Origin of the sequence: Paenibacillus bovis, assembly GCF_001421015.2 — a bacterium.
GTDB lineage: Bacteria > Bacillota > Bacilli > Paenibacillales > Paenibacillaceae > Saccharibacillus > Saccharibacillus bovis.
The window spans coordinates 57672-115342 of sequence record NZ_CP013023.1 but is presented as its reverse complement, the minus strand read 5'-3'; the positions used below and the strand labels follow the sequence as shown (position 1 = coordinate 115342).

General features: G+C 47.1%; 49 protein-coding genes. 24 read left to right on the top strand and 25 right to left on the bottom strand.

The features are described 5' to 3' along the window. Positions 1-35: 35 nt before the first annotated feature. The 3 genes from AR543_RS00510 to AR543_RS00500 all read right to left on the bottom strand — a co-directional run bounded on the left by AR543_RS00510 (position 36) and on the right by AR543_RS00500 (position 2240). Positions 36-689: an amino acid ABC transporter permease gene (locus tag AR543_RS00510; protein ID WP_060530854.1), complete on the bottom strand. Its 654-nt coding sequence runs from the start codon at positions 687-689 to the stop codon at positions 36-38. 3 nt (positions 690-692) lie between these two features. After that, positions 693-1481, bottom strand: coding sequence for a basic amino acid ABC transporter substrate-binding protein (locus tag AR543_RS00505; RefSeq protein WP_060530852.1), 789 nt, complete (start codon positions 1479-1481; stop codon positions 693-695). A 177-nt stretch (positions 1482-1658) separates the two neighbouring features. Continuing rightward, entirely contained in the window at positions 1659-2240 is a 582-nt protein-coding gene (locus tag AR543_RS00500) for an isochorismatase family protein (protein WP_335582703.1), read from the bottom strand. A 175-nt stretch (positions 2241-2415) separates the two neighbouring features. On the opposite strand from AR543_RS00500, the gene AR543_RS00495 reads away from it, so the two are divergent. The 4 genes from AR543_RS00495 to AR543_RS00480 all read left to right on the top strand — a co-directional run bounded on the left by AR543_RS00495 (position 2416) and on the right by AR543_RS00480 (position 8004). Further along, positions 2416-3363, top strand: a complete 948-nt coding sequence (locus tag AR543_RS00495; RefSeq protein ID WP_060530848.1) for an aminopeptidase — start codon at positions 2416-2418, stop codon at positions 3361-3363. Positions 3364-3409: 46 nt separating this feature from the next. Then, the gene (locus AR543_RS00490; RefSeq protein WP_060530845.1) at positions 3410-4954 is read left to right on the top strand and encodes a PucR family transcriptional regulator; all 1545 of its coding nucleotides are present in this window, start codon (positions 3410-3412) and stop codon (positions 4952-4954) included. 18 nt (positions 4955-4972) lie between these two features. Next, on the top strand, positions 4973-5872 hold the full coding sequence (locus tag AR543_RS00485; protein ID WP_060530843.1) for a hypothetical protein: 900 nt from the start codon (positions 4973-4975) through the stop codon (positions 5870-5872). Between the two features lie 425 nt (positions 5873-6297). Then, a complete protein-coding gene (locus tag AR543_RS00480; RefSeq protein WP_060530841.1) occupies positions 6298-8004 on the top strand; it encodes a methyl-accepting chemotaxis protein in 1707 nt (568 codons plus the stop codon). Positions 8005-8264: 260 nt separating this feature from the next. Here the strand turns inward: AR543_RS00480 and AR543_RS00475 are convergent, their stop codons facing one another. Next, positions 8265-8849, bottom strand: coding sequence for an LOG family protein (locus tag AR543_RS00475; RefSeq protein WP_060530839.1), 585 nt, complete (start codon positions 8847-8849; stop codon positions 8265-8267). A gap of 290 nt (positions 8850-9139) precedes the next feature. After that, positions 9140-9859 carry a 3-ketoacyl-ACP reductase gene (locus tag AR543_RS00470; protein ID WP_060530837.1) on the bottom strand — a complete coding sequence of 240 codons (720 nt, stop codon included), beginning with the start codon at positions 9857-9859 and terminating at the stop codon, positions 9140-9142. Between the two features lie 191 nt (positions 9860-10050). On the opposite strand from AR543_RS00470, the gene AR543_RS00465 reads away from it, so the two are divergent. Next, positions 10051-10536, top strand: coding sequence for a hypothetical protein (locus tag AR543_RS00465; RefSeq protein WP_060530835.1), 486 nt, complete (start codon positions 10051-10053; stop codon positions 10534-10536). A 271-nt stretch (positions 10537-10807) separates the two neighbouring features. Further along, positions 10808-11269 carry an NUDIX hydrolase gene (locus AR543_RS00460; RefSeq protein ID WP_060530832.1) on the top strand — a complete coding sequence of 154 codons (462 nt, stop codon included), beginning with the start codon at positions 10808-10810 and terminating at the stop codon, positions 11267-11269. Between the two features lie 89 nt (positions 11270-11358). Here AR543_RS00460 and AR543_RS00455 read toward each other — a convergent pair whose 3' ends face one another. The 4 genes from AR543_RS00455 to AR543_RS00440 all read right to left on the bottom strand — a co-directional run bounded on the left by AR543_RS00455 (position 11359) and on the right by AR543_RS00440 (position 18611). After that, entirely contained in the window at positions 11359-13581 is a 2223-nt protein-coding gene (locus AR543_RS00455) for a DEAD/DEAH box helicase (RefSeq protein WP_227871802.1), read from the bottom strand. After that, on the bottom strand, positions 13568-14524 hold the full coding sequence (locus tag AR543_RS00450) for a HamA C-terminal domain-containing protein (RefSeq protein ID WP_060530831.1): 957 nt from the start codon (positions 14522-14524) through the stop codon (positions 13568-13570). The genes AR543_RS00455 and AR543_RS00450 overlap by 14 nt, the downstream gene beginning before the upstream one ends. 283 nt (positions 14525-14807) lie before the next feature. Further along, on the bottom strand, positions 14808-16106 hold the full coding sequence (locus AR543_RS00445; RefSeq protein ID WP_060530829.1) for a homocysteine synthase: 1299 nt from the start codon (positions 16104-16106) through the stop codon (positions 14808-14810). Between the two features lie 225 nt (positions 16107-16331). Further along, positions 16332-18611, bottom strand: a complete 2280-nt coding sequence (locus AR543_RS00440) for a hypothetical protein (protein ID WP_060530827.1) — start codon at positions 18609-18611, stop codon at positions 16332-16334. Positions 18612-18808: 197 nt separating this feature from the next. Between AR543_RS00440 and AR543_RS00435 the strand changes: the two genes are divergently transcribed. After that, positions 18809-19144 carry a YrhK family protein gene (locus tag AR543_RS00435; protein WP_060530825.1) on the top strand — a complete coding sequence of 112 codons (336 nt, stop codon included), beginning with the start codon at positions 18809-18811 and terminating at the stop codon, positions 19142-19144. 122 nt (positions 19145-19266) lie between these two features. Here the strand turns inward: AR543_RS00435 and AR543_RS00430 are convergent, their stop codons facing one another. Together AR543_RS00430 and AR543_RS00425 are read right to left on the bottom strand one after the other, a co-directional pair. Then, positions 19267-20835 (bottom strand): FAD-dependent oxidoreductase, encoded by a 1569-nt coding sequence (locus AR543_RS00430; protein ID WP_060530823.1) that lies wholly within the window; start codon positions 20833-20835, stop codon positions 19267-19269. A 100-nt stretch (positions 20836-20935) separates the two neighbouring features. Next, positions 20936-21397: a hypothetical protein gene (locus AR543_RS00425; RefSeq protein ID WP_060530820.1), complete on the bottom strand. Its 462-nt coding sequence runs from the start codon at positions 21395-21397 to the stop codon at positions 20936-20938. A 181-nt stretch (positions 21398-21578) separates the two neighbouring features. On the opposite strand from AR543_RS00425, the gene AR543_RS00420 reads away from it, so the two are divergent. Then, positions 21579-22166, top strand: coding sequence for a VanZ family protein (locus AR543_RS00420; RefSeq protein WP_060530818.1), 588 nt, complete (start codon positions 21579-21581; stop codon positions 22164-22166). An 83-nt stretch (positions 22167-22249) separates the two neighbouring features. Beyond that, on the top strand, positions 22250-22414 hold the full coding sequence (locus tag AR543_RS24165; RefSeq protein ID WP_017811085.1) for a hypothetical protein: 165 nt from the start codon (positions 22250-22252) through the stop codon (positions 22412-22414). 419 nt (positions 22415-22833) lie between these two features. On the opposite strand, the gene AR543_RS24160 is transcribed toward AR543_RS24165, so the two are convergent. Continuing rightward, positions 22834-23004: a hypothetical protein gene (locus AR543_RS24160; RefSeq protein ID WP_158523912.1), complete on the bottom strand. Its 171-nt coding sequence runs from the start codon at positions 23002-23004 to the stop codon at positions 22834-22836. A gap of 74 nt (positions 23005-23078) precedes the next feature. Here AR543_RS24160 and abc-f point away from each other — a divergent pair, with 74 nt between their 5' ends. Next, the gene (gene abc-f / locus AR543_RS00415; protein WP_060530816.1) at positions 23079-24701 is read left to right on the top strand and encodes a ribosomal protection-like ABC-F family protein; all 1623 of its coding nucleotides are present in this window, start codon (positions 23079-23081) and stop codon (positions 24699-24701) included. 127 nt (positions 24702-24828) lie between these two features. Here abc-f and AR543_RS00410 read toward each other — a convergent pair whose 3' ends face one another. The 5 genes from AR543_RS00410 to AR543_RS00390 all read right to left on the bottom strand — a co-directional run bounded on the left by AR543_RS00410 (position 24829) and on the right by AR543_RS00390 (position 32126). Beyond that, positions 24829-26241 carry a hypothetical protein gene (locus AR543_RS00410; protein ID WP_060530814.1) on the bottom strand — a complete coding sequence of 471 codons (1413 nt, stop codon included), beginning with the start codon at positions 26239-26241 and terminating at the stop codon, positions 24829-24831. Between the two features lie 193 nt (positions 26242-26434). Further along, the gene (locus AR543_RS00405) at positions 26435-27766 is read right to left on the bottom strand and encodes a DNA-binding protein (RefSeq protein WP_145953874.1); all 1332 of its coding nucleotides are present in this window, start codon (positions 27764-27766) and stop codon (positions 26435-26437) included. Between the two features lie 60 nt (positions 27767-27826). Next, a complete protein-coding gene (locus AR543_RS00400) occupies positions 27827-29197 on the bottom strand; it encodes a hypothetical protein (protein ID WP_060530811.1) in 1371 nt (456 codons plus the stop codon). 151 nt (positions 29198-29348) lie between these two features. After that, positions 29349-30713 (bottom strand): hypothetical protein, encoded by a 1365-nt coding sequence (locus AR543_RS00395; RefSeq protein WP_060530809.1) that lies wholly within the window; start codon positions 30711-30713, stop codon positions 29349-29351. A 63-nt stretch (positions 30714-30776) separates the two neighbouring features. Further along, complete coding sequence (locus AR543_RS00390; RefSeq protein WP_060530807.1) at positions 30777-32126, bottom strand: hypothetical protein; 1350 nt, start codon at positions 32124-32126, stop codon at positions 30777-30779. A gap of 1632 nt (positions 32127-33758) precedes the next feature. Here AR543_RS00390 and AR543_RS00385 point away from each other — a divergent pair. Next, the gene (locus AR543_RS00385) at positions 33759-33983 is read left to right on the top strand and encodes a hypothetical protein (protein WP_060530804.1); all 225 of its coding nucleotides are present in this window, start codon (positions 33759-33761) and stop codon (positions 33981-33983) included. 162 nt (positions 33984-34145) lie between these two features. Here the strand turns inward: AR543_RS00385 and AR543_RS00380 are convergent, their stop codons facing one another. The 3 genes from AR543_RS00380 to AR543_RS00370 form a co-directional block, all read right to left on the bottom strand. Next, positions 34146-34373 carry a non-oxidative hydroxyarylic acid decarboxylases subunit D gene (locus AR543_RS00380; RefSeq protein WP_060530802.1) on the bottom strand — a complete coding sequence of 76 codons (228 nt, stop codon included), beginning with the start codon at positions 34371-34373 and terminating at the stop codon, positions 34146-34148. Positions 34374-34475: 102 nt separating this feature from the next. Next, a complete protein-coding gene (locus AR543_RS00375) occupies positions 34476-35912 on the bottom strand; it encodes a non-oxidative hydroxyarylic acid decarboxylases subunit C (protein WP_060530800.1) in 1437 nt (478 codons plus the stop codon). Positions 35913-36013: 101 nt separating this feature from the next. Next, positions 36014-36577: a non-oxidative hydroxyarylic acid decarboxylases subunit B gene (locus AR543_RS00370; protein WP_060530798.1), complete on the bottom strand. Its 564-nt coding sequence runs from the start codon at positions 36575-36577 to the stop codon at positions 36014-36016. Positions 36578-36823: 246 nt separating this feature from the next. Here AR543_RS00370 and AR543_RS00365 point away from each other — a divergent pair, with 246 nt between their 5' ends. From AR543_RS00365 to AR543_RS00305, 13 genes are all read left to right on the top strand, one after another. Further along, positions 36824-37708, top strand: coding sequence for a LysR family transcriptional regulator (locus AR543_RS00365; RefSeq protein WP_060530796.1), 885 nt, complete (start codon positions 36824-36826; stop codon positions 37706-37708). Between the two features lie 253 nt (positions 37709-37961). After that, positions 37962-38561 carry a TerD family protein gene (locus AR543_RS00360; protein ID WP_060530794.1) on the top strand — a complete coding sequence of 200 codons (600 nt, stop codon included), beginning with the start codon at positions 37962-37964 and terminating at the stop codon, positions 38559-38561. 87 nt (positions 38562-38648) lie between these two features. Next, the gene (locus AR543_RS00355; RefSeq protein WP_060530793.1) at positions 38649-39227 is read left to right on the top strand and encodes a TerD family protein; all 579 of its coding nucleotides are present in this window, start codon (positions 38649-38651) and stop codon (positions 39225-39227) included. A 52-nt stretch (positions 39228-39279) separates the two neighbouring features. Then, entirely contained in the window at positions 39280-39858 is a 579-nt protein-coding gene (locus AR543_RS00350) for a TerD family protein (RefSeq protein ID WP_060530790.1), read from the top strand. 114 nt (positions 39859-39972) lie between these two features. Then, positions 39973-41256, top strand: a complete 1284-nt coding sequence (locus AR543_RS00345; protein ID WP_060530789.1) for a TerD family protein — start codon at positions 39973-39975, stop codon at positions 41254-41256. 158 nt (positions 41257-41414) lie between these two features. Beyond that, positions 41415-42623, top strand: coding sequence for an HpcH/HpaI aldolase/citrate lyase family protein (locus tag AR543_RS00340; protein WP_060530788.1), 1209 nt, complete (start codon positions 41415-41417; stop codon positions 42621-42623). Next, entirely contained in the window at positions 42565-43983 is a 1419-nt protein-coding gene (locus AR543_RS00335; RefSeq protein ID WP_082472065.1) for a phosphoribosyltransferase family protein, read from the top strand. Before AR543_RS00340 ends, AR543_RS00335 begins: the two co-directional genes overlap by 59 nt. Further along, entirely contained in the window at positions 43980-45128 is a 1149-nt protein-coding gene (locus AR543_RS00330; RefSeq protein ID WP_060530786.1) for a cysteine protease StiP family protein, read from the top strand. The genes AR543_RS00335 and AR543_RS00330 overlap by 4 nt, the downstream gene beginning before the upstream one ends. Continuing rightward, complete coding sequence (locus tag AR543_RS00325) at positions 45128-45970, top strand: HAD family hydrolase (protein ID WP_060530784.1); 843 nt, start codon at positions 45128-45130, stop codon at positions 45968-45970. The genes AR543_RS00330 and AR543_RS00325 overlap by 1 nt, the downstream gene beginning before the upstream one ends. Next, a complete protein-coding gene (locus AR543_RS00320; protein WP_060530782.1) occupies positions 45951-46991 on the top strand; it encodes an ATP-grasp domain-containing protein in 1041 nt (346 codons plus the stop codon). Before AR543_RS00325 ends, AR543_RS00320 begins: the two co-directional genes overlap by 20 nt. Before the next feature lie 32 nt (positions 46992-47023). Continuing rightward, entirely contained in the window at positions 47024-47755 is a 732-nt protein-coding gene (locus AR543_RS00315; RefSeq protein WP_227871801.1) for a hypothetical protein, read from the top strand. Positions 47756-47826: 71 nt separating this feature from the next. Continuing rightward, complete coding sequence (locus AR543_RS00310) at positions 47827-48936, top strand: toxic anion resistance protein (protein WP_060530780.1); 1110 nt, start codon at positions 47827-47829, stop codon at positions 48934-48936. A 340-nt stretch (positions 48937-49276) separates the two neighbouring features. Next, complete coding sequence (locus tag AR543_RS00305) at positions 49277-52171, top strand: glycoside hydrolase family 3 C-terminal domain-containing protein (protein ID WP_060530779.1); 2895 nt, start codon at positions 49277-49279, stop codon at positions 52169-52171. A 167-nt stretch (positions 52172-52338) separates the two neighbouring features. On the opposite strand, the gene AR543_RS00300 is transcribed toward AR543_RS00305, so the two are convergent. From AR543_RS00300 to AR543_RS00280, 5 genes are all read right to left on the bottom strand, one after another. After that, on the bottom strand, positions 52339-53304 hold the full coding sequence (locus tag AR543_RS00300; protein ID WP_060530777.1) for a DUF418 domain-containing protein: 966 nt from the start codon (positions 53302-53304) through the stop codon (positions 52339-52341). A gap of 337 nt (positions 53305-53641) precedes the next feature. Then, positions 53642-54397 carry a phosphate ABC transporter ATP-binding protein PstB gene (gene pstB / locus AR543_RS00295; RefSeq protein WP_145953872.1) on the bottom strand — a complete coding sequence of 252 codons (756 nt, stop codon included), beginning with the start codon at positions 54395-54397 and terminating at the stop codon, positions 53642-53644. A gap of 70 nt (positions 54398-54467) precedes the next feature. Further along, positions 54468-55397: a phosphate ABC transporter permease PstA gene (gene pstA, locus AR543_RS00290; protein WP_060530773.1), complete on the bottom strand. Its 930-nt coding sequence runs from the start codon at positions 55395-55397 to the stop codon at positions 54468-54470. Beyond that, positions 55394-56320 carry a phosphate ABC transporter permease subunit PstC gene (pstC, locus tag AR543_RS00285; RefSeq protein ID WP_060530771.1) on the bottom strand — a complete coding sequence of 309 codons (927 nt, stop codon included), beginning with the start codon at positions 56318-56320 and terminating at the stop codon, positions 55394-55396. The genes pstA and pstC overlap by 4 nt, the downstream gene beginning before the upstream one ends. A gap of 189 nt (positions 56321-56509) precedes the next feature. Then, positions 56510-57448 (bottom strand): phosphate ABC transporter substrate-binding protein, encoded by a 939-nt coding sequence (locus tag AR543_RS00280; protein WP_060530769.1) that lies wholly within the window; start codon positions 57446-57448, stop codon positions 56510-56512. Positions 57449-57671: the final 223 nt, after the last annotated feature.

The following is a 57671-nucleotide window of genomic DNA, read 5'->3' as shown; positions in this document are numbered from 1 at the left end:
ACTCTATCGTCTACACGAGCTAAAGTGAGCTGGCTTCAGTTCATCCGTCGTTCCCACCAGTTCAGCAGCTTGCTCAGGGAATAGGTGAGGATCAGGTAAATAATCGCTGCGGTCAGATACGGTTCCCAGATGCGCATATACTGTCCGCGCATCACATTGGCGTAGTACATCAGTTCCTTGGCTGCGATCACGGTGAGCAGGGACGAATCCTTGATCAACACAATAAATTCATTACCAAAAGCCGGCACCATTCGCTTGATCGCCTGGGGTAGGATAATATATCTCATCGTCTGACGGTGCGTCATGCCCAGCGACAGCGAAGCCTCGGTCTGGCCTTTCTCGACGGACTGGATACCGGCCCGGAAAATCTCCGCCGTATACGCAGCGGAATTGAGCGTCATCGACAACACAGCGGCAATCATCACATCGGTATGACCGACCAGCGCGGGCACCACGCCAAAATGCACAATCAGAATCTGCACCAGCAGCGGTGTCCCACGGAAAAAGTTGATGTAACAGGCTGCCGGCAGACGGAAATAGGCATGAGCGGACATCCGGCCAAAGCCAACAATCAATCCCAGAACAGAGCCCAGTATAATAGAAAGAATGGAGATTCCGATCGTCAGTAGGGTTCCCTGCAGCAGCATGGGCAGATAATACAGAATGATATCAAAGCGGAATTCCTGCATAGCTTAACCTTTGGCCATGGCTGCTTTGAGATGGGTAAGATCCGGCTCTTCACCAAACCATGTTTTGTAGATTTTTGCGTAAGTTCCGTTGTCGATGATTTTCTGTATCGCAGGGTCCAGCTTGGCTTTTAGTTCGCTACCTTTGGGATAAATAATACCGTAATACTCGGAATCGAAATTCTGGGAGTCTGCGATACTCACCAGGTTTTTGTCCGGGTTATTTTTGATATATTCACGGACAACAGCGATATCCGCGACAACCGCATCCGCACCGCCGCTGTCCAGTTCCATCAGTGCCAGTGCATTGCTCTCGAATTTGCTGAGCCCCGGATTGTTCGCGCCCATAATGCCGGACATCAGGATATCGGCGGTGGTACCATTCTGGACAGCGACTTTTTTATCTTTGAGATCCAGTGCCGATTTTACCGGACTACCCTGTTTGACCATAATAATATTGGTCGATTCAAAATAAGGCAGGGAAAAGTCATAACTGTCCTTGCGCTCGTCGGTAATAGACACCGATGAGATGCCCGCCTGATATTCTGTTCCCTGACGCACACTCTCCAGCATGGTATCCCAGCCTACATTGGTTATTTCATGTTCAAGCCCGGCTTCCTTGGCGACGGCTGCAATAAAGTCGATATCAAAACCTTTGACCTGATCCAGATCCATAAATTCCATCGGTGCATAGGAAGCATCGGTAGCAAATCTGACAGGTCCACTGGCTGCTGCAGGCGTACTGGACTCGCTGCTGGCAGAGGAGCAGGGTCCTGAGCAGGTGGCTGCCCACATGCAGTTAATACACCAATAAGTAATGTAAATAAAGCTAACAGATACCCCTTGTTCATTATGTAACCCCCTAATATTTTGGATGTATAGGAGAGATTCTAACAAGAAATAGTAGGGATAACAATATAATTATAAGATAAATGTTAGTTTATTTTACATATATTTAATTTTAAGAACGTGTTATGCAGATGGAAAGGCAGTATCTATAGATTGCAGGTTAGCAAATCTGCCATTCCATATATGTTCATGATGCTGAATAATCTGTTGGGCAGTCAATTCATTGCTATCCAGTGTACTATGGCTGTCGGCAGCGACAATATTAGCCTGATAGCCGAGACTGTATGCCGCGCGAATCGTGGTATCCATGCAAAATTCCGTTTGCGCACCAGCGAAAATGAGCTGCTCGATCCTATGCTGATCCAGCCATTCCAGCAATTCGGTATTATAAAAGGCATCCCAACGGGTTTTGCGGATTACTGTATCGTCTGCTGTACGGGACAGGCGACTGCAAATCTGCCATTCCGGTGTATCTACGTAGAGCTCTTCTCCCGCGGTATAGCTGGTATGCTGAATAAATACAATTGGAACCTGTTTTTGACGCGCTTTTTCAATCCACTGCTCGACATGGGTAATGAGCGCATCGCGGCGGTATAATGCATTTTCTTCCCCCATGAAAAAAATCTCCTGCATATCGATGATGATCAGTGCCTGCTTCATTCCCATCCATCCTTCCTTTAGTACGATAAAGTATGTAATAAGCATTTATTATACCTGAAAATAGACAGCTGTCACTGCCGATCATTTCTGCGCAGCGTTATGGCTGATCCATATCACCGCCTGTCTGCCGAATGATTAGCGTTTTGGGCGTAGTTATGGAACAATATAGGTAGAACCTGCCTGCAAGAGCAGAGAACAAGAACGTAAAGGATGGAGACCAATGAACGAACAACGAATAGAAATTAGCAAAAATGTACTGATCGACTGCCTGGGTCTTCAGCCCGGCGAAACGCTGGTCGTCGTAACCGATGACAGCCGCAAGGAACTGGCGGAATCCCTCTATGAAGCGGGCAAGCGTCTTGGTGCCGAATCGATGCTGATGGTGATGCAGGAGCGCAGCAAGTCGGGCGAGGAACCACCGGCTTCTATCGCGATGGCAATGATGAATGCTTCGGTAGCTGTCTGTGTGACACGCTACTCCCTGACCCATACATCAGCGCGCAAGCAGGCCGCAGCTGCCGGTGCGCGCGTAGCGACAATGCCGGGCATTACCGAGGATATGTTCACTCATGGAGCGATCACCGCCGAATATTCCAAGGTCAAGGAATTGACGGAAAAAGTAACACAGCTGCTGACTCGCGCTTCCAGCGTACGCATCGAAAAGGACGGCTACAGCCTGAACTTCTCTATCGACAGCAGAGAGGGAGTACCGAGCACCGGCCTGTACCTGAACCCCGGTGAATCCGGTAATCTGCCCTCGGGTGAAGCCTATATTGCACCGCTGGAAGGAACAGCCGAAGGGAAAATTCTGGCAGATGGCTCGGTAGCCGGTCTGGGTGCACTGGACAGTCCGCTGCTGTTGACCGTAGCGGATGGAAGACTGATCGCTGCCGAAGGAGACAAAGGCGACGAACTGCTGCGTATGCTTGGCGATGATCAGGGGCGGATGCTGGGAGAATTCGGTATTGGTACCAATGACAAAGCCCGTATCACCGGCATCGTACTGGAAGATGAGAAAGTATACGGAACGATTCATGTTGCTTTTGGCAGCAACAATACGTTTGGCGGTACTGTCGCGGCTGGCGTACATATCGATATCGTGGTGAAACAGCCTGATGTGTATCTGGATGACCAGCTGATTATGCGTGCCGGCGAGCTGCTGGGTTAAACAGCAGCTGCAAGGTATTAATTTGCGATAACGGCGGTGAAAGAAAATGAAGACAACAGGAATTATGCTGCGCGAGCTGCTGCAGATTCCGCTGCTGCAAAGCGCCCGTGTTATTAGTGGAGAGCGTGGACTGGAGCGAGCGGTGCAATGTATTGATATTATGGAGACGCCTGATCTGGAAGGCGGGATACGGGAAGGTGTGCTGCTGATGACAACAGCCTATCCGATCCGCCATGAGCCGGAACGACTGGTGGATATGATTATAGCTCTGTCAAAAGGCAAGGCAGCAGCGCTTGCGATCAAGCCTGCGCACTTTCTCCAGGGAATACCGGAGGCAGCGATCCAGGTAAGCGAACAATACGGCCTGCCGCTTATTGAGCTGCCACCGGATATCCCGTATACCGAGATTACACAGGCCGTCATGGAGCAGGTATTGGACCGTCAGGCCTCTATCCTGCGGCGTTCGGACGAGGTGTACCGCAAGCTGACGATGATGGTGCTGGAGAATATCGGTATTCAGGCAGTCAATGATCATGTATCCGAGCTGCTCAAGGCACCGGTCGCAGTCATTGACAATACCGGGGTAACTATTGTCTCCTCTCCGGCAGGCTGGGATTATAGACAGGCATCCGATCCACTTAGCTGGAATATCAATGTGGATCGGCGCAGTGTCGCCCGTCTGATCGTAGATAAAGAAAAGCTGGACACGATGGAAGAGGTTGGTGTCGAGCAGGCACGGCTTGTGCTGGCACTGGAGCTGATGCGCAACCGGATTATCGAGGATACCGAGAGTCGTTTGCGCGGCAACTTTATCGATGAACTGATGACGCCGCCTGTTCCACCGCGGTCAGAAGTAGAGCAGCGCGGCCGTCAGCTAGGTATGAATCCGGCGCAGCAGTGGGAGATTGTCGTGATCGAGGGCCAGACTGCTCCCGAAGAAGAATGGATGAACCATCTGCTGGCGATCGAGGCGGAGAAATACGGAGTTCGTCCTCATATCGAATTCCGCAGCAACCGTGCGATTTTGTTCCTGCCTACCCCGCCTGCCGAGCAGGAACAGGCTAACGTTGACGGGGAGCAGGAGATTCCTTGGGATACGATTGTCGCGGGCTGGCTGAATGATCGTGAAGGACGTCTGCATGGCTATCGGGCTGGTATCGGGCGGCCGAAATGGCTGTGGGATATTCATCATGGATACAGTGAGGCGCGCAGTGCGCTTACGATCTCGCGCCGTCTGAGCGGCGGTGGTTCGCTCACGGCCTATCAGGATGTGGAGATTTATCATCTGCTGCGCGGTTCGGTCGATGAACGTGGATTTGGTGAACTGTTCGATCGCAAGCTGGGGCGGCTCAAGCAGTACGATGAAGAGCATCATAGTGAGTTGCTGCGCACGCTGTTCTTTTATCTGGACAGTCGCGGCAGCTTGATGGATACAGCAAGCCAGCTGTTTATTCACCGTAACTCGGTCAAATACCGGCTGGATCGGATACGCGAAATGACCGGTATAGACCTGAATGATCCACACGAGCAGTTCATTATGCATATGTGCCTGATTTATTATTATCTGATGGAGCATCCTGAAGATGAATAGACCCAAGGAGGCTTTCTTATGTTGGACAGCTTGTTCAATCGCTTGGCAGCTCCCTATACTCATATACAGCGTACAGGATATAGATGTATCGGCAGTGCGAACGACTGCCATATGTTTGTCCAGGATGGTGCGGCAGGAGCCCGGTGGACACAGGATTTGTCCATCGATCCCCAGACCATTGCTCTTCGGTTGATGCCGACATACAGGCAAATGCAGAAAGCGAAATTTCGCCTGCCTGTATCACTCGCAGCATGCAGCGATCTTGATTTCCTGCAGCTGCCGCTGGCCATGCTGACCCATTTTCAACCCGGCGAGCTGCCGCAGAGCCTGCGCAAGCTGCAGATTATTAACACCGAAGATCCACTGCCGGATGGGAAAGTGAATTGGGAGGTGCTTGGCGAGACGTCGATCGATAGCCTGACCATCCTGAATGATGGAGGCTCAGCAGACTGCTCCCATGTGCTGCAGGGCATCGAAGATCTGCTGCCGCGTCTTCGCTATCTTAGCTATGATCGACGCCAAAATGGTAATTTGGTATTCGGCGCTTTGAATCTGGAAGTACTGGTCGTGTCCAGTGCCGGTAATGGCGATTGGCTGCCGGATATTCCTGCCGGGCTCAAAGCTCTGGGATTGATCGGAGCAGACCGCGGTTGTAATCTTGGGCGTTTGTCTCATCTTCATGCACTGGAGACGCTGCTGCTAAACAGTATAAAAAGCCTGGACGTCGCCGCACTCGCCGATCTAACCTCGCTTCGCGAGCTGGAAATCCTAAATTCAAGATCCTGGACCCATACAGAGCGGCTGGCCGAGCTGTCTTTGAGCAGACTGACCATTATAGACTGCGGCAAGCCGCTAAAAGGCATACAGCATCTGTTTGACGCTGCTCGTTATGAGACGCTTGATATCCAGTTTTCTTGATCGAAGCTTCTCATCTCGCGCTGTCCTTTCCTAAATAGCTATACCAAAAAGCAATGCCGCAGCTCTCAAGCCGCGGCATTGCTTTTTGGCATGACATGGTACACAAGAGAGTATAAATCGTTCAACAAACAAAAGATATTGCACTCCAAACCACATATAACTTCCGTTGCGATCAAGTACAACTACTGCTGTAAGTATGCTGAAAACTGCTGAAATGCTTGCTGAATTTCAAATTTTAAGCAAAAAGACATTAACTAATTTACCTTTCTCTCCGATAAGTTAGGGGTAAGCTGGTTATTTACCAGTAACTTCAAGGCTTATTCATTCACTCATCTTCTAGCAGCAGGAACATTCTTAATTTATGAAAAGCCAGCAATCGTTTTGATAAAAGGACAGGGTCATGTCCAAGGGGGAAAAAGAGATTTATGAAAAGATTGGGATTCAGGGAGAAAATGGTGATCTTTATCAGTCTGGTCATTATTATCGGCAGCGGATTGCTCGGCTATTATGCCGTCAAAAAAGCAGATAGTCAGATCGTGGGGGCTGCGCAGAAAAAACTACTCAGTGATCTGGATACCGGAATGCTGTTGATTGATGCCATGTATCCGGGCGAGTGGTCCGAACGTGATGGCAAGCTGTACAAAGGCACAACGGTAATGAACGATAATTTTGATTGGCTGGATAACTTCGGCAAGAAAACCGGTGATACGGCGACCCTGTTTTTGCAGGATACGCGTGTAGCGACCAACGTGATCAAGCCGGATGGCAGCCGGGCAGTCGGTACGAAGATTTCCGACAAGGTAGGCAATATTGTACTCAAGCAGGGACAGTCCTATACCGGTGAAGCCGAGGTTGTCGGTCAGGTCAATCAGGCTGCCTATATACCGCTGCATAATGCAGTCGGTGATATTATCGGCATCTGGTATGTAGGTGTACCGAACGCTCCGTATGAGCAGGCGAGTAATGAATTTGAGCGGGGAATCATCCTGTTTATCGTCTTTGAAGTGATTGCTGCCATTATTATGATCTGGTTGCTGACCAAGCGGCTGCTGCGTCCGCTCGTTATGATTACACGCGCAGCCGAGCAGGTTGCCGGTGGCAGTCTGCAGGTGAAGCTGCCGGATGTACACAGCAGAGACGAGATCGGCAGACTATCGGTCTCTATTCGCACAATGATGGATAATCTGTCCCATCTGATGCAGGATATCCGTCAGAATATGTATTCGTCCGCCAGTCAGATCAGCTCTTCGTCCGAGCAATTTTCCCGTTCGCTGGAGGAGATGAGCAGTTCCTACAGCCAGGTTGTAGCCAGCAACAAAGAGATGAACACAAATGCCGAAGCCGGCAACCGTATGCTGCATGATTCGATGGAAACGATGAATACACTGACCCAGCTGATCGATCGGGCGGCTGTACGTGTAGATGGTGCAGTACAGGATTCACAGTACACCCGTGAAACTGCGCAGCTGGGCAAGGAGACGATGGCGCAGACGATTCGTGCACTGGACAGCTTTGCTGAATCTTCTTTGGAAAATGCCCGTATCGTTGGTCAACTGGAAAAGTACTCCAAAGAAATCAAGTCGATTGCCCATACCATTTCCGGTATCGCCGGTTCTACCAATCTGCTGGCACTGAACGCCTCAATAGAAGCGGCACGTGCGGGAGAAGCAGGTCGCGGATTTGCAGTGGTCGCTTCTGAAGTACGCAAGCTGGCTGAACAAGCCAGCGAAGGAGCTAGCTCGGTAGAAGAATTTACCGCCAAAATGGGTGAATCGCTGCAACAGGCGGTCGATATGCTTCAGCAGGGCAAAACGCATCTGGATACCGGGCGCGAAGCAGCCCATTCTTCTGAAGAGGCTCTGGAAGCGATCTGGCAGGCTGTCGGTACAACAGCTGCCAGTATACAGGAAGTATCTGTTATTGCCCGTCAGAAAGTCGAATATGCCCAGCAGGTAAGTGGTATGATGAGTAAGCTGGAAAATACAGTGGAACATACACTGTCTGCTTCCAGCCAGGTACTGACTATTTCCGAGACGGTAGCCCATGAACTGGAGACACTGGCAGCCGGCTCGGAGGAGCTGGATGCCATGTCTACCCAGCTGCAGTCTGCCGTATCCAAAGTATTATCCTGAGCATGACATGACAATGCCCGCTGAACCGGTGATCTTCTCACCGTGTCAGCGGGCATTTTGGTACGAACTATGAGTATGAATTATGATACGAACCGGGCTGCTGTATCGATACAGGTATCGACGCATCCAACACTCATTTTGGATGGTGCGTAAAGGGAAGGTGAGAAGTACGGATTGTTGCCATAGCCGCTATTTCTAAGCCGGTATTCCGGACATTCCGGAGATCTGCGATCTACTGAACAGCCGTCCAGAGATGATCTTCACTGACAGCCGGTCGGATTCCAGCGCACGTCCGAAGTAAGTGGAAGTTCATGGCTAACCGCCTGAATAATCTCTTCGGGATCAGCCGAGACGAACAATCGGCTCAGGCAGGATTCTCCGGTAAAGCCTTCGTTCATACTGTGCCGGATCATGCCCAGCAGCGGATCATAATAGCCGCGAATATTGTACAGACCCAGCGGTTTATTGTGAATGCCGATCTGCGACCAGCATAATACTTCGAATAATTCTTCGAGTGTACCCAGTCCGCCGGGCAGTGCGATAAAAGCATCGGCCTGCTCCTGCATCATGGCTTTGCGTTCATGCATGCTGCCTACCTGTATCATTTCTGTTAATCCCTGATGTACCCGTTCACCGTGGAGCAGTCCGCCCGGCATAATACCGGTTACTTCTCCGCCGGAAGCCAGCGCTGCGTCGGCAACTGCCCCCATTAATCCCAGACGCGAACCGCCATAGATCAGACGGTATCCGAGTCCGGCTATATGGGTGCCCAGCTGTGTAGCAGACTGAAGATACTCGGGATGATGTCCTGTTGCTGATCCTGCAAATACACAGATCGACTTCATGCTGTTCACTCCTCACAAGGGAATAATTTACAGTATACCATAGTATATATAACCTTTATTTACGCTATTCATAAGGAAATACAGCTTTGTGCAAAAAATAATAACGGTTATCTGCGTATATATCGGATAGATACGCCTGCTGTGAAAAGGAAGACGACAATCGCAAAAATCCCCTGCCAGCATTAGCGCCGGGCAGGGGATAGCCTGTTTCCTGTATTTGCAAAGTCATCTGTACCCCTAAACCAGGGTACAAATATATTCTTCTGCAAAGCAGACAGCAGGGAATGATGTTATTGAGGATTGTTCGTCCAGATACCGGCTGTTTTCAGTACCACACGGGATGGCAACTTGAGACCGGCCAGTACCAGCTCGGCTACATCTTCCGGCTGCAGCATGCGGTCTTCATCGCCGATCGGCAGACCGGCATTTACAGCCAGCGGTGTATTGACCGTACTCGGATTCAGGGCAGTTACGCGGATATTGGACTTGCGTACTTCCTGCATCAGCGCTTCGGTCATGCCCAGCAGAGCGAACTTGGAAGCGCAGTACGCCGAACCTGTCGCAAAGCCGCGTTCACCGGCTGTCGAAGCAATATTGATAATGTCTCCGCTTCCCTGCTCAATCATGGCAGGCAGCAGTTCATGAGTCACATAATAAGCGCCCATCAGGTTGACACGGATAATCTGTTCCCACTGTTCCGGGTCCATTTCTGCCAGTTTGCCAAAGGAAGCTGTCCCTGCATTGTTGATCAGAATATCCACATGACCGAGTGAAGCTGCCAGCTCGGATACGGCTGCGCGGGCTTCCTGGGAGTTCGATACGTCAGCGGCAGCAGTAAATACCTGCACACCGTGCTGCTCGGACAAAGTGTTTTTCAGTTCGTCCAGATCGGCAGCCGTACGCGCCAGGAGACCCAGATTCACACCTTCGCGTGCCAGGGATTCGGCGATGGCTTTGCCGATACCTTTACCGGCACCAGTAATAATGGCTGTTTTGTTACGTAATTCCATGATGATTCAACCTCCATTTTCACGTTAATATCCTACTGGAATAGTATACTACTAATATTCCCGCGAAAAAAATGTTTCGTTATATTTACAAAAGGGTAATCAAATTGGTTACATATTCCGACATATTCTTGTATAATAGTTCAATAATTTCATCGTTTGAAATAGGAGCTAAATTTCAGGAAAGTGTAGGGATGCCTGTGGACCAGCGTTACATCAAAACAACCATTCAGACTCTTCTTCATCGCGCTAACAGTGATGTACGGGTTCGCACCAGAAAAAAATTTCCGGGTCCCCGTTCCGTTGGTGGCAAGTTCGGAATGAACAGCCGCATGATCACATTGTATATCCATGAGATTGAGGAGCAGTGCTTTAATATGTTCGGTTCCCTCAGTCATGTAAATGATTATTTTACGATTATTATGGCTCATGAACTCGGCCATGCCCATGATCCGATGCTGGAACAGCTGGCAGACGATCTCGACGAGTGTAACGACTCGCTGCTGCGTGCACGGATCGCGCTGCGGATCGAGGAAAACGCATGGGAATTCGCCCGTGAGCTTGTTCCGGAAGTGAGCAGCTATGTATTCGAACAGATTGTAGAACGTTCGCTGGAAGGCTATCATGCAGCGATTCGGCGTGCTACCGCTCAGAGTACGGGGCTTGAAGTGATTGCCTGATGACTGGATTAGTATATTGCTTTGCAAAAGCGGATAGGACGACCAAGCCCTATATGGAGCATATCATCATGAAGATGATCCATTAGAAAACAGATTGCCTCGGAGACGATAAGGCGGTCTGTTTTTTTGTTTTGTTCGGGTGAAAAGGGACGCTAGCCTATTCGGACTTGGTGAACCGTCAGGAATAAGGTATGGTAAAGGTAAAGATGATTATGTAAAAATTATACAGATAGCTTTATCAAAAAAAGCAGACGAGAGGAGCGATATATTTATGGCAGACTATATCGGCTGGATACGTTCAAAAGTAGGGCCGGAGCATATCATTACTAATTTTGCCGGAGCGATTATTACCAATGACAAAGGCGAGATTCTGCTGCAAAAGCGCCGGGATAACGGACAATGGGGATTTCCTGGCGGAGCGATGGAGCTGGGCGAATCGGCAGAGGATACGGTAAAACGCGAAGTTATGGAGGAGACCGGACATACGATCGAGATCCATTATCTTCAGGGAGTATACACCAAGTACGATTATACGTATCTGAATGGAGACCGGTCGCAGACGATGCTGGTTGCTTTTGTATGCCGGATTACCGGCGGAGAGCGGCTGCAGGAGAATGAAGAGACTCGTGAGCTGCGCTTTTTTGCACCGGAATCGGCACCGCCGCTGTTTAACCGGCAGAATGTGGATATGCTGGCGGATTTCCGTGAAGGACGCAAAGGGGTCTATAGGTAGAGAACAACCTTAATTAGGATGGTATAGAAAAAAAACACTTTAGACAAATCACCATATAGAAGCCAGAAAATTTTCTGGCTTCTAAACAGCTAAAAAAGTTCTTTTAGTTTATCTCTTTCATATTTAATTAAAGTTTGAATGCTATGATATTCATTTTGCTGTATCATTTTTATAATATTTTCTTCTGATATCTGAGAAGGAAGGATCTTTTCGAGTTTTCTAATAGCAGAATTAGGTATTCCGTATTCAATAAGGATAGATAAATTCTCTCTTATAAAATCATTTTCTATTTGACTAGCAAAAAAAGAAAAGTCTCCAGCCACTAGATTTTTTTCTTTACAAACAAATTTTTGAATTTCATTAATGACATTTAACCATTTAGGAACTTTGTATTGAAACCAATGCCTTAATGTTTGAAAAGCTTCTTGTATTGCTAAGTCAAGGATCTCATTATCATTTTTTAATTTGTATGAAGGTAAGGTTTTATAATAATTCACATTATTCTCTACTAATTTCATAATGCTCTGAGAATGACTATAATCCATAGTAACTTTTACTAGTTTTTTTATAGTCATTGGTGCTACGTTTTCATTTTCACGTATTAGATTATTCCATGCCAAATTAAGAACGTAGGATAATTGTTGATAGTTAGGATAAGTAGTCCAATTTAAATTATAGTACTGTACTTCAATTTCACTTCTTAAAGTATTTAAGATATTTTTTTGTCCTTGAACTAAATCACCATTTTTTTTAAATAATTCTCGTTCTCTAAGTGGAATTTTCATCATTTTTTCATACTGATCACTATTTTTATCTCGTATTTGTTTTTCGTCTAAATGAATCAATATTTCATCGGATATAGGGCTTTGTTCAAAAAATGGAATATCAATGATAACTTCTTGCATTTTAGGAGGTTTGTTAAAATTGTAAATTTTACCAATATAATGAACCATCATTCTTCCGGAACGTCCTTTAATATTATTGTAGTCGAAGAAATCTATCGCATGTTTCTTTCCAATTTTCTCATCAAAATAAATCACATTTTTTGCACTAGTATTGACCCCTTCAATAATAGTTGAAGTGCAAAACAAGAAATTAATCTTATTGCTATTAAAGTAATCAATTATAGAGGAAGAAATATGTTTTTGAAGAGCACCATCATGAAATCCAATACCATATTTCAAACAATTACTTAAACACCATTCTTTACTAATGTTCATTTCAATCCATTCAATTAAACTTAAATTATTTGAGCTTAACTGAATGGTATTTTTTTGTGATAAATGAATTTGATAAGCTGCTGCTAGTTTTCTAGCTCTAGCAGGTGATGAGCAGTATATTAATGACTGCTCTGATTTCAAGCTATCTAAAAGGTTAAAAAGTACAGATTCTTTATATATTTTTTTGTTTCCACTTTGACCAAATTTTCCTTCATGAGCTTGGAAAATATCTATAGAGATATTATCTACCAATGAATAATTTGTTCGATAAAATTTAGCATTATATTGCTGGGCGAACCCTTCTGATATACCGCTTATATTAGGACCTAATAAATAAAAATTTGCTTGATGTTTATTTAACAGTAAATTCATTGCATTATTAAGTACATCTGATCTTTCATCGCCACGTCTAGAACTAAGCTTATAAAATTCATCTATTACAAAAAAGTCAATTTTAGGAAGTGATTTATATTCCATTACTCTTTCGGCTGTTAATAAAAAGAGATTGCCTTTATCAAAAGATGCTTCTTGAGAAGTTCTCACAATAATTTTATAATCATTTTTATATTTGTTAAGCTTTTTTCTTGTTTCATCTAATAGAGCTAGAGTAGGTTGAATTATAACTATATTTTTATATTTAAGACTTGCTACTACTTCTTCTATAAGAAGACTCTTTCCAAAGCTCGTTGGAGCACTTACTATTAAATTTCCACCTTGATTTATATAATTTTTTAAAAGAAATTGTTCTTCATGAAGAAGTTTTTTTTCTAAAAATTTAGAAGAATGATAATTTTTTCTTATATTAGAAGAAGTGGATTTTAAGTTGGATGAAATTCTATCTTTATCTAGATATGGATAAAAGCCGGCGCTTTCTACTAGATCACTCCAAATCTCATAATATGATTCTTCGATTTTATTCCAATTATCTAAAACATTTATTAATATTCTTCTTCCCAAATCTTCAGTTTCTTTTCTTCTAAGCAATTTTGAACATAATTGAGCATAAGAAAAAAGCTCATTTAATTCATATGAATCTTTTGTGCGTAAGTTTTTAACTATGAAATCAACATGTTCATGGTTATTCATCATCATAAATCCCCTGTAAAGTATAAAGTTTTTTATGCATTCTCTTTACCAATTCATTTTTTGACTGGACTGGAAAGAGTAAAAGAATAAAATTTAATTGTGTTTTTAATGGGTGAAGATTTTTAGTATCAAAATGTTGTAATAGCGAGCGAACTTCTTGCTCATATTCTTTTAAAAAATCTAAATCTTCTTCATTATTATATTTAGTGAATAGTTCACTAGAGTAAGTACAAATTAAAGGTATATTTATAGAACTAATTACATTTTTAAGAGTTTGATTACGATCCATTAAATCAAGCCAATATTCTTTTTCAGGAATATTGTCAGCGGGAAGATGTTTTATTTTTTTAGATATTAAAGTGAATTCTTGATTTAAATAGTCATGTTTAAAATGAGATTCTATATCTTCAATTAATGCTTCAACTCCCTTTTGGCCATTTGTATAAAGTTTTGATTCGCCAAGCCATAAAGTTCTAGTAGCGGGATGAATATGGACAGCATCAAATCCATGTACTGGCACTCCTAGCGAGTCTTTAAAATAAATTTTTGAGAGCAAAGGAATAGTTTCATAATAATCTCTTAGTAAAAGATGAAGAATCAGCTCTCCAAATTCACCTCGTTTAAGATATTTTTTATCGATATCGTCGTCTCCAATGTTACTGTTACCATCAATATAAATCTTTTTAGCTTCTTTGAATTCATCTATTTTATAAATAGCATTAGCAGCTTCACATATTAAATTTATTGACTGAGAAATAGGAATTACTTCGCCTTCGTGAAAACCAAAAGCAAATTCAGGTAATGCAGATTGAAGTAAATTGATGAGGTGACTAAATCGGTATTTATAAGTATTATCATCTTGTATATCAAATCCTACTAAGTAGCTTCTTAATTTAACTTCTGATATCTGTTGTATAATTACTTTTTCAGAACCAAATATAGTTGGCATTTAAAGACCTCTTTTGGCTTAATTTTCATAAAATAGTACTTTATGAATTATAAACTCTTTTTTAGATGGAAAACAAGGACTTTTGCACCAGTTCATAATATTTATAAGCTTGTTATTACTATAAGTACTTAATAAATAATAGATATTTAGACATAAAAAACCGTAATAGATCATTATTAAACTATAATGATCTATTACGGTTTTTTTGCAATTAAACTAGTGGATTCAAAAATATAATGTTTTAATAACGCAGCTAGATATTAGATTTATTTTAAAAAGACTTTTATAGTTTAATTTGACTCGCTGTAATCGCCTGCTCCAGATCCTGGATTAGATCGCGAATGTTCTCTGTACCGACCGAGAGACGGATCAGCTCGGGATTTACGCCTGCTGCGAGCTGCTGTTCTTCATTCAGCTGCTGATGCGTTGTACTCGCAGGGTGGATAATGAGTGACTTGGAATCGCCCACATTCGCCAGATGGGAGAACAGCTTTACATTACCGATCAGCTTCTGTCCGGCTGCTGCACCACCGCGGATACCGAAGGTCAGAATCGCGCCCTTGCCGCGGGTGAGATACTTTTCTGCCAGCTTATAAGACGCATGACTGCTCAGACCGGGATAACTGACCCATTCCACATCAGGATGCTGTTCCAGGTATTCGGCGACCTGCTGGGCATTCTCGCTGTGACGTTCCATCCGCAGATGCAGCGTCTCCAGCCCCTGCAGCAGCAGCCACGCATTAAATGGGGAGATTGGTGCGCCCAGATCGCGCATCAGCTGCACACGGGCTTTGGTAATATAGGCAAGCGGACCGAGTGCATCGCTGTATACCAGTCCATGATAGCTCGGGTCCGGCTGGGTCAGGCCAGGGAACTTGTCATTCGTTGTCCAGTCGAACTTGCCGCCGTCGACGATTACACCACCGATCGATGTACCATGACCACCGATAAATTTGGTGGCGGAGTGTACGACTACATCTGCCCCATGCTCAATCGGACGCAGCAGGTAAGGACTCGGGAATGTGTTATCCACGATCAGCGGAATCCCGTGCTCATGCGCAATCGCAGCGACCGCTTCGATATCCAGCACATTGCCGAGCGGATTGCCGACCGTCTCGGCATAGAGTGCTTTGGTACGCTCGTTGATCGCAGCGCGGAAGTTCTCTGGATCATCCGAATTAACGAATTGTACTTCAATGCCCAGCTTGGGCAGCGTATTGGCAAACAGATTATATGTACCGCCATACAGACTGGCTGCCGAGACGATATGGTCACCCGCTCCGGCGATATTCAGAATGGAAAAGGTAATCGCTGCCTGTCCCGATGCTGTCGCCAGTGCGCCGACTCCACCTTCCAGCGCAGCAATGCGCTTTTCGAATACATCGGTCGTCGGGTTCATGAGGCGAGTGTAGATATTACCGAATTCCTTGAGCGCAAACAGATTGGCAGCATGCTCGCTATCGCGGAATCCGTACGAGGAAGTCTGGTACAGCGGTACCGCACGAGAGAAGGTGGTCGGATCAATCTCCTGTCCGGCATGAATCGCAAGCGTTTCCAATAAATAAGGGTTGGGTTCAGTCATGGTCAGTCTCCTTTGAACAAGATGAGATTGCAGTACAGCATTCGTTCTATCCATTGTTAGACAAGTAATACCATGGTGTGTGAGAAATTGATTTGTATTATTCTCGCATGGGGCTGTTCAATATTCAAGCAGCAAATTACATTTCGGCAATATTCTATGCCGTATAGAAAAATTGAATACACCAAACAGCCGCAGCGGTTAAATACTGCGGCTGTCAAGCAGATGCTATTGTTCTTTCTTGGCAGGCTTTGCGTATTGTGCATAAGCTTCCTGCAAGATCGCATAGCTTTTCTTTGGACGTTCATGGGAGACCGGTTCGTTCCATGGTTCCCAGGTATAGCTGCCAAACGCCGGTGCATTGACCGCGGCCTGGCTGTTTTTCGGTACGAGTACAGGAGAAGCTTTGACGCCATCGGTTTTTTGCGGAGCGACTCCTTTGGCCTGATACGGATTTTCCCAGACTGTCAGTGAGCTTGGGTCTATAAAGCCGAGCAGCATCCACGGAATCGCGAACTCAATCACGTTATCTTTGGCATACCAGTCCGACAGATTGTTGAACTCCGGACTGTTTGGATCATTGATGCCATGATGTAGCTTGCCGACTTCCAGTTCTTCAAACGGCATAGTGACTTTGGTCTGCGGCAAATACAGCTCCCGGTTCAGTGCAAGTTTCCACGGTAGGAAATAACCGGCCGCTCCATCCGCATATTTGGGATCATACGGAATTTCTTTGCGGGAAGCACCATACAGATACGTATGCTGATCATAGCCGCTGTTAATGTAGATATGACTGTCTTTTTCTGTATTGCCCTGGATACTCACCAGGAACTCGATCGGCTGGTTAAAAGTGACACCTGGCGCTTTATCCGATTTGAGGCTACCTTCACCATTCGTATCAAAGCCGATATACAGATTATTTTGGCTGAAATCCCAGTTGCCGTTTTTCTTTTCCAGTTTGACGTACAGGTTGGCGGCATCATGCGTCATCTGCATCGTCATATCCGGATAGTCCTGAGTAATGGCGGTCTGATTCTTAGCCCAGTCTTCCGTCTTGCCATCCAGGTGAATCATATCGTCCACACTGGCTTCCGGCTCGACAGCGATCACACCAAAATGCTCTTCATTGGTCAGCCGGTTGCGCCACATGGCTCGGCGGTCTGCCGGCTCCAGATCTATCGTATTCCAGGTGAATTTGAACCATTCATCCTGCCATTCGAACAGCAGGGCGCCATCCAGACCTTCATCATAAATATCCTTGACCAGTCCGGCATCGAGCTTGCCTTGCTCCTCTTCGGTATGCATCCCTTGATTCCGTCCAAGCGGACCGTAGTGAGCCATTCCACGTGAACTGGGCATCCCGAACTCGGCAACTACCAGCGGTATGCCTTTGTGATGCTTGCGCATATCATGAAGATAACCGGCATACGGATTCACGGTACCATCCGCTTTTTTATACTTTTTGTATTCCGGCTGTTGACGCAGCAGATCCGGATAATACGGATAGATATGGTAGGAAGAGAAATAGCCGGCCTGCCAGGAGCTGGCTACAGGCTTGATATTCATCGGATCGACCGATACCAGATCTTCCTGTTCCAGCGGTTCATTCGGATGCTTGAGCGGATCGGTAGTCACCCAGTTGGTAAAAGACATCGGGTGCTGCCAGCCGTATTTCATATCGGCTTCTGCAGCTACATCGAGCATGCTGGCGACCCAGCTCTCAAAAGCCGTAGCATCCGCATCCGCGCTAAAATATTTGCCTTTATAAGGTGGTTGATCCGGGTGTGCCTTATCCGTTACATCCACCGCATAAGGGAACCACTCGGTACCGACTACCCAGCCCAGCAAATACGGAGATACATCCGCTGTATACTGTCCATGCGCATGTCCGGGAGTCTCGTCAATCGTGATCTGTCCGTGAATCGCTCCGACCGCTTCCTGAATCTCCTTGGTAAAGGATTGGGTAATCTCCGGTGTATAGGCATCGCGGCCACGGGAATCTTCACCGATCAGCTCTTCCTCCGGCGACCATACCCCCTGCATTAGATACAGCGGTTCTTTTTGCGTCTCGTTATACTCTTTGAGCGCTTCATAGAAAAAAGGAGGCAGGATTGTATAAATCCGCAGTACCCGGATATTCATCGCTTTCATTTCCGGGAACCAGCGTAAATAATCCTCCTTGGTCGGATTCAGCTCTCCGGGATAGTGACCAGGTGTAGTGGCACCAAGGTTGATTCCTGCCCAAAAGGAAGGCTGCCATGTGCTGCCATCATAGACAGCCAGCTGCTCGCCGACGACGGTGGAGGTGCGTTTGATCCCGTCCTTGTCGACGACAGGTACCGTATACGAGCCGCCTTTGCCGGTAGGATCATTATCGGCAGCAGGAGCGCCTGCCGGACTGCCGCGCAGCAGCCAGAAGGAGAATGCGGCGATGACGATAACCGCCGCCACAACAGTGATGATCAATGGACGGTTTGGACGTTGATGTGATTTTTTTCGGGATCGCATATTGTCATCCTTTACTTCATAATGAATTGCCTGTATTCATACAGTACCACAAAGGAACCATAATATATCATTAAAACCATTACCTTACATAAAATGGTGGCTGAACATCTGCAAATCTTACAATTTTATTCAAATTTCGGCTAAATTGTTGTCACTGCAATGATAGAGGGTAAGTGCAACAGAGGAGGCGATACATCATGCGCAAACATCGGATCAATCGTTCCGCTCAAGCACCGGTCAGAAGCCGCCGGATGCGAATACACAAGCCGGACTCCTACAAACTGGCTGTAGATTTCAAAAAACGTCGTCTGGTCGCCGAGAACCGTTACGAGCTGATCAGTCTGCTGAATGATATGATTACGACCATTTGTTTTCTGGTGGGCAGCTATTTTTTCTTTACCAGCCAGACCAAGACCGGAACAATCATGTTTGTTATCGGCAATGCCAACACATTATTTAGAGCCATCCTGTCACTGGTACGCAAAATCCATGTGGAATGGATGAATGAACAGAGCCAGACGGCCGAAAAATAGCAGATATGCAGCATTTGGAACAAGCCTGCTTCCATTAAGATGGATATATAAAATACAAAACCCCGGCTGCAGCAGCCAGGGTTCATTTTTTATGTGCAGATTGTATCGGTGGGTAAGGAAAGTCAGGACTTGATCTGCTTTAGCGGCTCGGTTGGCGGGCCTTCCAGCACTTCACCCGTGTAGCTGAACCGTCCGCCATGACAAGGACAGTCCCAGGAGCGTTCGGCTTCATTCCAGCCGACTTCGCAGCCCATATGGGTACATGTCGTGTCCACTACATGCAGCTTGCCATCCGGGTCCCGGTAAGCGCCAGTGCGTTTGCCATGATGCCAGATAATCGCGCCTTGATCCGGCTCTAGATCATCCGCTTTGCGCCGGTTGAAATCAAGCTTGCCGGTGACCAGTTCCTTGGCGACCGTCGCGTTATGACTGACCGCCGTTTTGATCCGTTCCAGCAGCGGCATTTTGCGGGAAGGGGAGAACAGATCGGTATACCGATTTTCCCGGCCCATGATCATATCGGTCATCATGATCGCTGCCAGTGTACCGGATGTCATACCCCATTTGGCATAAGCGGTACCGACCAGAATATTGGGCTTGTCGCTGGTCACATAGCCAATACAGGGCATCCGGTCCAGCGAATACAGATCCTGCGCCGACCAGCGATACGGAATATCCTTGATGCCCAGCAGCATACCGGAAAAGGTCTCCAGATCCGCGTAATGCATCGTGGTCTCTTCTTCCTGACCGGTACGATGCCCTTTGCCGCCGACAATTACATACTGTTGTCCGTCAAAGGTAGCCGAGCGCAGAGAGTGCTTGGGCTCGTCCGCACTGATATACATGCCACCCTCGAATGGAGTCTCCGCGCGAATCGCCAGTGTGTACGAACGCTGCGGCTGCAAGCGGGCAAAGTAAAATCCGTTCTGATCCGTCACCGGATAGTGCGAGCCGGACACGACTTTGTCGCAGGTGACGCCAAATTCCTGATCTTGGATCAGCAGTCGTGGACGGTCGCCATCCTCGACTTCCTCGATCATCGTATTTTCATATACCTGTCCACCCATCACCCGGAATTCCATCAGCAGGAATTTCAGATATTGCAGTGGATGAAAGCGTGCCTGTCCGGGCAGGGCAATAGCGCCTTTGACACGCAGCGGGATTGGCAGGGACTCTACCCATTCACCGGGAATACCGAGTTCCCGGTAGGCTTCCATTTCCTGTTCCAGATTCTTAAACTCTTTGTCATCCGATTCGACATAGACGTAGGCAGTCTCTTCCTGCCAGTCGCAGTCGATCTGGTTATCCTCGACCATCTGCTGCATAAACCGCTTGGCTTCTTCGGCAGCCTCATAATACAAAATAGCGCTCTGGTCATCCACATGCTTACGCAGATGATCGTAGATCAGGCCATGCTGGGACGTGACTTTGGCAGTGGTATAACCGGTTGTGCCATCCAGTACTTTGCCAGCGTCGAACAGGGCGACCTGTTTACCCTCCTTGGCTAATAGATAGGCAGCGGTAATCCCCGTAATACCGGCACCGACAACAGCAATTTCTACATCGAGTTCTTCACGCAGCGGTGGAAAAGAAGGCAGCTCTGTAGTGGCACGCCAAAAAGAGTAGGATTGATCCGGCAGTTCCGTTTCGGCAGCTTTGCGGGTGATATCCTTGTTCGTATCGTCTTTCATAATTGTCCCTCCTGTCAGATCGTAAGTTATAGGGTAACCAAACATACCCTTTCATTACCACTGGCAGCAGGGCGCTAATCGAAGAATTGAACCGGAGGAATTATCGACGCAGCTCGGCCAGTGTTTCTTCCCAGCGGGCGAGCACGTCGTCCGGCTGAAGCAGCCGAATCGTAATGCCCGATGTCAGCTCCGCATATTTGGCGGTATCTTCCCGTACATGCTCCACAACAGCCTCGAACCGTGCCCGTGGATAGACGGCATCTGTCAGCTCCGGCAGAGGTGTGCAGGAGAGGCGAAGTGCATAGGATACACCTTCCCGGACAAAAGTAAGCAGTCCCTTGCCGCTGCGCAGCAGATTGCCTGTCGTCGTCGTTCCCTGCCAGAGCGCGAGCCGTACATGCTGTTCATCCAGCATTAGTACTTCACCTGCACTGACCATCGCTTGATGAGGATAACCGTCTTCTCCGATCGTGAGTAAAGGCATAGCCAGATGCTGCTTGCTGTGAAGGTCCTGTCCGTTCAGCAGCTGCATCAAGGAAGGTGTAAGTATAGTATGTTCCATCGAGATTCACTCCATTTCCAGTCGTGTGATTGCGTATCCATAGATATATAGCATAGTCTGTCTGTTCTTCTGCCGATATGGCATTTTGCATAGAGGCAGGAGAAGCAGTTAAAATTATAATACCTCTATATATCATATCACTGTTATATTGCAGGCATGACTATGGGACAGGAGGGATGATATGCTGCTATTTGATAGCCGATTCTGGATCGGCGGACTGATCCTGATTACTTTGGTATTATTTATTCTGCATCGTGTGTACCGCAAAGACGGGATATATTTGCTGATCGCCGGCATTTTCGGGATATATATGCTGAATGTGATCCGCTATACCTTTTTCCCGTTTCCGGTGGATCCGCAGCTGCTGACACTGATGCGCATGGCTGGTAGCGAGCCGGGCATGGTGCGGTTCAACTGGATTCCTTTTCATTCCCAGTTTTACGATTCCATTCTGGATGACAAGTCCAATTATCTTAATATCCTGATGACCGTTCCATATGGACTTATGGTGCCATTCCTAATTCCCGTTCGGCAGCACCGGGCGAGAATGATATGGCTGGGACTGGGGATCGGGCTGGTCATCGAGGCTTTGCAGGGACTGCTGAATCTGCTGCTTGGGTACACGTATCGTACGGTAGATATCAACGATATTATCTTCAATTTTACCGGGTCGATGCTGGGCTGGGGGCTGCTGAACGTGCTGCTGCATACATCGATCGGACAGAAAAAGCTTGCCATTTGGCTGCCGGGTGTGTTAAAAAGTAAATAATCACAACGAATCAGCGAATCCACCGCTCCCGGGAAGGAGCCTGGGCTATTCCTGATCCGTTACAACCAAGGAGGTGAGGCAGGATGTTAACTTTCCCATTATTTATTACGCTGGAGCGCAGACCGCTGGGCAGCTGTAGTATTGTACATTCATTTCGTGAAGACGGGAGAAGTCTGTCCAAAAATGAATACTCGTACAATGGCGAAATGCCGCTCCTGCCTTCAGCCTCGGTCGGACATGTAGCATGATCATCAGCAGCCTGTGAGGGGTATCTGTAATAGAGTATAATGCTCTCTACAGATGACTCTTATGCCTGCTTGTTTCATGCGATCTACATCTCTGTGATCCGTATCGGCGCATGAAGCGTCTGTACCCAGAGATGCCCGGTAATCCGGGGATATCTTTTATCGTACAGCCGTAGGGACATTTCCCTGCGGTTTTTTCGTATGTTCATGTATACAATTGGCAAATGAACATATGGGATTCCGGCGATTCCGCCGGGCTGACAGGCAGCAGCGCATTTCTCCTTCAAAAATACACACAGCTGCAGATACGAACAGACAGAATGAACAATAAACAGTAACAGGTATGCCGAACAAACAGCCTGTTATTCGTAAATATGCGTACGAAACAGGATTTTACCTCTTCCAAAGGAGAGGAGCCATCATTACAATTCCGCTGATCGCTGATCGCTGATCGCTGATCGCTGATCGCTGATCGCTGATCGCTGATCGCTGATCGCTGATCGCTGATCGCTGATCGCTGATCGCTGATCGCTGATCGCTGATCGCTGATCGCTGATCGCTGAAAGTGACCATGAGTCTAATCCGGTTTCCACTGGCGAATGATGCAATTCCTGTTCGTACCGTTCATCCTGATCTTCTCTGCAGTCTATAGAGGAGAATATACAATATGTCGATTATGATTGCCTGTCAGCAGGTTCAACAATATTATGGGGCCCAGCAGGTCCTGTCCAGCGTTACCCTCGAAATTCACAGCGGCCGCAAAACCGGCCTGATCGGTCTCAACGGTGCCGGTAAAACCACTCTGTTCCGCATGCTGTCCGGCCAGGAACGTCCATATCAGGGCAGTCTGCATATTCAAAAAGGCGCCCGTGTAGGTTATCTGGCGCAGGTTCCTGCCTACGAAGACAGTACCACGATTCTGGATGTACTGCGCGGCAGCTTCCGGGAACTGCTTGCTTTGCAGCAGCGGATGGAAGAGCTGACCATACAAATGGCAGATAGCAGTCTGTCCGAAGAAGATATGCAAAAAGTACTTCGTCAATATGGCGAAGCACTGGATCAATTTGAAGAAGCGGGCGGCTATGCCATATCTGCCCGGATCGATGCCGTTGCCAATGGTCTCGGTATTGGAACAGATCGTTACGACCGTCTGTTCAATGGATTATCCGGCGGCGAGAAGACCAAAGTCTGTCTTGCAGCGCTGCTGCTCACCGATCCGGATATCCTGCTGCTGGATGAACCGACCAACCATCTGGATATGGAAGCGGTCGTCTGGCTGGAGCAGTTTATCACCGGATCATCGGCGACAGTAGTTATTATTTCGCACGATCGCTATTTTCTGGATAAGGTCGTACAAGAGATCATCGAGTTGGAAGACGGCGAAGCAACCACCTACCCGATGAACTATTCTGCGTACCGAGAAGAAAAGCAGCGCCGACTTGTTCGCCAGTTCGAAGACTACCAAGAACAGCAAAAGGAGATCAAACGTATCCAGGAATCGATCAAGCGCCTGATCGAATGGGGCAACCGCTCCAATCCGCCGAACCCTGGATTCCACCGAAAAGCTGCTTCTATGCAAAAAGCACTGGATCGGATGCAAAAGGTCAAACGCCCGGTCATGGACCGTGCCCAGATGGATCTGGATTGGCGTCAACGCGACCGCTCGGGTAACCGGGTACTCGTGCTGGATCAGGTATGGAAAGGCTATGGCGACAAGATTCTGCTGCAGGAAGCGTCTGCGCTGCTGCGGTATGGGGAGCATGCCGCAATTATCGGCGGCAATGGAGCAGGCAAAACAACCCTGCTGCGCATGGTGCTCGGACAAGAAGAACCGGATGCAGGAAGCCTAACACTAGGCTCCCGTACCGATGTCGGTTACCTCGCTCAGGAGGCCGCTCCGCCAGATCGTGGCGAGACGGTGCTGGAGTGGTTCAAGCTGGAAGCTCGGATGGAAGAAGGCCAGGCAAGAGGGCAGCTGGCGAAATTCTTATTTTATGGAGCAGATGTATTCAAGAAAGTATCAGGATTGTCGGGTGGCGAATGGAGCCGTTTGCGTTTGGCGATACTAATGCACCAGCGTCCGAATCTGCTGATTCTGGATGAACCGACGAATCATCTGGATATTTCCTCAAGAGAAGCATTGGAAGAGGCGTTGGAGGAGTTTCCAGGGACGATTTTGACAGTGTCGCATGATCGGTATTTTATTAACCGGATTGCGGGCCAGATATGGAGTCTGGAGGATGGGGAACTTAGAGTAACGTTGGGGAACTATGAGGATTATCCAAGATAAATAATCACAAAAAAAACAAAGTCCTTTAAATAACTTTTAAAGGACTTTGTTTTTTTAGAATCCCATACCATGGTCTTTAGTATTTATCTCTGAATTCATATTGGTAAGAGGAGAAACAGGTAAAATGCTAATTAGACCTAAAAAAAGAATGAACGAAATTGTTAATCTTTTCATCTGAGCCGACTCCTTTCAACAAATTCTCATATTCAGCTAATTGTTCAGAAGTTGCTATAGACTTTATTTGTTGCATTAATGCTATAATATCTAATATTTTATTTTTATTATATATTTTAATTGAAAGCTTTAAGCTTTCAATTAAATTACTAATACCTTCATTATTCGATTGTTTTCTTAAATTATAAATTGCAAGTTGATAATGTAAATTAATATATCGACTTGTAAGACTAATTTTGCTTTGTGATTTGCTGTATACAAAATCATTTTTGATAACATTAGCAAATTTAGATAATATTTCATCTATATCAAACTCATATTCATTAGCAGCTTTTAAAATATTAGATATTGCAGGAAGAATCTCTTCAGGATGATTTTCTAAAAATCCTATATACTGAGGTAGAACAGTAATATTACCCATCATTACGTCCATAAGATACATGTTAGCTGTTGCAAAGTAAGTAAGCTTATGAACCTCTTTTTCGCCATCCTCATCCAAACCTTTAAACCAACTTAAATCCATATATTGAAGAATGTATTTTTTTGCCTCTTCATAATGGCCTTTATGCTCTAAAGCTACACCTTTAATTAGCGAAGATTGACCATAATAAAAAACCAAAGGTCTTTCAGTTTTTATAGGTAAATAACAATTGTCATTATCTATTTTTTTTGACTCAATATTATAAACCATTGTAACTAAATTAGATAACTCCTCTGCATACCTCTCTACTGTATCCCAATTCTGTAATAAATAATAAATATTAGCGAGATAAAATAATCCATCTAACATAAAATTTTCAGGGAGGCGATCCCGGAATGGTTCAAAACGTACTGCTGCTCTAAAAGTTTCTTCTGTATTTTCACCAATAGATGCTCTAAAAACCCGATAATGAGCAATTGCCAGTCTCTCCGAATGTTGATGTTTCTCATTCTCGATAACGCATTCATAAAAAGGCAGAGATTCTTTTACTTTGCCTTCTTCATACAATTCCTCAGCCAAACCAAATACAGAAACCGTATTCGATAAATCTTCCATCAAGCGATCCAACACCGCCTGAATGCAGTCATATCTTCCAATCTCTGTACACCTTAACAAAAATGCTTTAATCCGCCGCCAGTCAGCCTTTTCATTGATAAAGCATTCATCCACATAATACTCATACATCCAGCCTTCAGGGTGACCCAGTGCTTCGGCCATTAGATCCAGTTGGCGGATGGAAATCGATTTGGGCGGATTACCATTCAAAATACCGCTGATAATACCACGGTTAATTCCAGCCAGTTTACCAAAGCTGCTAAGTGAATGTCCTTTTTGTCGAATACCTTTTTCAATCTCAAGTCGTATGGTTGTGGTGTTGGTAATCATAACCGAACACACCCCTTTATTCCGAAAGTTTCCCGTTTGTTGCGCCCCAGTAAACCCATGATCTTCAAATTTATTACATTATATATTAGGCTTTGAACTGCGGTCAATTACTTTTAATGGATTGGTACAAATTTAGGTATCATAAATCAAAAGCCGTCTTATCACGGAGGATAGACGGCGGGAAATGAAATGGTTATTTGGTTTCCATTTTAGGAATCGTCTGTAACTTATGCAGCAAGGCCAGACAATCCACAATTCTGGAGTTATTAAAGTTCTTAATCGTCTCTTCCATAGCGGATAAAATGACATCCAACTGCTCCAGCGGCTTGCCACGATTAAGGTGATACAGTGCCAGTTGGTAATAAATATGAACATGGCGATTCAAGTCAGCTTGAGCCGTATAGGACTGCCGAATATTAATACTTTCCAGCATATCTGCAGGATAAATCACGTCCTCATACTGGGCAAGTACAGGATCGATATTCCAGTAGTGAATATTGCTTGCTTTGAGCAGGATGAACAGACTCGGAAGGATCTCCAGAGGATGTTCTTCCATAAGCTTCAGGTAACGAGGAAGTGCTTGTTGATTACCTTGCAGCAGTTCAAGATTGTATTCGTTGAACTTGGCGTACAGACTGAATTTGTGTACTTCTTTTTTGCCAGCTTCGTCCAGGCCGCGAAACCAGCTCAGGTCTCTGAATGGCTCCAGATATTGTCGAGCTTCTTCATACTTTCCTTCAAGTTCAAGCGAACAAAAGCGCAGTAAGTAACTCTGCCCATAATAGACAACCAAAGGCCGAAGCAGGGAAGAGAGAACAGCCGATTCGCCAGTCGATTCTTGAGTGTACAACTGCTCATAAAGCGAACGGGACAATTGATGCAGCTCGACAGCATACTTTTTGACCCGTTCCCAATCCTGCAAAATATACGAATGAAAAGCAAGCTGCAGCAGCGCATCCAGTTTCAGATGGATAGGCAGCTTCTGATAAAACGGCTCAAAGCTGATAGCTACCCGATAATTTTTCTCTAGATCCAGCCCGATCTCCATATTAAATATACGATAATGGCTGATAGCGAGCTTCTCGGAATGATGATCCTTTTCATGACGGATAATCGTCTCATACAAGTCACGAATAGCTATATAATCGTTCTCCTGCACCAGCTCTTCGGCTAGTTCAAATATGTGATTAAGCTGCCCGGGAAGGGAAGCGAGCCTATCCAGCAGGGCATGAAGATTAGCCGTTCTGTTCAGCTGTATACAGCGTACCAGAAAAGGCTTTAGCTTGCGCCAGTTCAGTTTATCGTTGGATGGGAAAGACTCCATGAGAAATTCATCATACAGCCAGCCTGGAGGCTTGTGCAGCGCTTTGCTCATCTGATCGAGCTGCTGAATCGAAATGGATTTGGGTGAATGTTCGTTCAGCGTAGCGCTTAATACGCCTCTATTGATGCCGGATACTTTACTGAAATGACTGATCGAGGAGAAGCCTTGCTGCCGAATTTCTTTTTTGATTATATGGTTCAAACAGTAAGCCTGCTGCACAATTATCATCTCCAACAGCTTGTTTTACATATAGGTGCCAGATCACTTATATGGTGTGAATAAATTTGAATTCATCTCTCTGATTTTTTGCAAAAGGGTATGGCTGTTTAATATATGCTCGTAGCTATAGTTTTGAACAACATGCTCCAATATATTCAAAATAGCTTCCAAGTCATGGTTATACAATTTCTGGTCAAAGTGATATACAGCAAGTTCATAATACAGATTGATATAGCGGCTAACTCCTATCGATAGATCTTTATAATTATGTTCTACTGTTTCAAACCTTGCTATTAAATTGACCGAATCGAATGAATAGATATGTTCGTGAAAAGTCTCCAGAATGTCGCCTACGTTAAATCCATGCAGATTAGCCGCGTACAAGATCACATTCACACTGGCCAAAATTTCACCAGGATACTTGAATAAAAGTTCTTTGTATTCAGGTAATACGTTATGGTTGCCTTGCAGCAGTTCGATATTCAGGGAGTTTATATCCGCATACATTGTAAACTTTGCGACTTCATTACGTCCTTCCTCATCCAGCCCTTCAAACCAGCTTAAATCCGAGAATTTGGAAAGGTAATCATTTGCTTCCTGATAATTCTGGGTGAATTCGGCAGCCGTAAACTTAATCAAATAACTTTGACCATAGTAAACAACCAGAGGCCGACTGGTATTGACGTGGAGAGTACGATGCTTTGCTGATTGATGCTTATATTCGCGAGCATATATAGAGTGACTAAGTTCCATTAATTTGTCGGCACAGTCGGACATGGCTTCCCAGTCTTTGACTGTAAAATAAATATTGGAGAGCTTAAGAAGAGCGTCCAGCATTAAATGCTCAGGCAAATGGGCACAATAAGGCTGGAATATCAGCGCAGCTTTGAAACTCTGACCAATCATTTCTCCAGCTGCAGCCTGGAAGATACGATATTGGCTGACTGCTAATTGCTCTGACTGGTAACTCCGCTCATATTGAATAATATTCCTATAGAGAGGAAGGGCACCTCGCAGTTGGCTATCAGCTGTTAACTGCTCTGCTAATTCGAAAATCTGGGACAGATAAGATACATCTTTCATTATCCAATCCATTATTTTGTCTATGAGTTCAATGCGATTTAGTTGTATACAGCGAAGGAGCAAGGGACGTGCCCTTCTCCAATTCACTTTGGTATCCTGCAAAAAGGCTTCTTCAATAAATTGTTCATAAAGCCATCCTTCCGGCTTACCCAGTGTCTCTCCCATGCGATCGAGTTGATTCACTGAAATGGGGCGAGGTGGATCAGCATTTATAGTGGCGCTTAACACACCTCTATTAATTCCGGATGCTTTGCTAAAAGAATTAATGGTGTAGTATTGTGAACGCATTTCTTTTGTCAAGATTTCACGAACGGTCAGGATACGGTTCACTTTGGATCTCCCCTTTTCTTACAGAAAGACAACTTATGCAATAATGACATTTGTAGTAGAAATGACATACCAAGGATTTGATAACTTAGTACCTGAAGATTTTACCCCAATCCTGTGTTGAATCGCTAAAGTATAGATATAGAGTAATACCTTATACTTGTTTTTCCAAGGACTCGGTTAATTTACGGAGCCTTTTGAAAAGATGAAGGCAGTCCATAATGCGTCCACGATTATACTGCTCAATTGTAGATTCGAGTGTATACAGGATTTTTTCCAGCCGTTCGTCGTATACGTTCCGATCGCAGTAATAGATAGCCAATTGATAATAGAGGTCTATATATCGGTTAATACCTATGGTCACGTCCTGATAGTTGTATCTGGCTTTGCTTCCTGCTATAAGATAATCCAGAATATCAGCAGGATAAATAATATCTTCATAGCGACTAAGCAGTGGGTCAACATTGTAGCCATATTTGTTGGCTGCTTCGATAATGATTAACGTAGAAGGCAAAACTTCCTGTGGATGCTGTTCCAGAATCTGAAGGTACCTGTCGAGTACCTGTTCCTTGCCGGTTAGCAGTTCCAGATTCATAGTATGAATTATGGAGTAGAATCGAAAACGATCAATATAGTATTGGTTCTCGGCATGCTCATCCTCAAACCATTGCAAATCTGCAAATAAATCTACATATATCTGTGCTTTGTCATACTTTTCTTCTTCTTCGTATACAGCACATTTAAGTAATAATCCCTGTCCATAATACACAACAAGAGGTCGTTCCAGATCAAGAAAAGGAATGACTCCATGATTTTGTCTGGCTTGCATTCTTAGTTGATATGCCTTGGAGCTAAGTCGGTAAAGCTCATCTGCCATGTTTACCGCCTGCTCCCAATCTTGCAGTGAGTAATAAATATTAGCAAGTTTTAGCAAGGCATCCAACTGCATCGGAACCGGTAGAAGATTGCGGTGAGGAGCAAAAGTTAAAGCTGCCTTCAGGTTGGTTTCGATATTATTTCCAATCAATGATTTAAAGATACGATAATGACTCACAGCAAGACGTTCAGAGTGTGAATTACGCTCGTATTCAATAACGTATTTGTATAGTAGAATCGCCAGATTTTCTTCTTTTTGGATCAGGTTCTCGGCGAGACGAAATACCTCGTCGATATAAGATGGATCGTCCAAAAGTAAATATAAGATACGATTTATCAGGTCACTTCGCTGCAATTCTACACAGCGTATGATTAGTGAGCGAACACGCCGCCAATTGGACTTTTCCTCTGCAGAAAAGCATTCTTCAATAAATAAATCGTATAGCCAACCTGGAGGTTTATCTAAAGCCAGATTCATCTGATCCAGCTGATGGATGGAGATAGGTTTGGGAATTTTGCTATTAAGCGTAGCACTTAATACGCCGCGATTCACACCGGATAGACGGCTAAAGCTGCTCAGACTGTAACCCCGCTGAAGGATCTCTTTCTCTAATTCGTGTCGCAGGGTTTTTAATTGCGTCATGTTTTCACCTCGTACTCTACGCATTCTGTAGAGTGTAGTAACCATATTGTCTTATTCATGCTGCTATTTTGTGAATTCTCTTAATTTTTTGAAAAGGTTAAGGCAATCCATAATCCGTCCACGATTGTATTTTTCGACAGTGGATTCCAACCTATATAGAACCTTCTCCAGTTTTTCATCGTACATTTTGCGATTACAGTGATAGATAGCCAATTGATAATACATGTTGACGTACCGAGTAATTCCTACTGAGACCTCATAGTAAAGTCGATTGCCATCCTGTTCACTAAATAAAAATTCCATAATATCTTCTGGATAGATGATATCGTCATAATAAGTAAGAAAATGGTCAATGTCGTAATCATGAGTATTGGCTGCTTTGATAATAATCAAAAGACTAGGTAGAACTTCTTCAGGATATTTTTTTAGTAGATCAAAATACTCATTTAATTTGTCCTGATTGCCAGTTAATATCTCTAGGTTCAACGCATTAAGCATAGCAAAGAAGTCGAAGCGTTCAATATACTTTTGATTTTCAGGATGATCATCTTCAAACCAGTGAAGGTTAGAGAACTTTTTGAGATGCACGCTTGCTTTTTCATAATCTTCCAAATGTTCATTAGCAACGAATTGCATCAACTGGCTTTGACCGTAGTACACGATAAGAGGGCGTTCAGTAAAGGGAATTTTAAATTCTTTACTTTTTTCTTTTGCTTGCAGTTTTTGCTTATGAAGACGACTGGATATGTCATATAACTCTTGTGATAATTTGATAACTATATCCCAATTTCGAACGGTATAATTTACAATAGACAGTTTAAGCAGCGCATCCAGCTTCAAATAATCCGGCAGCCGATGCCGAAATGGCTCGAAAATCAATGCCGCTTTCAGATTATCTTCAATATTATGCCCCAGAGAAGCCCGGAAAATCCTATACTGGCTGATCGCCAGACGCTCCGACTGGTAATTCCGCTCATTCTCAATTACACATTTATAAAAAGGAACCGTTTCCACTGTAGCGCCAGCTTGGACTTGTTCTTCGGCCAGCTCGAAGACGTGTCCAACATGGTTGGGGTCTTCCATCAACAGATACAGGGTACGCTCGATCAAATCGTTTCGATGAATCTCCATACATCGCAGCAGCAGTGGCCGGATACGACGCCAATTGGCTTTGCCCTGCTCACTAAAGCTTTCTTCTATAAACTGTTCATACAGCCAGCCTTCGGGCTTACCGAGAGTAGCGGACATCCGGTCTAGCTGGTTGATCGACATGGGTTTAGGAGGATTGCCGTTCAGGGTAGCGCTCAGAATTCCCCGGTTGATTCCTGAGGCTTTGCTGAAGCTGCTCAGAGAATAACCCTGCCGTGCAATCTCCTGCTCTAGTTCGGTTCGTAATGTGATTAGATTATTCACGCGGATCACCTCTTTTCCTGAATTAACATAGACGTTGCTATATTCAGAGCTGCCATTTATTGTACGACCTATATCACCTTTTACGTAGTGACCGATCTAATACGTTCCAAAAATTATTTGCTAAATAGGTGAATCTGTATCTATTCTGCTTTTATATACGCGGATACAGTAGAGCATAGATGCGTTATTAGCAGAGATATCTATGGATGATTCCACCTTACTTTACCAAAAAAAGATAATTTTTATTATTATACAGGTTACTCAAAAGCTGCCGGGTTCGTTTTTGGTAACGTTACATAATTGCGCATATTAATTCCATAATAGAATCATTACATGAAAAAAAAGGGAGTGATTACAAAAAAAATAAGTCTGTTTTTTGTAAACTGCTGCAATAATAGACATACAGGCGATGGTAATCAGGCAGCATACAGATAGAATTCTGATACCTTCGACTTGTCACTCTATTTGCCGTAACGTTTCACCTGCCACTATGATTTCACCGCATTGGATCGATACCGCGGGGGCGGCAGAGGATGAACCACACAAGAACGAAGCTTTTTGACATAGCGGTGAAATTAGATTGTAGAGCATTGCTTAGCAAGTTGTAGCAAGACCGTAGCCAGTAGATTCATCGTAGCAAGTAAGCAGTACAAGTAGCCTAACCACATAAGTAGTACAGCAGTTTATATCATAGAACACCAATAACATTCCCTGAATAATAGAGCAGTACCGAGTGAAGCCTGATCCCAGCGATCAGGCCTTTTCTTTTATATTGAATAATCCGGTTCTTCTCCAGGCTTGCGGAAATGGAGTTCTTCTTCCCTCTATATAGACGGATAAGCAGCCGGAAACGTTTTAAAAAGTAGGATTAAGTATTATTTTTTTACATGGTATATACAATGCGCATTTCATAAAGCGCCAGGGATTGGATAAAATAGAATTCATCCGGCATCATTTATTCAGCAACAGCAACAGCAACAGCAACAGCAACAGCAACAGCAACAGCAACAGCAACAGCAACAGCAACAGCGGGCTGCAAAAAATAATGACTGTTGATAAAATTTGAAAATGCGTTTTTTTGAAAACATCTGGCATAATCGTCTACAAGAGTAATTCCACGGAATAAGGCTCTGCCCGGTTACGCGCCCCAGTTTAACTGTGCATGCTCGTTTTCGTTGATGGTAACCAAGCCGGATTTTATTTGTCACGACGTCCGTTCCCGGGCACTGCTGTGCCTTCATACAGAATAATGATGTTATCGCAATAGCAGGCTGTCACCAGTACCTAGAGCGCTGGAGAGGGTCTGTTTGGGCTGTGCAGCGCTCTTTCTGCGCAGATAGCTAAATTTCGACAGAAATACGGCTGTGATTTGGTAAAATATACACTGGTTTTGGGGTTGGAAATACATAATAATGAGATTCTGCTGCAAATACATCAATAGCGGTGAGAGGCTATTCTAAGCCTTGTATACTGCGATAATCACGAGATGGATAACGAATAAAACGTCCACGTAACAGCAACTTTAATATTTATTTTACAATTTCCTGTAAAAACCATTTTTTACTGTTTATACATTCGTTGTCCGGGGTAAATGAAATTCTGGAGCACATTACATCTTATGGAGGGTTCACCATGAATAGGCTGTTTATAGCCTTTGCTGCATTTTTGAAAAAGCGTCTGATGGGCAATGTCATTCCGGCGGTAGTTATCCTTTTGTTCTGGTTTTACGGATTGCAGGCCAGTATGGAAGATTCGATCGGTACAGCGATTGTTGCATTTATTTTGTTGTCGATCGGAGATATGGTGTCCCTGTACTTTTTCGAAAACTCAGCCAAACATAAAAAGCACGTAGGTTAACAAGTAGATTACCAGCTACCGAATCATTACATGTCATCAGTCACACGAGCTGATTACCATACAGGAATACAACGAAAAAAGCACCTGTCTCTTAGGGACAGGTGCTTTTTGTTATATCTCAGATGTACAGCTGCCAAGCAGCGAGCAGATACTGGATACTTGTTAAACCAGACGCGGCGGAATAGGCGGTACATGGGCTGCATGGGGAATGTCTGCCTGGTTAACTTTGAAGGCAGGCAGATATTTATCCGGATTCGTAATATGTTCCGGCTCGGTCGAACGCCAGGTGAAGATGCAGGTGGCGCACATATGCACCGTCCATACGCCGGCTACCGGAGAGGCAGCGACCTGTTCTGTATGCTGCGAACCGCAGCGAGGGCAGATAGTCATAGAAATACACTCCTTGTTCGTAAAGTGGTTGAATGCGTATAAATGAGAGCACGATCATGTGCTGCGGTAAGCAGGATTATACTCCGCGGCAACTAGGATGAATCAGGACTGTTGGCGATTCAGCAGGTCGATAATTTTCTTTTCCCATTGGTCGACACCCGGAGGGGAATCAAGCGGCTGGGAATAGTGACCACGCTGCTCCGGTGCGAGCGGTGTAGTGGCATCGAGAATCATTTTGTGGGTAATACCGGCCGGATTGGAGCCAGGGTCCAGCGGCAGCACGGACAGATCCGGAATAATCACGGCATCATGCTTCGGATGCAGCTTGGTCGAGATCGCCCACATTACCTGTGGCAGGTTAAATGGATCGACATCCTCATCGACGACGATAACCACTTTGCAGTATCCGAGACCGTGCGGCGTTGTCAGAGCGCGCATGCCGACCGCTTTGGCAAAGCCGCCATAACGGCGCTTGGTCGAAATAATCGCGACCAGACCATGCGTATACATGGCATTGACCGCTACTACTTCATTAGGGAAAGCTTCCTTGAGCTGCTGGTAGAGTGGCACACTGGTATTGACGCCGATCATATAGTCCGTCTCGGTCCATGGCATACCGATATACAAATGTTCAAAAATCGGATTTTGGCGATGATATACACGGTTGATCTGAATCACCGGCATACTGCGGCCGCCGGAATAGTGGCCGGTGAATTCACCGAAAGGCCCTTCAAATTCACGTTCTCCGCACAGGATTTCGCCTTCCAGCACCACCTCGGCGCCCCATGGAATATCCAGATCCGCATCTTTGGCTTTGACGATCCGGTAAGGCTCGCCCTGGATAGCACCGGCCATTTCGTATTCGGATTGATCGTATTTGAGCGGAGTAGCAGCCGCGGTAGTAATCACAGGCTCACAGCCCAGCGCTATAACAACCGGCAGATTCTGACCGCGTTCTTCGGCCTGACGCAGATGGATCGCGATATCATGCTGCGGCACCGGCTGAATACCGAGACGGTCTTTGCCTTTAACCTGCAGGCGATAGATACCTACATTTTGCTTGCCAAAATGCTCAGGATCTTCCTGATCCCGTGAGATCACGCATGCTTTGTCGATATAGAAACCGCCGTCTCCCTGATTAAGACGGAACAGAGGGAGGATATCGAACAGATTGATATTCTCGGTTAATTCCACTTCATGGAAGGGAGCCGTTTCTTCACGCTGTACCGGCACAGGGAACTGATCATACCGCCGGGCAAATTCGAAAAATTGCTCTTTGAGTGGCGTATTTTTGGGCATGCCCATCATAAGCGCATGGTTCGGCCAGGAGCCGATCACGTTCATCGCGATCTGTGTTTTATTTTTCTCGTACCCGTTGATATTGTTGAACAGCAGAGCAGGGGATTTATCTCCCAGATTGTTCAGCGCCCGTGTGGCAGCGGAAATATCCGGTTCCAGATTGACCTGCTCGTCGACGTTCAGCAGCTGTCCTTCTTTTTGCAGTGTATTCAGAAAATCACGAAAGTCCTGGTAAGCCATCATGCATTGCTCCTTTGTATAGATATTATGGATGAAGATGAATTCCTTAAGTAGAACAGGGATATGGAATACCATCCCTGTATGATCCGTAGTAGCCTTTTTTACTTGGTGATCCCGTTCCAGCGCTTGGCATCGTCACGATGAATTCCGAACTGATCCAGCGCGCGGTAAGCGATATGGTCAACCAGCTCATCAATACTGGCTGGCAGATTATAAAAGGCCGGCATCGGTGGCATAATGATCGTGCCCATACGCGACAGTTCCAGCATATTTTCCAAATGGATATTGTTCAGCGGCGTCTCCCTGGTTAGTAGAAGCAGCTTTTTACGTTCTTTGAGTACAACGTCAGCCGATCGGGTCAGCAAATTGTCTGCCAGTCCCATCCGGATCGAAGCGAGCGACTTCATGCTGCAGGGTGCTACGATCATCCCGTCTGTCCGAAAAGAACCGCTGGAAATCAGTGCTGCTTGATCTTTATAGGAATAATGATGATCAGCCATCTGCTCGACCTCTTTGACCGAATAGGGAGTTTCCAGCTGAATAGTAGCAGCAGCCCAGGAGGACATCACCAGATGTGTCTCCACACCGGCTTCCTTGAGCATCTGCAGGATGCGTATGCCGAAGATAGCACCGGTCGCACCGGTAATGCCTACAATAATCTTCATTTTTGCATCTCCTTGTGTCATTGTTGTCATATTAATAGTGTAGAATGAAGCTATACATATGTAAAATATATATAAAGTATAAAACGCATACCTTTTACATATGAATGACCTCCTCCTGTCAGAAAGAATATTCTGTTCATATAAGTAGGCGATACTGAAGCTTATCGGGGGTAAGCAATAACAGATCCTAGTTATAATTAACAATTTAGTGGTTAAATAAACATTTTAAGGAAAGTAGGCAGAGGGATGGATATTCGTCAGCTGCATTATTACTGCACGATTATAGAAGAAGGACAAATCACCAGAGCTGCACGCACTCTTCATATGGCGCAGCCGCCGCTCAGTCAGCAGCTGCGGCTGCTGGAAGAAGAATTGGGCGTCGTATTGATTTACCGGGAAGGCAAACGCTGGGAAGTGACGCAGGCCGGACAGCGTCTATACGAGCGTGCCCGTTATTTACTGCGGGAGATGGAGAATATACAGCAGGAGATCAGCGATGTAGATCGGGGACTGACCGGTTCGATTACAATCGGTACATCCTCGATCTGTATCTCGCGTGTATCCCGGCATATCAGTGAATTTCATCGGGATTATCCGGAGGTCTATCACAAAATTCTATACGGGGATACTTCGCATCTGGAAGAACTGCTGCAGCAGCACAAAATTGATTTTGCTCTATTGCTGTTGCCGGTAGAGGATGAACAGGCATACGAGATCATGCCACTCAGTGATGATCCGTTTGTTGCTGTAGTTCCGAGAGAATGGACCGAGCTGTGCCAGGCGGAATCGCTGACGCTGGAGCAGATCGCCGAATATCCACTGCTGCTCGCTCGCCGGATGTCGGGAGAAGGCGCCTACGAGAACATTATCGGGGAATTTGAACAGCGTCGATTGCAGCCACGAGTTGTGCTGGATTGTCCGGATATATCGGCCCTTTTCTCATTTGCTGCTGCCGGAATGGGACTGACCCTGATACCCGAATCGGAAATCCAGCAGGTATATGCAGATCGTCTATGTGTGATTCCCTTGCAGCAAGCGATCATTCGTACCCGTCCGGCATTGGTATGGCTCAAAAATCGCTATATGAGCAAGGCGGCAAGGCAGCTGATCCAGCGTATAATTCCCAGCTAACCCAGATGCTGTATAGTCAAAAGCCGATGATCTTCTTTTTACTAACGTATGTGAAAATGGACTTGGCAATCTCCATGGCGTTATAATACTAATGACCTAATCGATACCGCGAACTTTTGCTAATTGTGTATGGATCAGGGTCATTGGGATGCAGGAATTGCCGCAAAAAAGCAGAAAATTAAAAATGGATGAAACGTTACGCACGCAAGCATAGTATTACATAGAAACACGAAGAGGAGGCTCTAATCCATTTATGAGTATTAATCTGGTCAAAGGACAGAAGATCGATCTGACAAAAGGCAGAAGTGGTCTTACCAAACTGACAGTTGGTCTGGGCTGGGACCCGATAGAAACCAAATCCCGCGGATTGTTCGGCATGAAAAAAGCCAAAGCGGATATCGACTGTGACGCTTCTGCTCTGATGCTGAATGAACATGACAAGCTTGCCAAAAAAGGAAATCTGGTCTGCTTCTACAATCTGCGCAGCGAGTGCGGATCGGTAGAACACAGCGGTGATAACCGGACAGGTGAAGGAGATGGCGATGATGAACAAATCGCTATTGATCTGTCCAGAATACCGGCAGATGTTCATAAAGTATTGGTTGTGGTTAACATCTATCAGGCAGAGCAGCGCAAGCAGGATTTTGGCATGATTGCGTCCGCCTATATCCGGGTAGCCAATGCACAAAGTGGTGAAGAGCTGGTACGTTTCAATCTGACAGATAATTATTCGGGCATGACCGCACTGATTACCGGTGAAATCTACCGTAACGGTTCCGAATGGAAATTCAATGCAATTGGTCAAGGCAAACAGGCAGCCCATGTTGATATCCTCGCGAATCAATATGTATAAGCCGGCATCCGGTAGGCATTCATTGTCATCTCCGGAAGTCGAATAGATAACTCTAACCTATACTTATAACGAAAGAGGGAATTCACAATGGCAATTAACTTAAGCAAAGGTCAAAAAGTAGATCTGACAAAAACAAATCCGGGGCTGACTAAAGTAATCGTCGGTCTGGGCTGGGACACTAACAAATACGATGGCGGCGGAGATTTTGACCTCGACGTATCCATTTTCTGTGCCAATGCTGCCGGTAAAGTAGCAAGCGACAAAGACTTTATTTATTTCAATAACCCACAGAACGCCAATGGTTCTGTTGTGCATAGCGGTGACAACCGTACAGGCGCAGGTGACGGCGATGACGAGCAGGTAAAAGTAGATTTGCCATCCGTACCTGCTGAAGTGGAAAAAATTGCGTTTACGATTACTATTTACGAAGCAGATACCAGAAACCAGAACTTCGGTCAGGTATCCAATGCCTATGTGCGTATTCTGAGCGAACTGAGTGGCGAAGAGCTGATCCGCTTTGATCTGGGAGAAGATTTCTCCATCGAGACAGGCGTTGTTGTCGGCGAACTGTACCGTCATGCGGGCGAATGGAAATTCAGCGCAATCGGTAATGGCTACAAAGATGGTCTGTCAGGTCTGGTACGCGATTACGGTCTGCAAGCCTAATCGGCAGCATTCCCATATCACTGTAACTTTTTGAGCAGGGGGCGAACTTATCATGACGATCAACCTGGCCAAGGGACAGCGTATTGATCTAACCAAAACCAATCCCGGACTGACCAAAGTCGTCGTCGGTCTGGGCTGGGATATTAACAAATACAGCGGCGGCACCGATTTTGATCTGGATGCCTGTGCTTTCCTGCTACATGAGGATGGCAAAGCCAAATCCGAAGAAGACTTCGTATTCTACAATCATCTGATTGCCTATGGCGGAGCGGTTGCGCATACGGGTGACAATCGTACCGGTGAGGGCGATGGAGATGACGAACAGATTGTGGTCGATTTCAGCCTGGTGCCGCCGAATATTTCACGGGTAGGCATTACGGTGACGATTCATGAAGGAGACAGCCGCGGCCAGAATTTTGGTCAGGTCAGCTCCGCGTTCGTTCGTGTTGCCAACGAAGCGGACAGCAGGGAGCTGCTGCGCTTTGATCTGGGTGAAGATTTCTCGACCGAGACAGCTGTTGTATTTTGTGAATTTTACCGGCATGGCAGCGACTGGAAATTCCAGGCGATAGGTAGCGGATTTACGGGCGGCCTGGCTGCACTTTGCCGCAATTATGGATTGGACGTTTAAGACTGAATAGAATGATGCAATGGAATACAGGGTGCATACCAGCCCTGTATTCCATTTTACCATCTGCCGATATTATGGTAGTTCCATGACAGATTCCAGAGAAGAGGTCCAAGGATGAGTGTATCCATAGTCAAAGGGCAAAAAACAGATGTTACCAAACCACATCCGGGATTAAGTCAGTTGAATATTTTGCTGGGCTGGCAGGCGCCAGCAGCGCTGGAACTGGATACTTCCGCATTTCTGCTGCAGCAGGATGGTCGGGTAAGCAGTGACGAGGATCTGATCTTTTATGGCAATCCCCGTAATGCATTTATTACATACCAGGAGAACCCTGCAGGTCAGGATCAGCGTCAGTTCCAGGTTACGATGAACGCGCTGCCGCAGAGCGTTCATAAAATCGCGATCACCCTAACGATTTATAACAGTGATACCGGTAATTATACGTTCAGTCAGGCGAGCGGGATGTACCTGCGCGCTACAGACGAGCGTACCGGAGCGGAGATTTTCCGCTATGATCTTGACAATCATTTCTCCAATGAAACGGCTATCGTTATTGGAGAGTTATATAGATATCAGTCCGAATGGAAATTTTCTGCTGTAGGAGCTGGTTACTTTGGCGGGCTCAAAGAGCTGTGCGGAAGTTACGGCGTAGACGTGGAAGATACATCTTCGGCTGCGCCTTCATCGTCTCCGCCGATACCGCCGCTTGTACAGCAGGCTCCTGTGCAAGTTCCACCACCAACGCCTGCTTCATCACCAGCGCCACCGGTGCCTGCTCCACAGTCGGCGCCGCTGAATCTGCGCAAGATTGAACTCAAGAAAAAAGGCGATGTAATCAACCTCCAGAAAAAGGCCACCGGTACGCTGGGCGAGCTGCTGATCAATCTGAACTGGAACCGCGTACAAAAGAAAGGCTTCTTCAATCGGGGAAGCGGCGGAACCGATCTGGATCTGGGCTGTCTGTACGAGCTCAAGGATGGTACCAAAGGCGTAGTGCAGGCGCTAGGCAATAGCTTTGGACATATGGACTACGAGCCGTATGTAGCGCTTGATGCGGATGACCGTACAGGTGCGCGCGCAGGCGGCGAGAATATGCGAATCAATGGCAACAAGATTTCGCATATTCAGCGTATTCTGGTCTTTTCCTTTATCTACGAAGGCATTTCGCGCTGGACAGAAGCGGACGGAGTCGTCACCATTTATCAAAAGGATGGCCCGGATATTATCGTGCGTCTGGACGAGCATGATAACGGCAAGCCGATGTGTGCGATTGCGATGATTCAAAATGTAGGCAATGAGACATTTAGCATTGAGCGAATCGTGCAGTACTTTGCCGGCCATCGTCAGATGGATGAAGCATTCCGCTGGGGAATGCGCTGGACAGCCGGAAGAAAGTAAACCGAAAAGCATGTGATTCACCTCTGTTATTGTGTGCGTTAGTAAAGCACCATTGTCGTCCCTCCTGCTGATCGATACAGGAGGGGCTTATTTTATCTGTAAGGTTAGCCAGACGACAACATCGGCAGCCGGAGCGTGGCCTATTCAGGAGGGGTGTTATGCGTTACTTTAATTATTTATCACAGGCGGAAGAAGAGGAATTATTCTACTCCGTCCCGGTTCACTATGATAATGCTTCCGAGCGGGAGCTGCTGGCCTATGCGATTGGACCGGCGCTGTATTGCCCGGCTACCCGGCCGACGATTGCCCGGGATATCCTGACGCAGCGTCATCGTGGTCTGACTTCCTGGGTATTCGATCTGGAGGATGCGATCGGGGATCAACAAGTGGAAGCGGCTGAACATTCACTGGTGGAGCAAGTGCACTATTTGCAGGAAGTTATGGATAAGGACTCTTCTGTTCGGTCCCGTATTCCGCTGCTATTTATCCGGGTGAGAAGTGTGGAGCAATTGCAGCGAATTATCCGGTATATGGGAGAGGGAATGCAGCAAATCACCGGTATTATGCTGCCCAAGTTCAACGCTGTCATCGGTGAACAGTATCTGCAAGTCATTGCGGAATATAATCATAGCCGGCATGAAGGAGCTCCTGTACTATACGGTCTGCCGATTCTGGAGACCGCTGCTGTTATTTACCGGGAGAGCCGTCTGGATGAGCTGCTATCGATCAAGCGGGTGCTGGATGCTTATCAGGATTACGTGCTGAATGTGCGTATCGGAGCAACGGACTTTTCCAGTCTGTTCGGACTGCGACGCAGCTCGGATATGACGATCTATGATATTACCACGATCCGGGATTGTATCTCGGATATTATCAATCTGTTTGGACGGATGGAATCGCCTTATGTAATCTCGGGTCCGGTCTGGGAATACTTTTCCAGTGGAGAACGTGTGTTGAAGCCGCAGATTCGCCAGTCTCCATTCGAAGAAGCATTGGGCGCCGATGGGCGCAAGCTGCGTAATGAATATATCAACCATCATGTGGACGGATTGATTCGCGAAGTCATCATGGATAAGGAAAATGGCATGATCGGCAAAACGATTATCCATCCTTCCCATATTGGGCTGGTCCAGTCGCTGTATACAGTCCGGCAGGAAGAATATGAAGATGCGCAGGGGATTATCGCCAACAATACGGGCGAACTCGGCGTCTTTAAAAGCGGATATGCCAACAAAATGAACGAGATCAAACCACATCTTAACTGGGCCCGTCGCATTATGGCCCGATCACAAATATACGGGGTGCTGCATGAACAACAACATTTCATCTCTCTACTCTCAGAGCAAGAACGGCACGTATACGTATAACATTCTGGATGGATTGACGGTACATGTACAGGTGGACCATAATCCGTTCGGACTTCCCATGGAGCAGCTGTTTGAAATGGCTGCCCGTGTGAATCCCAAGCGATCCTTTTTGTTTGTCAGCAAGGTACTGGGCAAGCATCTGGCAGTCAATCCGTATCAGTCGCTCCTGAGCGGCGCAGCATTATCTCTGCTGCTGTATCGTGAAATGAACGCAGAAGCCGATCCTGCCGTAGAACAGCTGCTGCCGGAGATCATCACAGCATTGTCCTCGGGCGAGCACGTAGATCAAGCCTATCAACAGCTGATGAAGCTAAAGTTGACTGCTCCTGTGCCGCTGGCTTTTATCGGATTCGCCGAGACCGCCACCGCACTCGGACATAGCATGTATGAGGCATTTAACCGGGGAGCTACCTATGTACATACGACCCGGCACCAGATTGTCGGCCAGGAACCATTTATCCAGTTCGAAGAGGAGCACTCCCATGCGGTCTCTCACCGCTGCTATGCGAGAGAAGCGCGGATGATTGCCGGAGAGCATCCGATCGTACTCGTGGATGACGAGATTACGACAGGCAAGACGGCGCTGAATATTATTCGCGCGATTCATGAACAGCATCCGCGGCATGTCTATTATGTCGCTTCCTTGCTCGATTGGCGGAGTGAGGACAATATTCGCCGATATGCCGAACTGGAGCAGGAACTGGGAATTACCATTACTCCGATATCGCTGGTCAAAGGGCAGATCAAGGTGGAAGGCAAGCCGGATCTTTCTCATCCTGCAGCCATTCCTTCCAGTCTGACAGCCGAGACGCCGGTGAACCGGATCGAAATGGGACATCTGTTCGAACTGCTGGAAGATCGCCATTCGGTCGATGGATCGGGAACCGTGCATAACGCTCCATTTATTGCGGGAACCGGCCGATTCGGTGTAGATGAACAGGATAATCTTCGAACCGCACACAGTATCCACCAGGCGGCTGCATTACTGCGTGGACAGCGACAGGGAACACGTACGCTCTGTCTTGGTACGGAAGAATTTATGTATATTCCTATGAGGATCAGTGCAGAGCTGGGCGAGGGTGTCTTTTACCATTCCACTACGCGGAGCCCGGTATACCGGTCTAAGGTGCCGGATTATCCGATTCGTACGGGACATTCTTTTGATTCGCCGGAAGACAGCAGTGTGACCAATTATGTATACAATCTCGTACCGGGCGCTTATGATGAGGTATTCGTATTTCTGGAGCGTCAGGTGCCTGCGGGAGATCTGGATTCATTGATTCACAGCCTGCAGGGCGGGTTATTCGCACAAATTCATATCGTGATCTGTGGTCCGGAACAGGGAGGAACGTCCATATGACAACCGAGATGCACCAGACCTGGCAGGAGCCCAGGCTGGCTGATCCGAAGCCGCTGGGCAGCTACGCTCCTGCCGATGCTGTCTTTCTGCTCAAAGATCTGAGCGATGTGAATCTGGAGCGCGGAACAGAAGAGAGGGAAGAGGCAATTCAGACCGGTACTCACTATTCCGAAATGCTGCCGCAGGAATACCAGCCGACTGCCGAGTATGTAGATCTGTTCCAGCGTACGCTGGCTGATTCCGCCGAAAAGGTAGCGCTGGCTGCAGGTGTGGTCAGCGAGCTTATTCTGAGCAAGCGCGGTCGTCAGACAGTGCTGGTCTCTCTGGCCCGGGCAGGTACACCGGTTGGCGTACTCATCAAGCGTTATATACTGCACAAATATAACCTGGATTTGCCGCATTACAGTATTTCGATTATCCGGGGCAAAGGGATCGACACCAATGCTCTTAAATATATTTTACAAAAGCATGGTGTGGATCAGCAGATTCAGTTTATCGATGGCTGGACAGGCAAAGGGGCTATTCGCAATGTACTGATCCAGTCCTGCCGTGAGTTCAACGAGCAGTATGGCACTGCTCTGCAGGATGATCTGGCGGTGCTAGCTGATCCGGCAGGTTCATCGGATACGTACGGAACACGGGAAGACTTTTTGATTCCGAGTGCCTGTCTGAATTCGACGGTATCCGGTCTGATGAGCCGTACGGTGCTGCGGGACGATCTGATCGGTGAAGATGATTTCCATGGATCAAAGTTCTACAGACATTGGCTGGATCAGGATCTGTCGAATACGTTTGTAGATCAGGTCAGCCGCTATTTCCCGGCAGTGGCGCAGCAGGCTGAGCTGCGTGCACAGGAACTGCTGGAGCATCCCGAGCCGGCAAACTGGCAGGGCATCGAAGATATCCGCTGGATTCAACAGGAATACCAGATTCATGACATTAATCTGATTAAGCCAGGTGTAGGCGAGACGACGCGGGTACTGCTGCGCCGGGTACCATGGAAAATACTGATCGATCGGGAAGACAATCCAAATCTGCGTCATATTCTGCTGCTGGCCCGTGAGCGCCAGGCCCAGATTGAAGTATGTCCGCAGCTGACCTATTCCTGCTGCGGTATTATCAAGCCCAGAGAGGAGCATGGCTGATGCTGATCTATGCAAGTGATCTGGACCAGACCCTGATTTATTCGGAGCGTTCCCGCGGCATGGATGTGGACGACCGGATCATGATACCGGCTGAACAGGTAGACGGACGCGTAATTTCCCATATTTCTATTCGGGCTTTGGAACAGTTGAAGCAGATTGCCGAGTCGATTCCTTTTGTACCGGTAACGACGCGGGTACTGGATCTGTATCATCGTATTCATATTTTTCGTGAACAGATTGTTCCCAAATATGCGATTACAAGCAATGGAGCACATATTCTGATCGATGGTCAGGTGAACAGGGAATGGCATGAACAGGTTATGCAGGATGTTCGTGATCAGGCAGCCCCGCCGAGCGAAGCGATAGCGGCTTTTCACCGGGTCTCCGATCCGGAATGGATTATCCGGGAAAGCTACTGGGAAGATACATTTTTCTCGGTACTGGTTGACCGGGACAGAATGCCGGATGAACAGGTGATGGCGATTCAGCCAGAGCTGGAGCAGCTGGGCTGGGGATTGTCCATTCAGGGCAGAAAGGTGTATCTGGTGCCTTTTCCGGTTAGTAAAAATCGGGCGATCGAGCATGTGAAGTACCTGGCGGGAGTCAAGCAAGTGATTGCTTCCGGCGATTCCCTGCTCGACCGCGGACTGCTGGATGCAGCGGATTATGCGATTGCTCCTGCACATGGAGAGTTGTACCGGGGCTTCCGCAGTGGCGAGCTGCAGGGCAACTATGGATTCACGGCACACTCGGGCATTCGGGCAGCCGAAGATATTGTGCAATTTGTAATGGATATCATGAACAGGGAAGGAATCATGAGCTATGAGCGGACGGAAAGTTAGAATCTGGTTCAACCGCAGCTTTGCGGTGGGATACCATTACATTAATGCAGTACGTCATAATGAGGACGGCATGGCATTTGAAATCTACGGGACACATCGTGATCCGGAGCATGTATCTTTGCGGGCCTGTGATTACACCGAGGTAGAGCCTGTATTGTCAGGCGAAGCCTATGCGGCGTATTGTCTGGACTTTTGCCGCCGTCATCAGATCGAGGTATTCGTACCGCGCTGGGGGATGCGCTATGTGGTCGCGGCAGCGGATGCTTTTGCGGAAATGGGTGTGAAGCTGGTCTGCTGCACGGATCGGGCACTGCTGGATCAGGTGGAGGATAAAGGAAACTTCTTCCTGTCTGCCGAAGAAAACAATCTAATGATCGTGCCGGAGTATCGTCTGGTGCATACGGCGAATGAGTTCAAAAAGGCTTATGAAGAGCTACGAGATATGGGACTAAGCGTATGTTTCAAGCCGACACGGATGGAAGGCGGAGTGGGCTTTCGGATTATCGATCCGAACTACGATCCGCTGACAGCGCTGTTCGATACCGTGAGCGCCAAGATGTCCTATGAACAGGCGTATCATGCACTGTCACAGACAGATTCTTTTCCGGAACTGATGGTCATGGAACTGCTGGAAGGGTATGAATACAGTATCGACTGTCTGGCATCGCCGGAAGGAGAACTGCTGGCAGCCGTACCAAGACGCAAAGCCGGAGGACGTTCCCGTCTTCTGGAAGAAGTGCCTGAATTGCTGGAAATCGCCCGAAAAGTGGCACAGTTTTACAAGATTCCGTATAATTATAATCTACAATTGATTTATCAGGGAAATGTTCCCAAAGCGCTGGAAATCAATCCGCGTATGTCGGGCGGCCTGCATATGACGTGCCTGAGTGGTGTGAATTTCCCTTATCTCGCTGTCAAAATGGCTCTCGGCTACAAAGTCGATCCGCAAACACCGGAATATGGATTGTTAACCAGTTATGTCGAGCAGCCTGTTCTTATGGAGGGACAGCCTGCACAATAAATAGATTCAGCTGGAAAGGCAGGTGAATATGGATGAGTAAAGGCAAAATGATCGGCAGAACGTTACTGGCTGGCGGTGCAGGTTATCTCGTCGGATGTGTGCTGGGTATATGGGATGTGCCTGAATATATTACGCTGTTGTTCCCGCTGGCAGGCTCTATCTACGGGATTGCACGGTCAGATCACAAAGCACGTCCGACTATGGAATTTACACAGCCAGAGCCTCAGATTCGGCCGGAACGCAGCAATCCGCTGCCTGAACCCGGAAGAAACACGGTACCGGAACGTCCTGTCCGAAATGCTGCCCCGCCAACTCCTCAGCCTGCAACAGCAGCTTCCGCCGCCGGCGTACCGGCTCAGGAACTGACGGAGATTCCGCCGGTATTCCAGCCCGTGCTGGAGTATTTAAATGTGCTGGAAGAAATGATCATTTCGGAAGGGCAGAAGCATAATCTTGATAACGAAATCGTGGAGAAATCCTGCTCGTTGTTCCTGCGTCTGCAGCGCGTTATTCCAATGCTGGCCGAGATGCACAATGATGATATTAACCATACCGTCAAACGATTGGTGCTGAAAGATCTGAACAGCGTGATCAATCCGTTCCTGCGTCTAAGCGGTGAAGCCAAAACCAAAAACCGCCGTATCCTACTCGACGGAATCAAAGATGTTGATAAACGTATTACTCAGATCGTTAAAACGATTGAACATAAAGACCTGATCGAACTGCAATCCCGCGCAGAAATTATCCATCAGCGTTACTCTTGATCCGTGAAAGAAAATCCAGGCTGTTCTGCTGTATACGATGAACTGCTGACCAGATGAAAGGGGAGAAAGCGATGGCAACTCCACCGTTAAGTCTCAAAAAAGAAGATGAACAAAAGCTCACTCGCGAGGCAAGCACCATTATCCAGAAAGTCGCTCAGGCAGACAGTATGAGTCTGGATGTGCTAATGGATGAAGTGGGCAAGCTGGGTATGCAAACCCAGGAGCGTGCGACACAGACCCTGCAGATGCTGGATCGTCCGGTCAATGATCTGATGTCCGGCAAATCCAAGCAGGTATCGAATCTGATTCTGTCCTTGCGTGACGAATGTGAAGCCCTGCAGCAGAGCAAAAATGTTAGTCTGTTTGGCAAGCTGCTGCGCAAGTCTCCGATCAAAAACTATGTCTACAAATACCAGTCTGTCAGCAAAAATGTAGACGCGATTGTACAGGGACTACGCGATGGCAAGGATACGCTGGAAGAGAATATGATCAGCATGCGTACACTCAAGCGCAATTCCCTGCAGGAGATTTACAATCTCCAGTACAAAATTGCTATGGGCGGCGAATTGAAGACCCTGTTTGAAGCAGAGATTCAAAAGCCGGAAAATGAACATCGCAAAGTCTATCTGGAACGCGGTCTGCGCAAAGTCGTTACCCGCATCCAGTCGATGACCGAGAATATTATGCTGTTCAACCAGGCGATTGCCGCTACCGATATCGTCAATGATACGAATGACAAACTGATTGATTCGGTCAATGATTCGGTCTACAAGGCAGCCAATCTGATCAAAATCTCCGCCATGATCGCACTGGCGATCGAAGACCAGGATCGTGTAGCCAATGCAGTGGAGAGCGTCAACCAGACGATCGAAGATCAGTTCAAGCGCAATGCCGAGATGCTGAAAACGAATAGCGAACGGTCTGCCGAGCTACTCAAAAAGCCGACCATGTCGCTGGAATCGGTCAATCAGGCGATCTCCGATCTCATGTCTGCGCTGGATACATCCGAGCGCTCCAACCGCGAGATCATCAGCAGCTGTCAGGACTACACAGCCAAGCTGTCCACTATCAACGAACAGATGACCCGTCGTCTGGGACTGGAAAAAGCGGAAGCTTCTGCTGCATCCAGTACCAATACTTCAGAATTAGCGCGTGATCCGCTGGCTGATTTGCTGAGATAAGACCCGTTCAAAAAGAAATAAATAGTTTCCAGATCAAACAACCCTTTGCGCATATCAAAGGGTTGTTTTGTTATGTGGTTATCCCTGTGCAAGAAACAGACGAGCAATACAGGCGCTATGGTGATAGAACTTTGTATCTCCCGGAGATAGAGAATAACTGCCAGAAATCATCACTAATTATTACGCTAATTATGAACTGACAATTCGCATTGAAAGGGCTTTCTTTTGGTAAAAGATTGCATTACCATAAAAATGTAGCAGTACGGATTATACAGTTAAAAAAGTGATGGATTGCAGCAGCAGACCTTATTCTCATTAATCTTAAAGGAGATATAACAATATGGAACAAACGACCAAGTATCCTTTCCAGGATCATACACTGGAGCTGGATGAGCGGGTTCATGATCTGGTATCCCGTCTGTCCGAGGAGGAAAAAATTGAATCCATGCTGCAGTATCAGCCAGCTGTAGAGCGGCTGGGCATAGGCGCATACAAGCACGGGACCGAGGCCGCACACGGTATTGCCTGGCTGGGCGAAGCCACCTTTTTCCCGCAGCCTGTCGGACTGGCCTGCACCTGGGACAGTGAGCTGATGCACCGAATCGGTAACGTTATCTCGGATGAAGCACGGGTTATGTATATGCGTAATCCGGCAGTTAACGGATTGACCCTATGGGCACCGACCGTCGATATGGAACGTGATCCGCGCTGGGGACGCAATGAAGAGGCCTATGGAGAAGATCCGCGTCTGACGGGTGAACTGGCGACCCGTCTTGTACAGGGCATTCAGGGCGACCATCCTACATATCTCAAAGCGGTAGCGACGCTGAAGCATTTTCTCGGCAACAATAATGAAGTCGATCGTGGCAGCGGCTCATCAAGTATCGATCCGCGCAATATGCGGGAATATTATCTCAAAGCGTTCGAACTGCCTTTTACCGAGGGCAAAGCCCAATCGATGATGACCGCCTACAACTCGATCAATGGTACACCTGCACTGCTGCACCCGCTCGTGCAGGAAGTAGTCAAAGGCGAGTGGGGAATGGATGGATTTATCGTCAGTGATGCCGGCGATGTGATGGGCATTATGAATGATCATGGATACTATGATTCCCACACCCCTGGAGTAGCCGAATCGATCAAGGCAGGCATCGACAGTATTACCGATGATGCAGACCTGTCCAAAGCTGCGCTGCGTGAAGCGCTGGAGCAGGAACTGCTGAGCTGGGAAGATATCGACCGCGCTTTGTTCCATACGTTCCGTGTTCGCTTCCGGCTGGGAGAGTTCGATCCGGCCGAGCTGAATCCGTATGCCTCGATTGGAGAAGAATCGATGATGACCGAGGAAGCACGGGCGATTGCAGCAGAAGCCGTACGCAAATCGATTGTCCTGCTCAAAAATGATAACAGTATGCTGCCACTGTCCAGTCAGGATACCGATGATGTAGCCGTAATCGGTGAACTTGGTAATATCGTCTACCGTGATTGGTACTCGGGAACACTCCCGTATGCCGTGACCGGTCTGCAGGGTATCGAGGCCAAGTTAAAAGGGACGGTGCATTATCATGACGGCAATGACCGGGTGAGCTTCCAATCGGTAGGTCATGGTGGAGTACTGTCTGTCCGGCAAACTGCCGCTGAAGAAAAAGCGATTGTGCAGGCAGACAAGAGTGGTTTCTCTTCTTCATCAGATACTGCCGACAATCCGGTAGCAGCAGATGCTAGCAGTTTGTTCACTGTATCTGACTGGGGATTTGGCAGTTACACGATTCGTTCAGCAGAAAGCGGGAAATACTGGACGGCCGACGATGAAGGCCAGCGGATTACCGCCTCAGCCGATGAAGCCTATGGCTGGTATGTCAAAGAAGTATTTGGTCTGAATCAGCAAAACGATGGACGGATAGCGATCAGCACGTGGAACGGACGTACCGTGTGCACGGCCGTTGCAGAAGGCCATCTGGCTATCGCCGATGAACAGACAGCGGACGTACTGGATGATCAGGCGCTGTTTGAGAAGAATATTCTGGAAAATGGAATAGAGCAGGCAGTAGCAGCTGCCCGAGCAGCGAAGACGGCGATTGTGTTTGTCGGCAACAATCCATTGATCAACGGTAAGGAAGAAAATGACCGTCCCAGTCTGGAACTGCCAGCTTCCCAGCTGAAGCTGATTCAGGAAGTCTATGCAGCCAATCCGCGTACAGTAGTCGTTGTTATCGGCAGTTATCCTTTTGCTATGGAATGGGTAGAGCAGCATATTCCGGCGATACTGTATCTGTCCCATGCGGGGCCGGAGCTGGGTAGTGCGGTAGCGGATGTATTGTATGGAGACTACGCTCCGGCAGGGCGTTTGAATATGACCTGGTACCGCTCGGAGGATCAGCTCGGTGATCTGAGGGATTACGATATTATTCGCTCTGAGCGCACCTATCAGTATTTCAAAGGCCAGGCGCTGTATCCTTTTGGACATGGACTCACCTATTCGCCGATGGAATACAGCTATCTGGAACTGGACGCTGAAAAAGTAGATGCAGAGGATACCATCCGTCTGTCGGTTACTGTCCGCAATACCGGGACAATCGACAGCGATGAAGTAGTGCAGCTGTATACGAAGCTGGATCAATCGCGTATCCAGCGGCCGCTGCGTACATTGCAGGCATTCCGGCGTATTCATCTAGCAGCCGGTCAGTCGAGTGTAGTTACTTTTGAGCTGCCAGTGAACGAGCTGGCCTGCTGGGATGTGACCCGCAGCCGGTATTGTGTAGAGACAGGCAGTTATACGCTCATGGTCGGCCGTTCGTCTGCAGATATCCAGCTGCAGTCCGAAGTTCAGGTCAATGGAGAAGTCATTCCGCCACAGGATCTGACCAAGCCGATACTGGCCGAGAACTATGACGACTATCGCCAGGTGCATCTGGTCGAATCGAGTGAAGGTGGCGCAGCTGTAGAAGCGCTGGGAGATGGAGCGTGGATATTGTTCGGCGATGCGGAATTTGGTCAGACCGGTGTAAGGACTTTCCAGGCGCGTACTGCGTTTGCCGGCGAATCGGGCGAACTGCAGATTCGTCTGGATGCACCGGATGGACTGCTGGCCGCTACGCTGACACTGGATGGCTCTGGCGGTATAGCCAACTGGCAGAATGTTGGCATAGATATACAGGCAGTGACTGGACGTCATGATGTATATCTGCTGCTCAGCCAGGGCACCCGTATTCGTGAATTTTGGTTTGGAGAGTAAGTGTAGGATTTGAATAGTGAGCATTCGATTAATGTGTTGATTAAATGGAAGTGCAGATTAGGCAATAAGATGGCTCGGAATGCACAATTAAGCAGCAAGCAGCAAGCAGCAAATAATTAAAAGGGCGGCTTTCCTCAGTGGAAGCTGCCCTTTTACATTTTAATATTTCAGGAGGATGATATTGACGAGCGCTGCGGCTTCTGTCCATACGTACCAAGGCGCCATATATATTCGATCGGTCCCATAGTGAAGCGACTTAGCCACCAGCTGCTGAGAATCATCTGAATGATCAGAATAAATAGAGCAGCAATCATCAGTACAGTAATATGTACCTGAGACGGCCAATGCAGCAGATGAGACAGTAGCAGAATCACAGCTGTCTGTGATACATAGTTGGTCAATGCCATACGTCCAAGATTGCCGAGTGGTGTCAACAGACGCTCAATACGCGGTTGACGCAGCAGCAGGATCAGTGTTGTTACATAGAATACACTCACCGGCAGTCCGCTTAACATAGAGGAGATATCGACCAATCCGAATTGGTCCAGAATCCAGTTACCTGACAGATGCAGCGGCCAGATTAGCACGAGTGCTGCAATTTGTGTAATTCGGAGTCCTTTGCGATAGCGTTCTGGCTCGGCGAATAACCTGATCTGGCCGGCCCATTTCCCCAGGAAAAACATGCCCAGTGTCTCCAGCTGGGCGATACCCAACCAGCCCACACTTATACCGATAATGAACAGCGCTATCAGCAGACTCACCCACGGCTTGACCCGGTAAAAAGGAATCAGAAAAAATCCGAGTATCGCGTATACCAGCAGCGCCTCTCCAGGCTGAAAATAATGATGAATCATACCAATCACGAGTAAAATAATTAATCTGCGAGTAAAGCGGAGACGCGGACGGTCGCCACGTGCCTCGGCCCGGCTAATAAAAATATGAAAACCTACCCCGAATAGAAATGCAAAAATAACATAAAAACGCTGCTCCACAGCAAAATGCAAGAATTGCAAAATTCCCTTATCGAGTGGGGTCCAGTCCATATTGTAATGTACCAACTGCATAATATTGATCAGGATAATTCCACACAATGCGAATCCGCGCAGAATATCCAGGTTAACCAAGCGTTTCAAAATAACGCCTCCTTATATGTGAATATGTAGTAGCTATAGGAAAGACCGATCGAAGAGCAAATATATTTCCTTTCTCTTCACCATGTACAGTCTCTCCTTATATTCAGCATAAAAGAACCGTCCGGACGGTACTATCGATTTACCTTACGAAAAGCTTACAGAGAAGAAAGGTAGGATCTACTGGATAAATAAAGGAGTAAAACATTCTGATCTATGTATGTTAAAAAGCCCAATCCGGCGGTCTGTTCAACTTTTGTCCAGGCCTGGCCTGATCCACGCACGATAATCAACAGTCAAATAAGCCACCGCACAAAGCTGCCATACAAAAAAAGACGCTTCATCCGAAGCGTCCCATAATGTATTCCTGTGTAGAGTTTTTCTCGGGATTGGTGAAAATTTTGTTCGTCTCCCCGTGTTCCACCAGATTACCGAGGTAGAAGTAGGCGGTGTAATCAGATACCCGTGCCGCCTGCTGCATATTATGTGTGACAATAACGATACGCAGGTCGCTTTTGAGTTCGGAAATGAGTTCTTCCACTTTACCGGTGGATACCGGATCGAGTGCGGAAGCCGGCTCATCCAGCAGCAGGATCTGCGGATTGACCGACAGGGCGCGAGCGATACATAGACGCTGCTGCTGACCGCCGGACAAGGACAGCGCTGACTCTTTCAGACGGTCTTTGACTTCATCCCACAGTGCAGCGCGGCGCAGGCTGGTTTCGACGATTTCATCGAGCTTTTGGCGGCTTTTGATTCCGTAATAGCGAGGACCAAACGCAATATTTTCATAAATGGATTTGTAAAATGGATTCGGACGCTGCCATACCATACCGATCCGCTGACGCAGTTTGATAACATCGGTGGAAGGAGAAGCGAGATCAATGCCATCCATCCAGATATGACCGGTACTGCGTGCGCCGGCAATCTCATCATTCATCCGGTTGAGCGAGCGCAGGAATGTGGATTTCCCGCAGCCCGATGGACCGATTAGTGCGGTAACTGTTTTGGCAGGGAATCCGAGACTTATATTTTTGATGGCCTGATACTCACCATAATAGACACTTAGATCTTCCGTACTGAAAGGCATTGCCATAGTATAAAATCCTCCTTGAGTAGACTGCCATAGGGACAGAAAGGATCTGTCCCATAATGATCATGGAACATTAGTTCATGCGTTTGGAAGCAGTCATATAACGATACAGTGTGCGACCGCCCCAACGTGCGAGCAGATTGAAGATCAATACCATGATCACCAGCACAGCGGAAGCGCCGGCAGCAATCTGTATCGCATCCGGTGCCAGACCTTCACTGTTGACTTTCCAGATATGGGTAGCCAGTGTCTCGGCTGGACGCAGCGGGTTCAGTGGTGAACGCGGATGCAGCGGATTCCAGTCCGAGAAGTTCAGCGGAGGTGTCGTCATACCGGACGTGAACAGTAGGGCTGCTGCTTCGCCGAATACACGGCCTGCTGCCAGAATCGTACCGGTGACGAGCGAAGGAATCGCTACAGGCAGCATAATGGACGTGATAATTTTCCATTTGGATAATCCGAGAGCCAGACCGGCTTCTTTTTGCTCACGGGGTACAGAGCTGAATGCCTGTTCTGTAATCCGTACCATCAGCGGCAGGTTGAAGATCGTCAGTGCCAGCGCACCTGCCAGCAGAGAGAATCCCATACCCATCGTATTAACAAATACGAGCAAACCGAACAGACCGATAACGATAGACGGGAAAGAGGACAGTACCTCTACAACCAACCGGATAAAGGCGGTGATTTTGCCGGGTTTGGCATATTCGGACATATAGATTCCGCCACCGAGGCCAAGCGGAATCGTGATAATCATGGTCAGCACGAGCAGGTACAGGGAGTTGAACAGTGGAGGCCCGATCCCGCCGCCTTCACGAATCGTTTGCGGCTTGGACGTCAGGAAGTCCCAGTTGATATGTCCCAGACCGCGGAACAGGATAAAGCCGAGCAGGCCAAGCAAAATGACAACAATAGAGAGAGCAAGAGCGACAATAATAACCGTAGCTATCTTATCTGCATTTCTGGCCCGTGTTCTGGCTTTGGTGTTTACGGTTTTGGTTGTCATATCCGGTTTCTCCTTTCGAGCAGGCGGATGATGAGGATGAACACGAATGTCATCAGCATCAGTACAAGTGCCATACTCCACAATGCATTATTCTGAATAGAACCCATCGCTGTATTCCCCATGCCGAGTGTAATAACACTGGTCAGCGTGGAAGCAGATTCCAGCAGGGACGTTGGAATATAAGGGGCATTACCGATAACCATCTGTACGGCCAGTGCTTCACCGAAGGCGCGGGCCATACCGAGTACGATACCGGTCAGCAGTGCCGGCAAAACGGTAGGCAGTACCACACGGTAAATCGTCTGCCAGCGTGTAGCGCCAAGTGCATACGAAGCTTCACGCAGACCGCGTGGCAGGGAAGCCAGGGCGTCTGCAGCTACGCTCGTAATCGTCGGCAGGATCATGATGGACAGCACCAGCGCACCGGCTCCAACGCCGATACCCTGTCCGCCTACATGATCGCGCAGGAAAGGTACAATCAGAGTCAGACCGATAAATCCGTAGACAACCGAAGGAATACCCGACAGCAGCTCAATCGCCGGCTGCAGGATGCGCTTGCCGAAGGTAGGTACGATCTCTGTCATGAACAACGCTGCTGCGATACTAAGCGGACTGGCGATCAGTGCAGCCAGCAGGGTAACCAGAAAGGAACCTGTAATTGCCGGCAGAGCGCCAAACGAAGGCTCGGCCGCATCCGGAGCCCAGTGGGTACCGAAGAAGAATTCGGTCAGGCTGACACCGTTCACCGCAAAGGTAGCCACGCCTTTGGAAGTAACAAAATAAACAATGGATACGATGACCGCGATCAGAAAAACAACACAGACAGATGTGTAAATTTTGCCGATCCAGTCTTCCAGACGGTGCTTCTCAAGCGGCAGCCTGCGACGCTGTGCTTCCCGTGGAGTAACTTTGGAATGCTCCATAAGTAATAACCTCTTTTCTTCATGCTTTGAATAAATGACGTGCCGTTATCTCAACAATTCAAGGGAGAATGGTGATAGATCGTCGTTCTGTATAAAAACGTGAAAAGAGAGGCGGGGCCCCCGCCTCTTCGAGCCATGGCGATCGTGCCAGCAGCTGCATCTTTTCATCTGTTATATTCGATTCAATGCTTATTTCTGGCTAACTTTACCTTCTGCATCACGTTGTACCTGCATACCGGACATTGGGATATAACCCAGTTCTGTTACATCGCTTTGTTGAACGTCTTCGCTCAGCATGTAATCCAGGAACGCTTTGGTAGAAGCATCCGGCTCACCTTTGGTGTACATGTGCTCGTAAGCCCAGATTGGGTATTTACCAGCTTCCACGTTCTCTACTTTAGGCTCTACGCCGTCATAGCTCAGTGCAGTTACACTGTCATCCAGGTAAGACAGTGCCAGGTAACCGATAGCGCCTGGAGTTTCAGCGATCAGTTTTTTAACTGTACCGGAAGAATCCTGTTGGATCGAACCTGCTGGATCTTCTGTTTTTTGGCCCAGTGCGTACTTCTCAAAAGTAGCACGAGTACCGGAGCTGCTTGGACGGTTGATAACGACGATCTTTTGATCCGCGCCGCCAACTTCTTTCCAGTTGGTTACTTTACCAGTGAAGATATCCACCAGCTGTTGTTTTTTCAGATCTTTTACGTTAGCGCCTTTGTTGGCAACAGCTGCCATAGCTACTACCGCTACTTGATGATCGACCAGCTCAGCCGCTTTGTCAGCGTCCAGCTTTTCTTCTGCAAATACGTCGGAGTTACCGATATTGGCTTGACCTTCGGATACCTGAGTCAGACCCGTACCGCTACCGCCGCCCTGTACTTGAACGGACACGTTAGCATATTTGGAATCTGCCATAAACTTTTGAGCGACTTGATCAACCAGTGGTTGCAATGCTGTTGAACCTACAGCCAGAATAGAACCGCTAAGCTCGGAAGAATTTTCTCCTCCTGTGCTGCCAGTATCTGTACCGGCACCCGATCCCGTAGTAGTTCCGCCGTTTGATCCGCAGGCCGCAAGCACAAGGACCATCGTCAGCGTAAGAAGCATGATTGGCAGTTTTTTAAACATTTGTAAAGTCTCCTCCCCCTAATTAAAGGCGCAATACTTTTATGTGTTTTGTCTTACATGACTTATTCTAGGGGCGCAGTGTTAGAGTTAAGTCTTAGTTTTGTAAACTCTGTATTAAAATTTCGCAAAATTGTTTGAGAAATGTAAGCGGGCAAAAAGAAGGATCGCAACGGAAAGAACATTAGATCCCAGCTGTTCTTTTAGGAGGAATAAAAAAACATGC

Coding starts and splice junctions, on each gene's coding strand:
- AR543_RS00510 (WP_060530854.1), bottom strand. CDS start 689: ATGCAGGAATTCCGCTTTGATATCATTCTGTATTATCTGCCCATGCTG.
- AR543_RS00505 (WP_060530852.1), bottom strand. CDS start 1,481: ATGTGGGCAGCCACCTGCTCAGGACCCTGCTCCTCTGCCAGCAGCGAG.
- AR543_RS00500 (WP_335582703.1), bottom strand. CDS start 2,240: ATGCTTATTACATACTTTATCGTACTAAAGGAAGGATGGATGGGAATG.
- AR543_RS00495 (WP_060530848.1), top strand. CDS start 2,416: ATGAACGAACAACGAATAGAAATTAGCAAAAATGTACTGATCGACTGC.
- AR543_RS00490 (WP_060530845.1), top strand. CDS start 3,410: ATGAAGACAACAGGAATTATGCTGCGCGAGCTGCTGCAGATTCCGCTG.
- AR543_RS00485 (WP_060530843.1), top strand. CDS start 4,973: ATGTTGGACAGCTTGTTCAATCGCTTGGCAGCTCCCTATACTCATATA.
- AR543_RS00480 (WP_060530841.1), top strand. CDS start 6,298: ATGAAAAGATTGGGATTCAGGGAGAAAATGGTGATCTTTATCAGTCTG.
- AR543_RS00475 (WP_060530839.1), bottom strand. CDS start 8,849: ATGAAGTCGATCTGTGTATTTGCAGGATCAGCAACAGGACATCATCCC.
- AR543_RS00470 (WP_060530837.1), bottom strand. CDS start 9,859: ATGGAATTACGTAACAAAACAGCCATTATTACTGGTGCCGGTAAAGGT.
- AR543_RS00465 (WP_060530835.1), top strand. CDS start 10,051: ATGCCTGTGGACCAGCGTTACATCAAAACAACCATTCAGACTCTTCTT.
- AR543_RS00460 (WP_060530832.1), top strand. CDS start 10,808: ATGGCAGACTATATCGGCTGGATACGTTCAAAAGTAGGGCCGGAGCAT.
- AR543_RS00455 (WP_227871802.1), bottom strand. CDS start 13,581: ATGATGATGAATAACCATGAACATGTTGATTTCATAGTTAAAAACTTA.
- AR543_RS00450 (WP_060530831.1), bottom strand. CDS start 14,524: ATGCCAACTATATTTGGTTCTGAAAAAGTAATTATACAACAGATATCA.
- AR543_RS00445 (WP_060530829.1), bottom strand. CDS start 16,106: ATGACTGAACCCAACCCTTATTTATTGGAAACGCTTGCGATTCATGCC.
- AR543_RS00440 (WP_060530827.1), bottom strand. CDS start 18,611: ATGCGATCCCGAAAAAAATCACATCAACGTCCAAACCGTCCATTGATC.
- AR543_RS00435 (WP_060530825.1), top strand. CDS start 18,809: ATGCGCAAACATCGGATCAATCGTTCCGCTCAAGCACCGGTCAGAAGC.
- AR543_RS00430 (WP_060530823.1), bottom strand. CDS start 20,835: ATGAAAGACGATACGAACAAGGATATCACCCGCAAAGCTGCCGAAACG.
- AR543_RS00425 (WP_060530820.1), bottom strand. CDS start 21,397: ATGGAACATACTATACTTACACCTTCCTTGATGCAGCTGCTGAACGGA.
- AR543_RS00420 (WP_060530818.1), top strand. CDS start 21,579: ATGCTGCTATTTGATAGCCGATTCTGGATCGGCGGACTGATCCTGATT.
- AR543_RS24165 (WP_017811085.1), top strand. CDS start 22,250: ATGTTAACTTTCCCATTATTTATTACGCTGGAGCGCAGACCGCTGGGC.
- abc-f (WP_060530816.1), top strand. CDS start 23,079: ATGTCGATTATGATTGCCTGTCAGCAGGTTCAACAATATTATGGGGCC.
- AR543_RS00410 (WP_060530814.1), bottom strand. CDS start 26,241: ATGATTACCAACACCACAACCATACGACTTGAGATTGAAAAAGGTATT.
- AR543_RS00395 (WP_060530809.1), bottom strand. CDS start 30,713: ATGACGCAATTAAAAACCCTGCGACACGAATTAGAGAAAGAGATCCTT.
- AR543_RS00385 (WP_060530804.1), top strand. CDS start 33,759: ATGAATAGGCTGTTTATAGCCTTTGCTGCATTTTTGAAAAAGCGTCTG.
- AR543_RS00380 (WP_060530802.1), bottom strand. CDS start 34,373: ATGACTATCTGCCCTCGCTGCGGTTCGCAGCATACAGAACAGGTCGCT.
- AR543_RS00375 (WP_060530800.1), bottom strand. CDS start 35,912: ATGGCTTACCAGGACTTTCGTGATTTTCTGAATACACTGCAAAAAGAA.
- AR543_RS00370 (WP_060530798.1), bottom strand. CDS start 36,577: ATGAAGATTATTGTAGGCATTACCGGTGCGACCGGTGCTATCTTCGGC.
- AR543_RS00365 (WP_060530796.1), top strand. CDS start 36,824: ATGGATATTCGTCAGCTGCATTATTACTGCACGATTATAGAAGAAGGA.
- AR543_RS00360 (WP_060530794.1), top strand. CDS start 37,962: ATGAGTATTAATCTGGTCAAAGGACAGAAGATCGATCTGACAAAAGGC.
- AR543_RS00355 (WP_060530793.1), top strand. CDS start 38,649: ATGGCAATTAACTTAAGCAAAGGTCAAAAAGTAGATCTGACAAAAACA.
- AR543_RS00350 (WP_060530790.1), top strand. CDS start 39,280: ATGACGATCAACCTGGCCAAGGGACAGCGTATTGATCTAACCAAAACC.
- AR543_RS00345 (WP_060530789.1), top strand. CDS start 39,973: ATGAGTGTATCCATAGTCAAAGGGCAAAAAACAGATGTTACCAAACCA.
- AR543_RS00340 (WP_060530788.1), top strand. CDS start 41,415: ATGCGTTACTTTAATTATTTATCACAGGCGGAAGAAGAGGAATTATTC.
- AR543_RS00335 (WP_082472065.1), top strand. CDS start 42,565: ATGAACAACAACATTTCATCTCTCTACTCTCAGAGCAAGAACGGCACG.
- AR543_RS00330 (WP_060530786.1), top strand. CDS start 43,980: ATGACAACCGAGATGCACCAGACCTGGCAGGAGCCCAGGCTGGCTGAT.
- AR543_RS00325 (WP_060530784.1), top strand. CDS start 45,128: ATGCTGATCTATGCAAGTGATCTGGACCAGACCCTGATTTATTCGGAG.
- AR543_RS00320 (WP_060530782.1), top strand. CDS start 45,951: ATGAGCGGACGGAAAGTTAGAATCTGGTTCAACCGCAGCTTTGCGGTG.
- AR543_RS00315 (WP_227871801.1), top strand. CDS start 47,024: ATGAGTAAAGGCAAAATGATCGGCAGAACGTTACTGGCTGGCGGTGCA.
- AR543_RS00310 (WP_060530780.1), top strand. CDS start 47,827: ATGGCAACTCCACCGTTAAGTCTCAAAAAAGAAGATGAACAAAAGCTC.
- AR543_RS00305 (WP_060530779.1), top strand. CDS start 49,277: ATGGAACAAACGACCAAGTATCCTTTCCAGGATCATACACTGGAGCTG.
- pstB (WP_145953872.1), bottom strand. CDS start 54,397: ATGGCAATGCCTTTCAGTACGGAAGATCTAAGTGTCTATTATGGTGAG.
- pstA (WP_060530773.1), bottom strand. CDS start 55,397: ATGACAACCAAAACCGTAAACACCAAAGCCAGAACACGGGCCAGAAAT.
- pstC (WP_060530771.1), bottom strand. CDS start 56,320: ATGGAGCATTCCAAAGTTACTCCACGGGAAGCACAGCGTCGCAGGCTG.
- AR543_RS00280 (WP_060530769.1), bottom strand. CDS start 57,448: ATGTTTAAAAAACTGCCAATCATGCTTCTTACGCTGACGATGGTCCTT.